At 71.0% G+C, this 56382-nt stretch carries 49 protein-coding genes (1 of these 49 only partly in view); 25 read left to right on the forward strand and 24 right to left on the reverse strand.

What is annotated here, in order from left to right; all coding sequences use genetic code 11:
* Nucleotides 1–65 precede the first annotated feature (65 nt).
* Entirely contained in the window at nt 66–461 is a 396-nt protein-coding gene (gene sodN, locus ACZ4UU_RS25755; RefSeq protein WP_020123534.1) for a superoxide dismutase, Ni, read from the reverse strand.
* A 145-nt stretch (nt 462–606) separates the two neighbouring features.
* Between sodN and sodX the strand changes: the two genes are divergently transcribed.
* Nucleotides 607–1041, forward strand: a complete 435-nt coding sequence (gene sodX, locus ACZ4UU_RS25760) for a nickel-type superoxide dismutase maturation protease (protein ID WP_471905858.1) — start codon at nt 607–609, stop codon at nt 1039–1041.
* On the opposite strand, the gene ACZ4UU_RS25765 is transcribed toward sodX, so the two are convergent.
* Nucleotides 945–1574, reverse strand: coding sequence for a CGNR zinc finger domain-containing protein (locus ACZ4UU_RS25765; RefSeq protein WP_471905723.1), 630 nt, complete (start codon nt 1572–1574; stop codon nt 945–947). The genes sodX and ACZ4UU_RS25765 overlap by 97 nt on opposite strands.
* A gap of 98 nt (nt 1575–1672) precedes the next feature.
* On the opposite strand from ACZ4UU_RS25765, the gene ACZ4UU_RS25770 reads away from it, so the two are divergent.
* Nucleotides 1673–2449, forward strand: a complete 777-nt coding sequence (locus tag ACZ4UU_RS25770; protein ID WP_471905724.1) for a class I SAM-dependent methyltransferase — start codon at nt 1673–1675, stop codon at nt 2447–2449.
* A gap of 147 nt (nt 2450–2596) precedes the next feature.
* Here ACZ4UU_RS25770 and ACZ4UU_RS25775 read toward each other — a convergent pair whose 3' ends face one another.
* The 3 genes from ACZ4UU_RS25775 to ACZ4UU_RS25785 are packed head-to-tail and all read right to left on the reverse strand — an operon-like array spanning nt 2597 to nt 5317.
* Entirely contained in the window at nt 2597–3358 is a 762-nt protein-coding gene (locus tag ACZ4UU_RS25775) for an amino acid ABC transporter ATP-binding protein (RefSeq protein ID WP_471905725.1), read from the reverse strand.
* 1 nt (nt 3359) lies between these two features.
* Nucleotides 3360–4319: an amino acid ABC transporter permease gene (locus tag ACZ4UU_RS25780; protein WP_471905726.1), complete on the reverse strand. Its 960-nt coding sequence runs from the start codon at nt 4317–4319 to the stop codon at nt 3360–3362.
* A 32-nt stretch (nt 4320–4351) separates the two neighbouring features.
* Nucleotides 4352–5317: an ABC transporter substrate-binding protein gene (locus tag ACZ4UU_RS25785; protein ID WP_471905727.1), complete on the reverse strand. Its 966-nt coding sequence runs from the start codon at nt 5315–5317 to the stop codon at nt 4352–4354.
* Nucleotides 5318–6012: 695 nt separating this feature from the next.
* Here ACZ4UU_RS25785 and ACZ4UU_RS25790 point away from each other — a divergent pair.
* The 4 genes from ACZ4UU_RS25790 (at nt 6013) to ACZ4UU_RS25805 (ending at nt 9377) form a co-directional block, all read left to right on the forward strand.
* A complete protein-coding gene (locus ACZ4UU_RS25790) occupies nt 6013–7236 on the forward strand; it encodes an NAD(P)-dependent malic enzyme (protein ID WP_471905728.1) in 1224 nt (407 codons plus the stop codon).
* Between the two features lie 282 nt (nt 7237–7518).
* On the forward strand, nt 7519–8481 hold the full coding sequence (locus ACZ4UU_RS25795; RefSeq protein WP_471905729.1) for a zinc-binding dehydrogenase: 963 nt from the start codon (nt 7519–7521) through the stop codon (nt 8479–8481).
* Between the two features lie 123 nt (nt 8482–8604).
* On the forward strand, nt 8605–8814 hold the full coding sequence (locus tag ACZ4UU_RS25800) for a helix-turn-helix domain-containing protein (RefSeq protein ID WP_030049537.1): 210 nt from the start codon (nt 8605–8607) through the stop codon (nt 8812–8814).
* The gene (locus ACZ4UU_RS25805; protein ID WP_471905730.1) at nt 8814–9377 is read left to right on the forward strand and encodes a Clp protease N-terminal domain-containing protein; all 564 of its coding nucleotides are present in this window, start codon (nt 8814–8816) and stop codon (nt 9375–9377) included. Before ACZ4UU_RS25800 ends, ACZ4UU_RS25805 begins: the two co-directional genes overlap by 1 nt.
* A gap of 85 nt (nt 9378–9462) precedes the next feature.
* On the opposite strand, the gene ACZ4UU_RS25810 is transcribed toward ACZ4UU_RS25805, so the two are convergent.
* On the reverse strand, nt 9463–10512 hold the full coding sequence (locus ACZ4UU_RS25810; RefSeq protein ID WP_471905731.1) for a PadR family transcriptional regulator: 1050 nt from the start codon (nt 10510–10512) through the stop codon (nt 9463–9465).
* A gap of 1 nt (nt 10513) precedes the next feature.
* The gene (locus tag ACZ4UU_RS25815; RefSeq protein ID WP_471905732.1) at nt 10514–11518 is read right to left on the reverse strand and encodes a DUF4097 family beta strand repeat-containing protein; all 1005 of its coding nucleotides are present in this window, start codon (nt 11516–11518) and stop codon (nt 10514–10516) included.
* Nucleotides 11519–11689: 171 nt separating this feature from the next.
* On the opposite strand from ACZ4UU_RS25815, the gene ACZ4UU_RS25820 reads away from it, so the two are divergent.
* The 9 genes from ACZ4UU_RS25820 to fxsT all read left to right on the forward strand — a co-directional run bounded on the left by ACZ4UU_RS25820 (nt 11690) and on the right by fxsT (nt 24217).
* The gene (locus ACZ4UU_RS25820) at nt 11690–12535 is read left to right on the forward strand and encodes a hypothetical protein (RefSeq protein WP_471905733.1); all 846 of its coding nucleotides are present in this window, start codon (nt 11690–11692) and stop codon (nt 12533–12535) included.
* Between the two features lie 83 nt (nt 12536–12618).
* Entirely contained in the window at nt 12619–12798 is a 180-nt protein-coding gene (locus ACZ4UU_RS25825; protein ID WP_023586593.1) for a DUF6104 family protein, read from the forward strand.
* Between the two features lie 305 nt (nt 12799–13103).
* Nucleotides 13104–13460: a CU044_2847 family protein gene (locus tag ACZ4UU_RS25830; protein WP_471905734.1), complete on the forward strand. Its 357-nt coding sequence runs from the start codon at nt 13104–13106 to the stop codon at nt 13458–13460.
* Nucleotides 13457–15409 (forward strand): VMAP-C domain-containing protein, encoded by a 1953-nt coding sequence (locus tag ACZ4UU_RS25835; RefSeq protein WP_471905735.1) that lies wholly within the window; start codon nt 13457–13459, stop codon nt 15407–15409. Before ACZ4UU_RS25830 ends, ACZ4UU_RS25835 begins: the two co-directional genes overlap by 4 nt.
* 136 nt (nt 15410–15545) lie before the next feature.
* A complete protein-coding gene (locus ACZ4UU_RS25840) occupies nt 15546–16544 on the forward strand; it encodes an AAA family ATPase (RefSeq protein ID WP_471905736.1) in 999 nt (332 codons plus the stop codon).
* A gap of 2 nt (nt 16545–16546) precedes the next feature.
* Nucleotides 16547–19810 (forward strand): SAV_2336 N-terminal domain-related protein, encoded by a 3264-nt coding sequence (locus ACZ4UU_RS25845; protein ID WP_471905737.1) that lies wholly within the window; start codon nt 16547–16549, stop codon nt 19808–19810.
* Entirely contained in the window at nt 19807–19959 is a 153-nt protein-coding gene (locus ACZ4UU_RS25850; RefSeq protein WP_471905738.1) for a hypothetical protein, read from the forward strand. Before ACZ4UU_RS25845 ends, ACZ4UU_RS25850 begins: the two co-directional genes overlap by 4 nt.
* Nucleotides 19956–21155: an FxsB family cyclophane-forming radical SAM/SPASM peptide maturase gene (locus ACZ4UU_RS25855; protein ID WP_471905739.1), complete on the forward strand. Its 1200-nt coding sequence runs from the start codon at nt 19956–19958 to the stop codon at nt 21153–21155. Before ACZ4UU_RS25850 ends, ACZ4UU_RS25855 begins: the two co-directional genes overlap by 4 nt.
* Nucleotides 21156–21256: 101 nt before the next feature.
* Nucleotides 21257–24217: an FxSxx-COOH system tetratricopeptide repeat protein gene (gene fxsT, locus ACZ4UU_RS25860; RefSeq protein WP_471905740.1), complete on the forward strand. Its 2961-nt coding sequence runs from the start codon at nt 21257–21259 to the stop codon at nt 24215–24217.
* Nucleotides 24218–24352: 135 nt separating this feature from the next.
* Here the strand turns inward: fxsT and ACZ4UU_RS25865 are convergent, their stop codons facing one another.
* From ACZ4UU_RS25865 to ACZ4UU_RS25880, 4 genes are all read right to left on the reverse strand, one after another.
* Nucleotides 24353–28144: a multifunctional oxoglutarate decarboxylase/oxoglutarate dehydrogenase thiamine pyrophosphate-binding subunit/dihydrolipoyllysine-residue succinyltransferase subunit gene (locus ACZ4UU_RS25865; protein WP_471905741.1), complete on the reverse strand. Its 3792-nt coding sequence runs from the start codon at nt 28142–28144 to the stop codon at nt 24353–24355.
* A gap of 291 nt (nt 28145–28435) precedes the next feature.
* A complete protein-coding gene (locus tag ACZ4UU_RS25870) occupies nt 28436–29542 on the reverse strand; it encodes a sensor histidine kinase (RefSeq protein ID WP_471905742.1) in 1107 nt (368 codons plus the stop codon).
* Entirely contained in the window at nt 29539–30276 is a 738-nt protein-coding gene (locus ACZ4UU_RS25875; protein WP_003997964.1) for a response regulator transcription factor, read from the reverse strand. Before ACZ4UU_RS25875 ends, ACZ4UU_RS25870 begins: the two co-directional genes overlap by 4 nt.
* Nucleotides 30277–30408: 132 nt before the next feature.
* A complete protein-coding gene (locus ACZ4UU_RS25880; RefSeq protein WP_471905743.1) occupies nt 30409–31086 on the reverse strand; it encodes a spermidine synthase family protein in 678 nt (225 codons plus the stop codon).
* A gap of 177 nt (nt 31087–31263) precedes the next feature.
* Here ACZ4UU_RS25880 and ACZ4UU_RS25885 point away from each other — a divergent pair, with 177 nt between their 5' ends.
* Nucleotides 31264–32079 (forward strand): rhomboid-like protein, encoded by an 816-nt coding sequence (locus tag ACZ4UU_RS25885; RefSeq protein WP_471905744.1) that lies wholly within the window; start codon nt 31264–31266, stop codon nt 32077–32079.
* Between the two features lie 417 nt (nt 32080–32496).
* Entirely contained in the window at nt 32497–34911 is a 2415-nt protein-coding gene (gene lon / locus ACZ4UU_RS25890; protein ID WP_471905745.1) for an endopeptidase La, read from the forward strand.
* Nucleotides 34912–34977: 66 nt separating this feature from the next.
* Here lon and ACZ4UU_RS25895 read toward each other — a convergent pair whose 3' ends face one another.
* A complete protein-coding gene (locus tag ACZ4UU_RS25895; RefSeq protein WP_471905746.1) occupies nt 34978–35817 on the reverse strand; it encodes a lysozyme in 840 nt (279 codons plus the stop codon).
* A gap of 252 nt (nt 35818–36069) precedes the next feature.
* Here ACZ4UU_RS25895 and ACZ4UU_RS25900 point away from each other — a divergent pair, with 252 nt between their 5' ends.
* The gene (locus ACZ4UU_RS25900; RefSeq protein ID WP_471905747.1) at nt 36070–36582 is read left to right on the forward strand and encodes a MarR family winged helix-turn-helix transcriptional regulator; all 513 of its coding nucleotides are present in this window, start codon (nt 36070–36072) and stop codon (nt 36580–36582) included.
* 319 nt (nt 36583–36901) lie between these two features.
* On the opposite strand, the gene ACZ4UU_RS25905 is transcribed toward ACZ4UU_RS25900, so the two are convergent.
* Nucleotides 36902–37690, reverse strand: coding sequence for a protein phosphatase 2C domain-containing protein (locus ACZ4UU_RS25905; protein WP_471905748.1), 789 nt, complete (start codon nt 37688–37690; stop codon nt 36902–36904).
* Nucleotides 37691–38096: 406 nt separating this feature from the next.
* On the opposite strand from ACZ4UU_RS25905, the gene ACZ4UU_RS25910 reads away from it, so the two are divergent.
* The 5 genes from ACZ4UU_RS25910 to ACZ4UU_RS25930 are packed head-to-tail and all read left to right on the forward strand — an operon-like array spanning nt 38097 to nt 43912.
* The gene (locus tag ACZ4UU_RS25910) at nt 38097–41090 is read left to right on the forward strand and encodes a sensor histidine kinase (protein ID WP_471905749.1); all 2994 of its coding nucleotides are present in this window, start codon (nt 38097–38099) and stop codon (nt 41088–41090) included.
* On the forward strand, nt 41087–41590 hold the full coding sequence (locus ACZ4UU_RS25915; RefSeq protein WP_471905750.1) for a roadblock/LC7 domain-containing protein: 504 nt from the start codon (nt 41087–41089) through the stop codon (nt 41588–41590). Before ACZ4UU_RS25910 ends, ACZ4UU_RS25915 begins: the two co-directional genes overlap by 4 nt.
* Nucleotides 41587–42015 (forward strand): DUF742 domain-containing protein, encoded by a 429-nt coding sequence (locus tag ACZ4UU_RS25920; protein WP_471905751.1) that lies wholly within the window; start codon nt 41587–41589, stop codon nt 42013–42015. The genes ACZ4UU_RS25915 and ACZ4UU_RS25920 overlap by 4 nt, the downstream gene beginning before the upstream one ends.
* Nucleotides 41996–42634, forward strand: a complete 639-nt coding sequence (locus ACZ4UU_RS25925; protein WP_471905752.1) for a GTP-binding protein — start codon at nt 41996–41998, stop codon at nt 42632–42634. Before ACZ4UU_RS25920 ends, ACZ4UU_RS25925 begins: the two co-directional genes overlap by 20 nt.
* A 24-nt stretch (nt 42635–42658) precedes the next feature.
* Nucleotides 42659–43912: a styrene monooxygenase/indole monooxygenase family protein gene (locus ACZ4UU_RS25930; RefSeq protein WP_471905753.1), complete on the forward strand. Its 1254-nt coding sequence runs from the start codon at nt 42659–42661 to the stop codon at nt 43910–43912.
* Here the strand turns inward: ACZ4UU_RS25930 and ACZ4UU_RS25935 are convergent.
* From ACZ4UU_RS25935 to ACZ4UU_RS25950, 4 genes are all read right to left on the reverse strand, one after another.
* Nucleotides 43830–44984, reverse strand: a complete 1155-nt coding sequence (locus tag ACZ4UU_RS25935; protein ID WP_471905754.1) for a C40 family peptidase — start codon at nt 44982–44984, stop codon at nt 43830–43832. The genes ACZ4UU_RS25930 and ACZ4UU_RS25935 overlap by 83 nt on opposite strands.
* A 102-nt stretch (nt 44985–45086) precedes the next feature.
* Entirely contained in the window at nt 45087–45404 is a 318-nt protein-coding gene (locus ACZ4UU_RS25940; RefSeq protein ID WP_471905755.1) for a hypothetical protein, read from the reverse strand.
* Nucleotides 45397–46041: a TetR/AcrR family transcriptional regulator gene (locus ACZ4UU_RS25945; RefSeq protein WP_471905756.1), complete on the reverse strand. Its 645-nt coding sequence runs from the start codon at nt 46039–46041 to the stop codon at nt 45397–45399. The genes ACZ4UU_RS25940 and ACZ4UU_RS25945 overlap by 8 nt, the downstream gene beginning before the upstream one ends.
* A 141-nt stretch (nt 46042–46182) precedes the next feature.
* Nucleotides 46183–47121 (reverse strand): AurF N-oxygenase family protein, encoded by a 939-nt coding sequence (locus tag ACZ4UU_RS25950; protein WP_471905757.1) that lies wholly within the window; start codon nt 47119–47121, stop codon nt 46183–46185.
* 127 nt (nt 47122–47248) lie between these two features.
* Here ACZ4UU_RS25950 and ACZ4UU_RS25955 point away from each other — a divergent pair, with 127 nt between their 5' ends.
* Nucleotides 47249–48358, forward strand: coding sequence for a ferritin-like domain-containing protein (locus ACZ4UU_RS25955; protein ID WP_471905758.1), 1110 nt, complete (start codon nt 47249–47251; stop codon nt 48356–48358).
* Here ACZ4UU_RS25955 and ACZ4UU_RS25960 read toward each other — a convergent pair.
* From ACZ4UU_RS25960 to ACZ4UU_RS25985, 6 genes are all read right to left on the reverse strand, one after another.
* Nucleotides 48355–48873: a DUF3291 domain-containing protein gene (locus ACZ4UU_RS25960; protein WP_471905759.1), complete on the reverse strand. Its 519-nt coding sequence runs from the start codon at nt 48871–48873 to the stop codon at nt 48355–48357. The genes ACZ4UU_RS25955 and ACZ4UU_RS25960 overlap by 4 nt on opposite strands.
* A 70-nt stretch (nt 48874–48943) precedes the next feature.
* Nucleotides 48944–50419 carry a penicillin-binding transpeptidase domain-containing protein gene (locus tag ACZ4UU_RS25965; protein WP_471905760.1) on the reverse strand — a complete coding sequence of 492 codons (1476 nt, stop codon included), beginning with the start codon at nt 50417–50419 and terminating at the stop codon, nt 48944–48946.
* Nucleotides 50416–51798 carry an FtsW/RodA/SpoVE family cell cycle protein gene (locus tag ACZ4UU_RS25970; RefSeq protein WP_471905761.1) on the reverse strand — a complete coding sequence of 461 codons (1383 nt, stop codon included), beginning with the start codon at nt 51796–51798 and terminating at the stop codon, nt 50416–50418. Before ACZ4UU_RS25970 ends, ACZ4UU_RS25965 begins: the two co-directional genes overlap by 4 nt.
* Before the next feature lie 337 nt (nt 51799–52135).
* Complete coding sequence (locus tag ACZ4UU_RS25975; protein WP_471905762.1) at nt 52136–53371, reverse strand: ATP-binding protein; 1236 nt, start codon at nt 53369–53371, stop codon at nt 52136–52138.
* Nucleotides 53368–54141 carry a hypothetical protein gene (locus ACZ4UU_RS25980; protein WP_471905763.1) on the reverse strand — a complete coding sequence of 258 codons (774 nt, stop codon included), beginning with the start codon at nt 54139–54141 and terminating at the stop codon, nt 53368–53370. The genes ACZ4UU_RS25975 and ACZ4UU_RS25980 overlap by 4 nt, the downstream gene beginning before the upstream one ends.
* Nucleotides 54142–54243: 102 nt before the next feature.
* The gene (locus ACZ4UU_RS25985; protein ID WP_471905764.1) at nt 54244–54750 is read right to left on the reverse strand and encodes a protein-tyrosine phosphatase family protein; all 507 of its coding nucleotides are present in this window, start codon (nt 54748–54750) and stop codon (nt 54244–54246) included.
* An 89-nt stretch (nt 54751–54839) separates the two neighbouring features.
* On the opposite strand from ACZ4UU_RS25985, the gene ACZ4UU_RS25990 reads away from it, so the two are divergent.
* Nucleotides 54840–55646, forward strand: coding sequence for a nuclease-related domain-containing protein (locus ACZ4UU_RS25990; protein WP_471905765.1), 807 nt, complete (start codon nt 54840–54842; stop codon nt 55644–55646).
* Nucleotides 55647–55869: 223 nt separating this feature from the next.
* Here ACZ4UU_RS25990 and ligD read toward each other — a convergent pair whose 3' ends face one another.
* A protein-coding gene (gene ligD / locus ACZ4UU_RS25995; protein ID WP_471905766.1) for a non-homologous end-joining DNA ligase crosses the window boundary here: on the reverse strand, nt 55870–56382 show its 3' portion. Its footprint extends 369 nt past the window's final position; 513 of the gene's 882 nt are visible here — the last part of the coding sequence; its start codon lies beyond the right edge, outside the window — the gene reads right to left on this strand; the stop codon is at nt 55870–55872.

Genomic DNA, 56382 nt, shown 5'->3' on the forward strand with positions numbered 1-56382 from the left:
GGGCCGGGTGCGGGAGGTGGAGCAGGCGATCGAAGAGATCGCGGGTCCAAGGGGCGAGACCGGGGTCAGGCCTTCTTGGTCTCCCAGAAGATCTTGTCGATCTGGGCGATGTAGTCCAGAGCCTTCTGACCGGTCGCCGGGTCGGTGGACGCCTTGGCGGCCGAGAGGGCCTTCAGGGCGTCGTTGACCAGCTGGTGCAGCTCCGGGTACTTCTCGAAGTGCGGGGGCTTGAAGTAGTCGCTCCAGAGCACCGAGACGTGGTGCTTGGCGAGCTCGGCGCGCTGCTCCTTGATGACGGTGGCACGCGCCTGGAAGTGCGGGTCGTCGTTGGCGGCCATCTTTTCCTGGACGGCCTTCACCGACTCCGCCTCGATGCGGGCCTGGGCCGGGTCGTACACACCGCAGGGCAGGTCGCAGTGTGCGCTGACCTTGACCTTGGGGGCAAACAGGCGGGAAAGCATGGAGCATTCCTTCCTCGTGATCGTCTTCTCAGGTGGGACATTACTCCCTGCGAGACGGGTTTTCGCGAGTGCCCCCATGGGCTTAGGACAAAAGTCCAGGGTCAGACTGAGACTGGTGGAGGACAGTACCGGGGAGGTGCCGGGGATGCCGGAGTTGTCGCAGGACGCCGAGCGCGGGCGGGCCGCTCAGCCCTTCGGGTGGGCCGAGGTGACCGGGCCGTCGATGGTGCCCACGCTGTATCACGGCGATCTGCTCGTGGTGTGGCACCGGGGGCGGATCCGGCCGGGGGACGTGGTGGTGCTGCGGCATCCGTTCCAGCAGGACCTGCTGGTCGTCAAGCGTGCCACCGAGAAGCGCGAGGGCGGGTGGTGGGTCCTCGGGGACAACGCCTACGCCGGTGGCGACAGCACCGACTACGGGGTGGTGCCGGACGAGCTGATCCTGGGCAAGGTCCGGCTGCGCTACCGGCCGCGCAAGCCCGGTCAGCGCTCGCCGTTCGCGCTGGCGCGCTGGGCGCTGTCGGCGGTGCGGCCGGTGCTCGCCGACCGGTCCGCCTCCAGGCGTTTGCGGGCGCGGTAGGCGGCGACGTTGGCGCGGGTCGCGCAGCGGTCCGAGCAGTAGCGTCGGGAGCGGTTGGTGGACGTGTCGAGGTAGGCGTTGCGGCACGGGGACGCCTCGCACAGGCCCAGGCGGTCCACGCCGTACTCGGTGAGGTGGAAGGCCAGGCCCATCGCCGCGATGGCCGCGTAGCCGGCGGTCGCGTTGGACGGGTGGTCCGCGAGGTGCATGTGCCACAAGGGGCGGCCGTCGTCGTCCCGGAAGTCATGGCCGGAGATCTGCGGGCTCACCGGGAACTCCAGGAGGAGCGCGTTCAGCAGGTTCACCGCCAGCGCCTCGTCGCCCTTGTCCGCCGCCTCGAAGACCGCCCTCAGCCGTGCGCGCACCGAGCGGAAGCGGGTGACGTCCCCGTCCGTGGCGCGACGGGCCGCCTCCTGGCTGACGCCGAACAGATCGCGGACGGCCTCGACCGAGGTCAGCGAGTCCTTGCCCCGGGCCGGGTCCTCGCTGTTGACGAGTCGTACGGCGTAATCCGAGTAATAGGCCAGTTCCACTTGTAGTCCTTACGGAGGCGTTCTATCGTCGTGGTGCGGTCGGGTAACAGCTGATCGTGCTTCCAGGGTATTACGTGACTTGCGCGATGGAGGGTTCCATGACGGACGCGGGCATCACCACCACGACGACCGGAGCCGACTGGGCCGCCTGGCAGAAGAGCTGGGACCGGCAGCAGGAGTGGTACATGCCCGACCGCGAGGAACGCTTCCGGATCATGCTCGACATGGTCGAGGCCCTGGTCGGCCCCGCCCCGCGCGTGCTCGATCTCGCGTGCGGCACGGGAAGTATCACGGCCCGGCTGTTCGCCCGGTTCCCGGGGGCCACCAGCACCGGCGTCGACCTCGACCCCGCCCTCCTCGCCATCGCCGAGGGCACCTTCGCCGACGACGACCGGGTCTCCTTCGTCACCGCAGACCTCAAGGACCCCGACTGGCCGGCAAGGCTTCCGTACGACTCGTACGACGCCGTCCTGACCGCCACGGCCCTGCACTGGCTGCACCGTGAACCCCTCGCGGCCCTCTACGGTCAGGTCGCGGAGCTGGTCCGCGACGGCGGTGTGTTCCTGAACGCGGACCACATGATCGACGACTCGACGCCCCGGATCAACGAGGCCGAGCGCGCCCTGCGTCACGACCGCATGGATCAGGCCAAGGCGGACGGCGCCCTCGACTGGTCCGAGTGGTGGCAGCTGGCGGCGCAGGACCCGGTCCTCGCCGAACCCACGGCCCGCCGCTTCGCGATCTACGGCGAGCACGCCGACGGCGACATGCCGTCCGCCGAGTGGCACGCGCGCGTGCTCCGCGAGAAGGGCTTCGGCGAGGCCCGCCCCGTGTGGTGCTCGCCGTCGGACACGCTGCTGCTCGCACTGAAGTGACGGCAAGGGCCCCATGCTCGACGCCCCGCCGCTGACGGCGGACCGGCTGCGCGCCGTGGTGACGGCGCCCCAGCTGCTGCCGCAGGGAGCGCTACACGCCGAAGGGGCGGTACGAGGATCTCGTACCGCCCCTTCGGCGTCGTACCGTCAGAGCACCTTGGACAGGAACGCCTGCGTCCGCTCGTGCTGCGGGTTGGTCAGGACCTCGCGCGGGTCGCCGGACTCGACGACCACGCCGCCGTCCATGAAGACCAGGCTGTCGCCGACCTCGCGGGCGAAGCCCATCTCGTGGGTGACGACGACCATCGTCATGCCGGACTCGGCCAGGTCGCGCATGACGTCGAGGACGTCGCCGACCAGCTCCGGGTCGAGGGCCGAGGTCGGCTCGTCGAAGAGCATCAGCTTCGGGTCCATCGCCAGCGCCCGGGCGATGGCCACCCGCTGCTGCTGGCCGCCGGAGAGCTGCGAGGGGTAGTTGCCCGCCTTGTCGGCCAGGCCGACGCGGTCGAGCTGCTCCCGGGCGCGCTCCCTGGCCTGGGCCTTGCTCACGCCCTTGACCTGGACCGGCGCCTCCATGACGTTCTCCAGCGCCGTCATGTGCGGGAACAGGTTGAACCGCTGGAACACCATGCCGATGTCCCGGCGCTGCTGCGCGACCTCGCTGTCCTTGAGCTCGTACAGCTTGTCGCCCTTCTGGCGGTAGCCGACCAGCTCACCGTCGACGTACAGCCGACCGGCGTTGATCTTCTCCAGGTGGTTGATGCACCGCAGGAACGTCGACTTTCCGGAACCGGACGGGCCGATGAGGCAGAACACCTCGCCGGTCTGCACCTCGAGGTCGATGCCCTGGAGGACCTGGACCGGGCCGAAGGACTTGTGGACGCCCTCGGCCTTCACCATGGCGGTCATCTCACACACTCCTTCCGCTGCTGCGAGCCATCAGGTTGATCTTGATCTTCTGCCACGGCGTCGGCGGCAGGTTCCGCGTCGAACCACGGGCGAAACGGCGCTCCAGGTAGTACTGGCCGACGCTGAAGACGCTGGTGATGACCAGGTACCAGATGCACGCCACGAACAGCATCTCCATCACGGCGTACGACGTGGAGCCGATCGTGGAGGTGGCGCGCAGCAGTTCGTTGTACGTCACCGCGTACACCAGCGACGAGGTCTTCAACATGTTGATGAACTCGTTGCCGGTCGGCGGCACGATCACCCGCATGGCCTGCGGGATCACGATCCGGCGCAGCGTCTTCGCGTGGCTCATGCCGAGCGCGTGCGAGGCCTCGGTCTGGCCCTCGTCGACGGCCATCAGACCGGCGCGGCAGATCTCCGCCATGTACGCCGCTTCGTTCAGGCCCAGGCCCAGCAGGGCCGCCATGAACGGGGTCATGACGTCGACCATCTCGTCCTTGTAGATGGGACCGAGATTCAGCACGGGGAAGATCAGCGCCAGGTTGAACCACAGCAGCAGCTGCACGTAGACCGGCGTACCGCGGAAGAACCAGATGTAGACCCAGGCCACCCAGCTGGTCACCGGGTTCTTGGACATGCGCATCACGGCCAGGATCACGCCCAGGACGACACCCATGACCATCGCGAGGACGCTGATCAGCAGGGTGCGGCCGGCACCGGCGAGAACCGTGGAGTCGAAGACGTACTCGCCGACGGCGTTCCACTGGATCTTCTCGGCGGTGGCGAAGGCGTTGACGAGCAGGGCCACCAGGGCCAGCACGACGACAGCGCTGACCCAGCGGCCGTAGTGCCGAACCGGAATGGCCTTGATCGCCTCGGGCGGGACGGCCCCGCCGTCCTTGGAGACGGCGGCCGACGGCTTCCCGTCGGCCGGCTCCTTGTCGAACTTGTCAGTCACTGTGACTGCCCTTCAGTGCTTGCCCGGGACGGTCACTTGCCGCCGTTGATCGCGGCCTTGTCGATCGCGCCGGACTCGGCGCCCCACTTCTCGAGGATCTTCTTGTACGTGCCGTCCTCGATGATCGCGTTGACGGCCTCTTCGAGGGCCGCGGTGAGCTGCTTGTTCTCCTTGTTCACCGCGATACCGAACGGACCGGCGTCGACCTGCTCGCCGACGACCTCGAAGTCGTTGCCGCCGCCGGACTTGCGGGCCAGGTCCACGGCCACCGGGTAGTCGTTGACGCCGGCGACCGCGCCGCCCGACTTCACGCGGGTCTGGGCCTCGGTGTCGTTCTCGAACGACTCGATGTTGATCTTCTTCTTGCCGCCGTCCGTGCAGGCCTTGGACTGGGTCTGCAGCGCCTTCTCGTACGTCGTACCGCGCTGCACGGCCGCAGTCTGGCCGCAGAGGTCCTCGATCGAGTTGATCTTCTTCGGGTTGCCCTTCTGCACGTACACGGCGGTGCCGGCCGTGAAGTAGTCGACGAAGTCGACACCCGGTCCGAGCTTCTTGCCCTTGTCGTCCAGGCCCTCCTGGCGCTGCGGGGTGTCCGTGATGGAGGACATGGCGACGTCGTAGCGGCCGGAGTTCAGGGCGGTGATCAGGCCGTCGAAGGAGCCCGAGGTGAACTGGAACTCCACGCCGAGCTTCTCGCCCAGCGCGGCGGCGATGTCGGGGTCGACGCCGACGATCTTGCCGCCCTGCTGGAACTCCATCGGGGCGTACTCGGCGTTCGTGCCGGCCTTGATGACGCCCGCGTCCTGGATCTTCTTGGGCAGCTTGTCGAAGAGCGGGGCGGTGCTCGACTTCCCCGTCTCGTCGGTGCTGTCGCTGCCGCTGCCGTTCGTCTGGTCACCGCAGCCGGTGAGAATCAGGGCGCCTGCGACCGCGATCGAGCCGACCGCTGCCAGCCGGGAGCGCGCGGCGGTCGTACGACGGGTGGAGCTTGCGGTCATGGTGGGTTCCTCCGGCGGATGGGTGGAGTTGCCGATGGGGCGGGCGCCTGCCGATGGGTTCGGCCGGCGCCTTGGTTTCCTAGGTCGACGAGAGCACACACCTTCGAGTGCCGCGACCTCGTGTGATTACGGCATCTTGCCATTCGGACTTAGGCATTCAGGGCGCCCGCGATGTCAAAATCGGATAACGGGTGACCTCCGAACCGCCTCAGGTCGGACATCCTGGCCGCACCTTCTGCGGGAATCTGCCCTTCCGGCCGAAAGATCTTCGGCGTATCTCGGGATGTGGGCGAGTTGTGGATCGGTCGTGACCGATTGAGGGCCGACTGCCGGGTTGTTTGCGGGTGACGATTGCTCTTTGCACTGTACGTCGTCGATTGTCCGTTTATTTGGTCACGAATCACACCGGCATCGTCATCGGCTTGTGTCCGATTCGTGTCGTCCGCGTGCGTGTTTCCCTTCCCCCCATGTGATCTTGCACGTATTGGACTCGTCGTCGATGCCGTCCGTCCGGTAAGAAGGTTCTTTACACCCCTCATCCGGGGCTCAGGGCGCGTGTGCGGCGCGCCCGTCGCGTATGTGCCCGTACGTCGTACGTCGCACGTATCAACGAGCAGGGTCATACGCGGTCCCGCCCACTTCTCACCAGGAGTGGTCCCACCCTCAAACCATGAACACTTAAGGGGTCAGACAAAGTGGCAGCGGAGATCGTCAATCCTCGCAGCGGCGGCAATACCGATCAGGACGGCGGGGTCGAGCCCCTCGATTCCTTCGATCCGGCGTTCGCGCTGCACCGTGGCGGCAAGATGGCCGTGCAGGCCACCGTGCCGGTCCGCGACAAGGACGACCTGTCCCTGGCGTACACGCCCGGCGTCGCGAAGGTGTGCAGCGCGATTGCCGAGCAGCCGGAACTCGTGCACGACTACACGTGGAAGTCGTCCGTGGTCGCCGTCGTGACCGACGGCACGGCCGTTCTCGGGCTCGGGGACATCGGGCCCGAGGCCTCCCTTCCGGTGATGGAGGGGAAGGCGATTCTGTTCAAGCAGTTCGGCGGCGTCGACGCCGTGCCGATCGCGCTGGACTGCACCGGCGTCGACGAGATCGTCGAGACCGTGGTGCGGCTCGCGCCGTCCTTCGGCGGTGTGAACCTGGAGGACATCTCGGCGCCCCGGTGCTTCGAGATCGAGCGCAAGCTCCAGGAGCGGCTGGACATTCCGGTCTTCCATGACGACCAGCACGGTACGGCTGTGGTGACGCTGGCCGCGCTGCGGAACGCCGCGCGGCTGACCGGGAAGGGGCTCGGGGATCTGCGGGCCGTGATCTCGGGGGCCGGGGCGGCGGGTGTCGCCATCGCGAAGATGCTGGTCGAGGCAGGGATCGGGGATGTGGCGGTGGCGGACCGCAAGGGTGTCGTGTCCGCCGACCGGGACGACCTGACGTCGGTCAAGCGGGAGCTTGCCGGGTTCACGAACAAGGCGGGCATCACCGGGTCGCTGGAGGCGGCTCTGGAGGGTGCGGACGTGTTCATCGGGGTTTCCGGTGGGACGGTGCCGGAGGAGGCTGTCGCCTCCATGGCCGACGGCGCGTTCGTGTTCGCCATGGCCAACCCGAACCCCGAGGTGCACCCCGACGTCGCGCACAAGTACGCGGCGGTCGTGGCGACCGGGCGGTCGGACTTCCCGAACCAGATCAACAACGTGCTGGCGTTTCCGGGGATCTTCGCGGGGGCGCTTCAGGTTCGGGCGTCGCGGATCACCGAGGGCATGAAGATCGCTGCGGCTGAGGCGCTGGCGGCCGTGGTGGGGGACGACCTCGCCGCGGACTATGTCATTCCGTCGCCGTTCGACGAGCGGGTGGCGCCGGCGGTTACCGCTGCGGTGGCCGCGGCGGCCCGTGCGGAGGGGGTTGCTCGGCGGTGACGGGCTCTGCCGAGAGCTGAGCTGGGCTGGATGGCCTCGCCCTGGTGGGCGGGGCCGTCTTTTGTTGTGGGTGCGCCTGTTCGAGTGGCGTCGGGTGGCTGGGTGGGGTGCCTGCGGCGGCCTGCTGGTGTTCGGTGGGGGTTCGCGTAGCGCCTTGGGTGCGGAATGGGGTCGGGGCCCCGTACGCGGGTGCAGGTCCGCTCCTCCACCTGTTGACAAGAGGGCGTGTCTCACAGGGGGCTGTGGTTCCGTCGGTCGGCCGGGGAGCCTATCGTCAAGGTCATGTTCGCTGTCTACGCCGCCCGAATCGACCGCGACGAGCCGCTCTCCGGACTGGAGTTGGGGGAGCGCCCGGCCCCTGAGGCCCGCGCCGGTTGGAGTACCGTCAACGTCAAGGCCGCCTCGCTCAACCATCACGACCTCTGGTCACTGCGGGGGGTGGGGCTGCCCGAGGAGCGGTTGCCGATGATCCTCGGCTGTGATGCCGCCGGGGTCGACGAGGACGGCAACGAGGTCGTCCTGCATTCCGTGATCGGACAGAGCGGGCACGGGGTGGGGCCCAGGGAGCCGCGGTCGATCCTGACGGAGCGGTATCAGGGGACCTTCGCCGAGCAGGTCGCCGTGCCCACGTGGAATGTGCTGCCCAAGCCGAAGGAGCTGTCCTTCGAGGAGGCGGCATGTCTGCCTACGGCCTGGCTGACCGCGTACCGGATGCTGTTCACGAATGCGGGCGTACGGCCCGGAGACTCTGTGCTGGTGCAGGGGGCCGGGGGTGGTGTGGCCACCGCTGCCATCGTGCTGGGGAAGGCCGCGGGGCTGCGGGTCTTCGCCACCAGCCGGGATGAGGCCAAGCGGAAGCGGGCCGTGGAGCTGGGGGCCGTGGAGGCGGTGGAGTCCGGGGCTCGACTGCCGGAGCGGGTCGACGCCGTGATCGAGACCGTCGGTGCCGCCACGTGGTCGCACTCCGTGAAGTCGCTGAAGCCCGGGGGCACGCTGGTGATTTCCGGTGCCACGAGTGGGGATCGGCCCTCGCATGCCGAGCTCACGCGGATCTTCTTCCTGGAGTTGAAGGTCGTCGGGTCCACGATGGGGACGAAGGACGAGCTGGAGGATCTGCTGGCCTTCTGTGCCGCCACGGGAGTGCGGCCGGTGATCGATGAGGTGCTTCCCATGGATCGGGCCCGTGAGGGCTTTGAGCGGATGGCCTCGGGGGAGCAGTTCGGGAAGATCGTTCTCGCCAACTGAGGGTGTCGGGTCGGTAGTTGTCGTAGTCGTGCCTTGCGGCGGGTTCGGGGCTTTGCCTCGGGCCCGCCGCTTTTTGTCAATGAGGGTTGACATTCGGGTGCCTGTCAACTTAGGTTGACGGGTATGGGTGAAGCTACAGATCTTGCCGAGCGGGCCGGAGATCGCGATCCGCGGGTCGGGTTGCGGGCCGTCGCGGCGTTGCGCCGGCTGCTGGAGCAGTTGGAGGCGGTGCAGGTGCGCAGTGCGCGCAATCAGGGGTGGTCGTGGCAGGAGATCGCCGCGGAACTCGGGGTCAGCAGGCAGGCCGTGCACAAGAAGTACGGGAGGCGTTGATGTTCGAGCGGTTCACGAAGGACGCCCGTGCGGTGGTGACGGGGGCGGTTGAGCATGCCGAGAGGGGTGGGGCGGCGAGCGTCGATGCCGAGCATCTGCTGCTGGCCCTGCTCGATCGGGAGGGGAGTCGGGCCTCGTTCGCGCTCGCCGAGCTCGGGGGTGGGAGGTGGCTGGACTCCGTGCGGCAGGCGTTGGGCGAGGCTCGGCGGCGGGGTGGGCTGTCGCAGGCCGAGGCCGAAGCGCTGGCCGGACTGGGGATCGATGTGGGGGAGGTCGTCGCCCGGGTGGAGGAGGCGCATGGGGTCGGCGCGCTGGCCGGGGAGCCGAAGGGCAAGGGGTGGTGGTCGGGGCACCGTCCGTTCACCCCGGGGGCCAAGGATGTGCTGGTGCGGGCGCTGCGGATGGCCAGTGCCCGCCGGGACCGGCACATCGGTGACGAGCACATCCTGCTCGCGCTCCTCGGCCGTCCCGGCGTGCCCGCCGAGGTTCTCGCCGATCACGGAGTGACCTATGAGACCGTCACCCGCGTGTTGTACGGCGGGGGAGAGGCGAAGGCTGGTTGAGGTGAGGGCTCGCCCCGGGGACGCCGGGGTGCCGTCGGGCCGGGCGGTGCGGCTGCCGGTGCGGCCGCACCGGCGAGGGGCGGGCTCAGGGCTTCGGTGCGCGCAACAGCGCTCCGATGTGGGCCGCCGCCGTCGACAAGTGGCGGCGGGCGTCTCGGAGCTGGTCAGGGGTGACGCCGTGGTCCCTTGCCGCGTCGCGGATGTCGTCGCGGAAGCGGTCCAGCAGGCGGTCCAGGTCGCGGGTCGGGTCGTCGGTGGGGGGCTCGTGGGCCCAGGTGGGTTCGTAGTCGGCCGGGAAGTCCTCGGGAGTGTCCGAGTATTCGGGGTGGGGCTGCGGTGACTTGGGGGTGTCCTGGCGGCCGAAGCCGAAGTCGCGGCCGAACTCCTTGCCGTAGTCCTTGCCGAATTCGCCGAACTCCTTGGCCAGCTCGGTCAGGCCCTCCCGCACCCCCGTAGGCCAGTCACCGCGGACGAAGTGGTCCTGTACGTGTTCCTGGACCCGGCGGGCGATGCGCTGGACCTCCTCCTGGGCCTCGGTACGGGCGCGGTCCTGGGCTTCCTTGGCCTGGCGCCGGGCGCGCTGGGCCTCCTCGCGGGCGCGGCGGCTCTCGTCCTTGGCGCGCCGGGCCTGTTCCTTCCACTCCTGCTTGGCGCGGCGCATCTCCTCCTTGGCCGCGCGCCATGCCTCCTTGTCGGTGTAGTCGGAGAGGTCGGAGAAGGGGGCGTCCGGCCTGGTGCCGTTGCCCTGTCGGGCCTCGGAGGCGGCCGCTCGCATCTCGCGTCGCAGGTCACCCGCCGCGCCGCGCACGTCGGCCCGGATCTCGGCGGCCAGTTCGGCGACCGATTCCCTGATCTCCAGCTCCAGATCGGCCAGTTCGCCGGAGCGGTCGGCCAGTTCGGCGCGGCCGGCGTCCGTGATGGCGTAGACCTTGCGACCGCCCTCGCTGGTGTGGGTGACCAGGCCTTCGGCCTCCAGCTTGGCGAGGCGGGGGTAGACGGTGCCGGCCGACGGGGCGTACAGACCCTGGAAGCGCTCTTCGAGGAGGCGGATGACCTCGTAGCCGTGGCGCGGGGCCTCGTCCAGCAGCTTCAGCAGATAGAGGCGGAGGCGGCCGTGGGCGAAGACGGGAGGCATGTCAGAGCACCTTCTTGTCGGTCGTGCCGTCGGCCGGGGCGTGGGGTGCGGACTGGGGTGGGGTGTCCGTCGCGTCGGTGTCCCGGCCGGAGACGGAATTGTCCCCCGAGGTGTGGTGCGGGTGCGGCAGCGGGTCGGTCGTCGGGTCCGTGGCCGCCGCCTCGGGCTCTTCCCAGGCCTCCGCCTCCCAGGGCTCGTCCTCCCTCGGCGGGCGGCGCAGCAGGGCGATCGAACCGGAGACCGTCGTCGCCCGGAGCTTGCCGGTGCCGGCGCCCAGGCGGCCGGTGATCTTGTGCGCGCCCCACTGGCCGTGCACCCGCAGGCCCTCGAAGGCATTGGAGATCCTGCCGCTCGCGGTGTTGGCCTCGACGTCCGCGTCCGCCGGGGCCGGCAGGCGGATGGCGATCTCGCCCGAGACGCTGGTCAGCCGGACGTCGGTGGGGCCCTCCGGGTCGAGGTCGACGATCATGGAGCCGCTGACCGAATCGGCCTTCACGGAGGAGCCGGAGCCCTCGACGACCGTGAGGTCGCCGGAGACGGAGTTGAAGCGGAGGTCGCCGGTGACGGCCTGGGCTTCCAGGTTCCCGGAGACGGTGTCGGCGCGGACCGGGCCGGACAGGCCGACGAGGGTGGTGTCACCGGTGACGCCCTTGACGACCGACGGGCCGTGGATCCCGGAGACCACCGCACCGGCGCCGACCACACCCACCTCGACCCGGGTGCCGGCCGGCACCGCCAGGGAGACCACGGCGCTGCGCCTCCAGCCCTTGCGGTCGAGCCACTTGAGGAAGCCCTTCCAGGGCAGGTCCTCGTACGCCACCGTCAGCGTGCCGTCCTGCTGGGTGACGATCAGGGGTGGGCCCTCGATCTCGGAGACCTCCAGGCGGGCGGAACCTTCGTCCGTCCCCACGACGTTCACCGTTCCGTTGACGACGCGCACCTGGAGCTCGCTCACCGGCTCGTCGAAGGTGAGCTTCCTGGGCTCTGCTACGGACCACTCGGACATGGTGCGGACCTCCTGGGCGACCGGACGCGGCCGCGCGGGCCGGATCGGAAACGCGACACGCCATATCGCGTCTTACGAGAAACACGATATATCGCGGTGGAGGAAAGTCAAGGCACTCGTTCTGGTGATCACAAATCTCGCGAGGCGGACAAAGCGGCCTAGCGTGTTGTCATGCCGACGGAACAGTCCAGGACCGCTCGCCAGGCCCGCCCCGCCCCCGGCGCCCTGCTGCTCTGCCGCGCGGAGCCCGAGTCGGTCGCTCCCGCCGCCCGGCTGCTGCGCGAGGACATGCTGCTCGCGTCGGCCGGCGGGGAGTGGAGCGTGCTCGTTCCCGAGGGCCGGCCGTGGCTCGGTGGCGGAGAACCCGTCGACCGCGTCCTCACCGGATGGGCCACCGCCCTCGCCGTCGGCGCCCCCTGGCCCGTCCTCGCCCTGTGGTGGGACGCCGACCGCGCCGGCTACACCCTGGCCTCCGGCTTCCGACGCCCCGTCGGCTACGTCTGGCTCGCCAACGGCACCCCGGCCGGCGAGGACGAGGCCATGCGCACCTTCGCGGGCCGGCTCGGCCTCGACCCGGTCCTGGACATGCAGTCCCTGGACGCGCTGACGCGCCCCGACGCCGCGGCCGACGCACGGGCACGCATGCGTGGCCTGATCGCCGTCCTCACGCGCGCGGGCGTGTCCCTGCCCGTCGGTCTCGCCCCCGGCGAAGACGCCGACAGCCTCCAGACGGCCGCCCGCGACCAGCCGCACATCCGCCTGGTCGAATGGTCGGGCTGGCGGCACGCCCTGCGCGCGGAACTCGACGCCGTCGAAGGCCGCCACCTCGGCCCCTGGCTGCCCTGGGTCGGCGGCCCCCGCTCACCCGCCCTCGCCCTGGCCCAGGTCGCGGCCGGTCTGCCCCTCACGGTCTGGGGCCTGCGGCGCCGCAGCGGTGGCTGGGCCGTGGCGGGGGCGGTGCTGCTCGCGCACGGCGCGCTGGGGCTGGCGTACGGCGTCACGCACGTACCCGACTGACGGCGAGGAAGGTCCGGCCCGGCGCGGCATACCCTGAGGGAGTAGGTCCCGAGGGCTTGGCCCGTCAGTATCAGGAGCAAGAGTTGTACTTCACCGACCGTGGCATCGAGGAACTGGAGAAGCGGCGCGGCGAGGAGGAGGTCACCTTCGAGTGGCTCGCCGAGCAGCTGCGGACGTTCGTCGATCTCAACCCGGACTTCGAGGTGCCGGTGGAGCGGCTGGCGACGTGGCTGGCCCGCCTGGACGACGAGGACGAGGAGTAGGGCTCCGCCGGCCGTACCGCAGACGCGGCCCTGCGGGGTCCGGGCCGGCGATCGTCTGCTGAGTCATCGGGGCTGGTCGCGCCCGCGCGGTGGAGCCGCATGTTCCGTGCGGCCCCACGCCTCCCTTCAAAGACACTGCCGTACCGACCGGCGCCCGCCCCGGCCGCCCCGCGGCCGACACCCGCCTGCTCCTGCGCAACGCCCGCATACTTCCGCAACCAACCTGGGTATTAGCCTCGTCGCTGTTCAAGTGGGCGCCGTCCGGGATCGGTTGACCTGACGGCTCGGCTCTTCGGGGGAACGTTATGAGTCACATCCAGGATGTCGAACTGCCGGACGGCACGGTGATCACCGCCAGGATCGGCGCGGCCGACGGCTACGACGACCAGGAGGACGTCGGCTTCACCGAGGCCGCCGTCGCCAAGGTCGAACAGCTCCAGGAGCTGATCAAGGCCGTCGGCGGCACCGTGCTCGACGCGGCCCGGGCGGCCAGGCCGGACGAGGCCTCCATCACCTTCGGCGTGGAGCTGACCGCCAAGGAGGGCCTCGCGGTCGCCGTGCTCGCGCGTGGGGAGGCCAAGGCATCCCTGGAGGTCACCCTCACCTGGCAGTTCGATCGCGGTGGCGCGCAGGAGGGCGACCGGAGAGCGGTCGGCGCATGAGTGAGCGGCACGATCGTCTCTTCGAGCTGGTCAGGGCGGCCACCGTCCATCTGCTCCCGGCCGGCGGCAAGGACGGCCCTCTGTGGGGCAGCGGCTTCTTCGTCGCGCCCGGCTGGGTGCTGACCGCCGCCCATGTGCTGCGCCAGCACCTCGCGGCGGACCGCACGGTCGTGTTCCGGGTGCGCGGCGAGGGCGTCGACGCCGAGGCCCGGCTCGGGGAATGGCTGATCACCGACCCGCGCAACCCCAAGGTCCCGCTGGCCGAGGACCTGGCCCTGGTCCGGCTGACCGGCGAACACCCGCACGAGTGCGTGTGGCTCACCGACCGCGCCGCCCGCCACTGCGGCGCCCTGAAGGCCTGCGGCTACTACCCGGGCCCGCCCGAGGCCCACTTCCGCATGGTGGACGCCGTGATCAACGGCCAGGAGGACACCCACGGGCTGATCATCAAGCCCGACATCGATCTCCAGCCCGGGATGTCCGGCGGCCCGCTGCTCGACCCGGAGTCGGGAGCCGTCGTAGGACTGATCAAGTCCAAGCGCAAGGACAAGGACGGCGGCAAGGCCGTGGCCATCGCCGCGCTGCGCCGCTTCGGGGAGACGTACCGCACGGTCATGGCCGCCCATGACCGCTGGCACGGCGAGGAGCCGGTGTCGGAGAGCGGGGACAACTGGGTCGATCTCCAGGGCGGACCGGCGGACGGCCAGGGCGCCGCCTGGACGCCCCGCGACCGGCGCCAGGCGCTCGCCCTGCTGGCCGAACTGCCGCCCCCGCCCGACGAACCCACCGTCCAGGTCATCGCCAGAGAGGCGCGCAGCGGCAACAAATGGCCCGGTGCCACACCCGAGCTGCGGACCTGGCGCGACGGCCACGGCCTGCTCTACGCGGGCGCCACTCCGCTCGACCCGCTCACCTTCCTGCGCTACCTCAGGCTCGTCGAGGCCCACGCACGCGCGCGTGACGCCGCGAACCCCGCCCTCATCGACTGGATCACCAAGCGGCTGCGCCGTGACCCCCGCAAGGACCTGCACGCGCTGGCCCGCAACGTCAGCCTCCCCGACGAACTCCTGCCACCTCGGGAGGACCACGGCCCGGAACGCGTGGTGATCTCCTATCCCGGTCCCGGCGAGGGCCCCGTCGTGGCCCTGCTGCTGGACCCGGTGATCAGCGCGCAGCCCGTCCGGTTCTTCTGGCAGATCTGGTACGACGACGGCGACGGCCTGCCCGAACTCCACGAGGCGGACCCCTCCGTGCACGGCTGCCGGCCCGACGAACTCGTCCAGGCGCTGCGCGTCCCGCTGGGCGGACTGCTGGAGTCCAAGGACCGGGAGGGCCACCCCGTACCGCTCGAAGTCGGCCTGCCCGCCGAGCACTTCGACACGGCCGTGCACCGCTGGCGGTTCGCGGACATCGCCGCGCTGAACGACCCCGGGCACCTGGGCGCACGCCGTCGCCTCGTGCTGCGCGCTCTCGAGCGCCGGGGATATCCGGACAACCTCTGGCTCGACCGCTGGCAGGGCATCACGGTCGGCCGGCGCTTCGAGGGCTGGCGCATGCCCCCGCCGGGCGCCGTGGACGCCACCGGCTACCACGCGGCCGAGCGCCACCGCATCCCCGTGATGTGCCGCCCTGCCGGACAGGGCACCGGCAATGTCGCCATGAAGCACGCGCTGCGCAGCGGCCACCCCGTGGCGCTCTGGCACATCGGCCCGCACCCCGAGCGCGGCGCCTGTCTGCCGGAGTGCGACACCCTCCACGCGCGCGTGGAGAAGTTCCTCGAAACGCTCGGCTCGCTCGCCGAACTCCCCGACCGGCTGCGGCACGTACGCCAGGACATCAGCGAGCAACGGCCCGACAGCGCCTGGGCCGAACCGCTCGCCCTGCTCTACGACGACCCGCGCCGTCCGCTCCCGGCCGAGGAGACCGAGACCGTGGACGCACCGCTGTGAACTGCACCGAAGCCTGGCCGAAATCTCAGGTGTACCACGGCGGTTCCGGGTATGTTTCCAGGGGCCCGCTGCGGGCGCACGACGCTCCCTTCGGCCAGGACGTGGACCACCACCGACCGTCGACGAGGAGCGCACCATGAGCGAGTGGTTCATCTACCGGGGCGTGGGGGAGCCGGATCCGGCCAGGATCGACGCGCTGCCGGAACCACCGCCCTGGCGGAAGTTCGACGCCGCGCCCGTCGACTACGAGGTCCCGCAGCTCGACTCCGCCACCCACCGCAGGCTCGGCGAGCGCACCGTCCCGCTGCCCGTCCAGGACCCCGACGCCCTCGAACTCGTCAACGCCGCCCTGTATCTGAGGCGCCCGCTGCTCGTCACCGGCGAACCCGGTGTCGGCAAGTCGACACTCGCCCACTCCGTCGCCTACGAGCTCGACCTCGGCCGGGTCCTGGAGTGGCCGATCGTCAGCCGCAGCGAACTGCGCGACGGCCTCTACACCTACGACGCCATCGGCCGCCTCCAGGACGCCCAGCTGCCCGGCGAGGAAGGCGCCCAGGACATCGGCCGGTACATCAAGCTCGGCCCGCTCGGCACCGCGCTGCTCGCCGCCGACAAACCCCGGGTGCTGCTCATCGACGAGCTCGACAAGAGCGACATCGACCTGCCGAACGACCTGCTGAACGTCCTGGAGGAGGGCCGCTTCGCCATCCCCGAGCTGGAGCGCATCGCCGACCGGGACCCCGCGGTGCGGGTCCTCACCGACGACGGCCGCCGGGTCACTGTGACCGGCGGTCAGGTCCAGTGCCACGCCTTCCCGTTCGTCATCATGACCAGCAACCGTGAGCGCGAGTTCCCCGCCGCGCTGCTGCGCCGCTGCATCCCGCTCGACCTCAAGGCGCCGCGCGACGAAAGGCTCGCCGCCCTCGTCCAGGCCCACTTCGGACACGGCGCCTACGAGGCCAACCGCGACCTCGTCGACCAGTTCACCCAGTCCGAGGCGGACGGCGCGCTGCGCCCCACCGACCAGCTGCTCAACGCCATCTTCCTCGCCCAGCACGCCGCCCGGGACGCCGACCGGCGCCGCGAGGAGATCTCGGAACTGCTGATGCAGCCCCTCGACCGAGGGCCCCGGTAGCCATGACGCCCCGCGCCCCCGACCTCCCGGCCGACGGCGTGAGCCCCGTGCTCACGGCGCTGGTCGCGCGTATGCGGGACGCGGGCATCCCGCCCGGCGTCGAGGAACTGGCGGACGCCCTGTGGCTGGCCCGCTGGCTGCCCGCCTCCCCGGAACGCGCCGACAGGGCGAAGCCGGCCCCCGCGCCCGGCCCGGAACCGGCCCTCGGCCCCGGCACGCTCCCCGCGCTCTCGCCCCGGCCCCTCGGCACGCCCGCCGAGGACGACGAGGAGCGGCAGCCCGACAGCGCCCGCCTGTTCGCGCCCGGCCCGGGCGGCGACGGCACCGACGTCCGGATGACCCCGGTCCGCGTCCCCGCTGCACCCGCGCTGCCCGAACCCCTCGCCCTGCAACGGGGGTTACGGCCCCTCCAGCGCTATCGCGCGCCCGTACGCCCCGTCCCGCGCACCCTCGACGAGCACGCCACCGCCGAGCGCGCCGCCGAGTCCGGCCTCGTCCTGCCCGTCCTGCGCACCGACCGGCGCCGCGAGGCCCGGCTGCTGCTCCTGATGGACGTCTCCACCTCGACGGTCGTATGGCAGCAGGCCCTCGACGAACTGCGCCAGGTCTGCGCCCGCGCCGGCGCCTTCCGCGAGGTGCAGGTGCGCTATCTGCACGAGGGGCCCGGCGGCCGGCCCGGCTGTGCGGCCGGCCCCGAGCCCGGTGCCGCCCTGCACGCGCCGGAGCAGCTCAGCGACCCGACCGGGCGCCGGGTCACCCTGCTCCTCAGCGACTGCGCCGGGCCCATGTGGCGCAGCGGACAGGTGCAGCGGCTGCTGCACCGCTGGGCCACGACCGCGCCCGTCGCCGTCGTGCAGCCGCTGCCGCAGCGGATGTGGCTGCGCACCCATCTGCCCGCCCGGCGTGGGGTGTTGCACCGGCGCGAAGGCCCGGCCGGATCGCTGCTGTTCCGGCCCGACAAGGAGCCGGTGGCCTCCGGCGCGCTGCCCGTGCCCGTGCTCGCGCTGCGGCGGGAGTCGGTGGAGGGCTGGGCCCGGCTGGTGTCCGGCGACACGGGGCAGTCGCTGTCCGCCGCGGCCGGCTGGGTGCGGGCCGACCACCCCGCGTCCGCGGCGCCGGTGCGGGCCGCGCAGGAACGCAGCGGCGCGGACCGCGTCCGTACCTTCTGGCGTCCGGCGTCGTCCGAGGCGCGCCGCCTCGCGGTGTACCTGTCCGCGGTGCCGCTGTACCTGCCGGTGATGCAGCTGGTCCAGCACGCCATGCTGGCCGGGAGCGGACCGGACGTCCTGTCCGAGGTGCTGCTCAGCGGGCTGCTGCGGCGGCGGGAGGACGCGGACGACCCTCGGGCCGTCCGCTACGAGTTCCTGCCGGGGGTGGCGACCGAGCTGCGGTCACGGCTGTCGGTCGACGAGGTGGAGCTGCTGTTCAAGCACTGCTCCGAGTACGTGGAACGGAAGTTCGGGCGCAGCGCGCGGAACTTCCCCGCGCTCGCGGGAGCGTTCCTGCGGGGCGCGGTGCCGCCGGACGCGGCCCCGGAGCGGCTCACCGGCTCGGGCGAGCGGGAACCCGCCGGGCTGCGGGCGTTCGCCGAGGTGTCGGCCGAGGTCCTCAGGGATCTGGGGACGAGGCTGCCCGCGGTGGCGGGCGCCACGGCGGCCGGGCGGAGCGCGACGGAACTGCTCGATCTGGGCCGGCAGGCGCTGGCGCGGTTCACCGGCGAGGGGCTCACCAGGGAACTCGACGCCGCGGTGGAGTACGCACGGCAGGCGGTCGTGGTCGCGGGCTCGGGTGGCGAACGGGTCACCGCCGGCGAGGAGCTGGCCCACGCACTGCTCGCCCGGTGGCGGGTGCGGCGCGTGGGCGAGGACCTGCGGGAGGCCTGGGAGGCACTCGACGGCCAGGCCGTCACGATGCGCGGACGGCTCGTCCTCGGGCTGGTGCACTGGGCTCAGGCGCAGGAGGTGCGGGGGAGCGGCGTCGAGTTCGACGGAATCCCGGAGAGCCTGCGGGACTGGGCCCGGGGCGAGCCGGGGCGGGCGGCGGAGCGGGCGCGGGACGTACTGCTGTACCTGGCCGACCTCGACCTCGGCGCGGTCGTGGCCGACGAGGACACGGAGCCGGCGGCACAGGCCCGTAGAAGCGCCGCCGCGGAGGCGCTGACCGGCGTACGCCGGTCACTGACGGACGTGGGGCCCTACGCCCCGGACTGGCGCGTGCTGCACCTGCATCGGGCCGTCGACGCGGCGGACGTGTGGTTCCAGCTGTCCGGCTCCGTGCCCGCCCTCGTCGCCCGTGGACGGCTCTGGCTCGACCTGGCCCGCGAGCACGAGGGGTACGCGCCGGTCGCCGACGCCGCCGCCGATGCCGCCGCGAGCGCCGCCGAGGACCTCATGGAGGCGGTCCGGGACGAGACCGCCCTTCCGGCCGCCGACCGCTGCCGGATCTGGCTGGACGTGGCCGCCGCCGTGGAGGTCGCGCCGACCGAGCGCGAGGAGAGCCTGCTGCTGTATGCCGTGGAGCAGGCCGAGCGAGCCGCGGGCGACGACCCGGAACTCACATTCGAGTGCCTGGTGCGGGCCGGGCGGATATACCGCGACCGTCACGACCAGACCGGCGGGCTGATCGAGCTGAACCGCGCCGTGGAGGCATGGGAGCAGGCGGTGCGGCTGCTGGGTGAGGACGACCGGCGACGGCCGCGGGCGCTGGCCGACCTCGGCCGGGCGCTGTACGTCCGGTTCGGGCTCACGGGAGAGCCCGAGGACATCGCGAGGAGCGTCGACCATCTGCGCCAGGCGGTCGAGGAGTGCCTGCCCGACGACCCCGAGCTTCCGTGGCTGCGCCGGAGCCTGGGACGCGCCTACTACCGGCGTTACCTCATGACCGGCGTGCTGACCGACCTGTACGAGGCGGACTGGCTGTTCGCGGAGGCCGCCCGCGGTTCAGAGCACCCGTGGCTGCTCGCCCAGTGCCTGATCAACCGCGGCAACGTGGCCCGGCTGCGCTACGACCGCACCGCGGCCGTCGCCGACCTGCACAAGGCCGTCGACTTCTTCAGCCAGGCCGTAGAGATCGCCGAGGAGGCCGGCGAGGTGGAGCTGGTGGCCGTCGCCCTCACCGAGCGGGGCCGGGCACGCAAGGCGATGGGCAGGGCCTACGAGGCCCGTACCGACTACGACCGTGCCCTCGGCCTGACGGACGACCGCGACCGCACCCGTCTCCTTCGTGCGCTCATCTCCCGTCTGTCCCCCGAAACGGCCGCCGAGTGACCTTCCCCGCCGACGACACCCACATACCCCTCCCGGAGATCGCAGCCCCCGACCAGACCGACCACCCGGTACTGGCCGCGATCCTCGCCGAGCTCCGCGACCGAGAAAGGGACACCCCGGTCGTCGCCCACTACGAAGACGCGCCATGACGACCCACCCGCACCCGCCCTGGCCGTACGCCCTGCTCGACACCACGGCCCACCGGCCCGTCCCCTTCCGGCAGTTCGTGCTGAAGGTGCACGGCCGGTGCAACCTCGACTGCACCTACTGCTACCTCTACCAGGGCCCCGACCACGGCTGGCGCGACCGGCCGGCCCGGACCTCCGAGCGCACCATGCGCCGCGCCGCGGACCGGATCGCCGAGCACGTCCGCGGCCACCGCCTCGACGCCATCCGTATCGAACTCCACGGCGGCGAACCCCTCCTCACCGGCCCCGACCCCGTCCTCGCCTACGCCGACGCGGTACGCGCGGCCGTCGAGTGCCGGGTCACCGCCACCGTCCAGACCAACGGCACCCGGCTGACGGCGGGCGCCCTCGACCGCCTCGCCGACGCCGGCATCCGGGTCGGCCTCAGCCTCGACGGCGGACGCGCCGCGCACAACGCCCGCCGGGTCGACCGCGCCGGACGCCCCGCCTGGCCCGCGGCCCGCGCGGCGGCACAGCGGCTCTCGGCACGACCGGAGTCGTACGCCGGAATCCTCTGCACGATCGATCTCGCCGCCGACCCCCTGGACGTCTACCGCTCGCTCCTCGCCCTGCGCCCGCCCGGCGTCGACTTCCTCCTCCCGCACGCCAACTGGGACCGGCCGCCCCCCGGCGTCCCGAGCCGGCCCCCGGGCAGGTACCGCCCCACCCCCACGCCGTACGGCGACTGGCTCGCCGCCGTCTTCGACGCCTGGTGGGACGAGGGGCGGCTCAGCACGCGCATCCGGCTGTTCCAGGAGATCGCCGGGCTCCTGCTCGGCTCTCCCAGTCGCGCCGAGGCCGTGGGGCTGTCGCCGATGGCGGCCGTCGTGGTGGAGACGGACGGGGCCGTCGAGCAGGTCGACTCGCTCAGATCGGCGTACGAGGGAGCCTCGGAGACCGGGCTCGACGTCTTCCGGCACTCGTTCGACCGGGCACTGCGCCATCCCGGCGTCGTCGCACGCCAGCTGGGGGAGCGGGCACTGGCCGAGGAGTGTCTGGGCTGTCCCGTGGGGAAGGTGTGCGGGGGCGGGAACTACGTGCACCGGTACGCTCCCGGGACCGGGTTCCGGCACCCCAGTGTCTACTGCGCCGATCTGGAGCGGCTCGTCCGGCACATCGCGCACCGGCTCGAGCGGACGTCACGCGCGGCTCGGTGACTGGAACAATGCTCAACTCATTACCTCTGGCACCGATTTGACGCACAATTGAATGACCTGTGCACGGACGTGACCAGGTTCAGTCGAGGGGAACTGGCGAGATGGCGGCGGAACTCGGACACGTCACGGTGGTCTTCGCCGGACAGAGCGAGTCCTGGGCCAAATGGATCGACCACCAGATCCGGGCCGCGGGACGGGGCACCACGCTGATCAGGTGGAACCCGCTGCGCCGGCCGCCCACCGCCGAGGCGTTCACCAGCCTGCTGAGCGCGCCGGGCCGCGTCCTGCTCGTGATCGACGACTGGCACGAACGGCTGGGCAACGAGCGGTTCGAGGCCTGGGCCGAGGCGCTGCGGCAGGTCCTGCCGACGTACCAGGACCGGATCGCCGCCGTCAGCATCACCGCCCGGCCCATGCCCGAGGCCGTCATCGCCCTCGCCCCCGTCGAACTGCGCGGACTGCGCCCCGAGGTGGCGCGCAGCCGGGTCCTGGAGTGCGCCGGCATACCCGCCCCGGGCGTCCTGGTCGACCTGCGCCGCGGCCCCCGCTTCCCCGACGATCCGCCGGACGTCTGGCACGTCCCGCGCCGCAACCTCCGCTTCGTCGGCCGCACCGAACTGCTGGAGAAGGTCTACGGCGCCCTCTCCGCCGCCGGACCCACCGGAGCCGCCGTGGCGCTGCTCGGCCCCGGCGGCTTCGGCAAGACCCAGCTGGCCCTGGAGTACGTCCACCGGTTCGCCGGCGAGTACGACATCGTCTGGTGGATCAACGCCGCCCAACGCGTCACCGCCCGCCAGCAGTTCGCCGACCTCGCCGCCGCCCTGGACCTGCGCGACTCCGGCGACCTCGCGAACACCATCACCGCCGTCCGCCGGGAACTCGACCGCACCGCCCGGCCCTGGCTGCTCGTCCTGGACGGCGCCGGCGACCCGGAGCGGCTGATCGACCTGGTGCCCGAAGGCCGCGGCCACATCCTCGTCACCACCCACCGCAGCGAGTGGGGCGCCCACGCCGAGAACATCGCCGTACCCGTCTTCGAACGCCGCGAGAGCGTCGCCTTCGCCGGGCGCCGCACCGAGCGCCTCAGCGACCTGCAGGCCGAGCGGCTCGCCGAGGCCGTGGAGGACATGCCGCTGCTGCTCGACCAGACGGCCGCCTGGCTCGACATCAACCCGACCGTGCCGGTCGACGACTACATCCGGGACATCCGCGACGGCCGTCCGGACCGCTTCGGCGTCATGGCCTCCGGCCAGTACCCGGAGAGCTTCGAGGTGGCCTGGGCGAAACTCGTCAACACCCTGCGCGACGGCTCGGAATCCGCCTGGCAGCTGCTCAACCTGCTGGTCTGCTTCTCCCACGACGTGGTGCCGGTACGACTGCTCCAGACCGCACGGCACGGCGACCTGCCCGCCGAACTGGACGAGCTGATCGCCGAGCCCAGCAGCTGGAACACCGCGCTGCGCCGGCTGTCCGAGATCACCTCCATGCGGATCGAGTACGAAGCCGGGCCGCGCATGGACACCCAGACCGTCGGCACCCTGCGCATGCACCGCCTCTTCCACCGCTTCGTACGGTCCATCCAGTCACCCGCCGACGCCCAGCGCTACTCGGCCGCCGCCCGCAAGGTCCTCGTCTCCGCCGACCCCCGCGACTCCTCCTCGGCCGGCAACTGGGCCCGGTACGCCGCCCTCATCCCGCACCTGGAACCCTCCGGGGCCCTGGAGTCGGCGGACGACGACGCACGCGAACTGGTCCTCAACTGCATCGAGTACCTGCGGATGCGCGGCGAGTACCACGACGGCTGGTGGCTCAGCCGGCAGGCCGTGGAGCACTGGCGGGGCACCTCCGGCGACACCGACCGCTCGGTGCTCATCGCCGTCCACCAGCTCGCCAACATGCTGCGCAGGCTGGGCAGGTACGCGGAGGCGGAGACCGTCGGGCGCGAGATCCTCGGCCGGCTCGAACGCTCCGACGGCGTCCGGCCGATCGAGGTGATCCGCGCCAAGGACGGTCTCGGGGGCACCCTCATGGCGCTCGGCCGCTACCCGGAGGCCCGCGCCCTGTTCGACGAGGCCGCCGCGAGCGCCGCGGCCGAACTCGGCGACGAGCAGGTGCCGCGCACCCTCGCCATCCGCAGCAACCTCGCCGTGGCCCTCGGCCTCCAGGGCCACTACACCGAGTCCCTGGCCCTGCACCGCAAGATCTACGAGGCCCGTCTCGACCTGCTCGGCGAACGTGACGCCCTCACCCTCAACTCCTCGCTGCGCACCGCCTGGATGCTGCGGCTGCTCGGCAGCTACCGCGAGGCGCTGACCATCCAGGGCCACAACTCCCGGGTCCACAGCCAGGTCCTGGACCGCACCCACAGCCAGACCCTGCTCGCCGAGCACAACCTCGCCCTGTGTGCCCGCCGCGTCGGAGACCTCCAGTTCGCGCACGCCATGCTGCGCGGCGTCCGCGAGAAGCTGATCCGCCGCCGTGGCCCCATGCACCCCGAGACGCTGATGGCGTCCTGCGACTACGCGATGCTCCTGCGCGACCTGGAGCTCACGGAGGAGGCCAGAGGCCTGGCCGAGGCCACCGCCACCCAGTACGCCGCCCAACTGGGCGAGCGCCACCCGTACGCGATCGGCGCGCGGGACAACGTCGCCACCGTCATGCGGGACATGGGCGAGTACCGGGCCGCGCTGGCGCTGTCCCGGCAGACCACGGCCCAGATGCGGCGGGCGGTGGGCCGGGACCACCCGTGGGCCATCGGCTGCGCCAAGAACGAGGTCGCCGCCCTCGCCGGCGTAGGAGAGATCGAGGCCGCTGCGGCGCTGGGCCGGGAGACCGCCGACCGTTCCGCGCGGGTCCTGGGCGACGCGCATGTGCTCACCATCAGCCTGCGGGCCGGTCTCGCACTGGACCTGGCCGAGCTGGGCGAGCGGGAGGAGTCCGAGGCGCTGCACCGGGACACCGTGGCCCGCCTGACCTCACGGCTCGGCGCCGACCACCCGCAGACCCGCCACATCCTCGAACGGCAGCGCCCGTACTGGGACTTCGAGCCGCAACCGATCTGACCGGATCCGATCAGCCAACGGCACCCCTGTTCCCCTGGGGGCGCGAGGAACTGCGCCCCCAGGGCAGGCGAAAGGGCCCGGTGCCGAGCAAGAACTCGGCACCGGGCCCTGAGATTCGGCTGAACCGCCGGAGGCCTACGCCTCGAACACCTCACGCACCAGCTGCTCCTGCTCGGCCTGGTGCCGCTTGGCGGAACCGACGGCCGGGGACGACCCGTGCGGACGGGAGATCCGGCGCAGGCGCTCGCCGTGCGGGACCTCGGCGCCGACCGCCAGGTCCAGGTGGTCGATCAGGTTGAGCGCGATGAACGGCCAGGCACCCTGGTTCGCCGGCTCCTCCTGGGCCCACAGGTACTTCTCGGCGTTCGGGTACTTGGCGATCTCGGCCTGGAGCTCGGCACCCGGCAGCGGGTACAGGCGCTCGATGCGGATGATCGCCGTGTCCGTGACGCCGCGCTTCTTCCGCTCGGCGTCCAGGTCGTAGTAGACCTTGCCGGCGCAGAAGACGACCTTCTTGACCGCGGCCGGGTCGACCGAGGAGTCGCCGATGACCGGCTGGAACTGCCCGGTCGTGAACTCGTCCGCCGTCGAGGCCGCGGCCTTCAGACGCAGCATCGACTTCGGGGTGAAGACGACCAGCGGCTTGTGGTGCGGGTTGTGTACCTGCCACCGCAGGAGGTGGAAGTAGTTCGACGGCGAGGTCGGCATCGCGACCGTCATGTTGTTCTGCGCGCAGAGCTGCAGGAACCGCTCCGGGCGGGCCGAGGAGTGGTCCGGGCCCTGGCCCTCGTAACCGTGCGGCAGGAGCAGGACGACGCCGGAGGTCTGCGCCCACTTCTGCTCGGCCGAGGAGATGAACTCGTCCACGACCGTCTGGGCGCCGTTGACGAAGTCGCCGAACTGCGCCTCCCACATCACGAGCGCGTCCGGACGGGCCAGCGAGTAGCCGTACTCGAAGCCCATCGCGGCGTACTCGGACAGCAGCGAGTTGTACACGTTCAGCCGCGACTGGTCCTCGGAGAGGTACTGCAGCGGCGTGTACTCCTCGCCTGTCCTGTTGTCGATGATCACCGCGTGACGCTGACCGAAGGTGCCGCGCTGCGAGTCCTGGCCGGCCAGACGGACCGGGACGCCCTCAAGGAGGAGGGAGCCGACCGCGAGGGTCTCGCCCATGCCCCAGTCGATGGTGCCGTCCTCGACCATGGACGCCCGGCGCTGGAGCTGGGGCAGCAGACGCGGGTGGACGGTGACGTGGTCGGGGATGTTGACCTGGGACTCGGCGATCCGCTTGACGGTCTCCGAGGTCACCGCGGTGTTCACGGCGACCGGGAACTCGGCCTGCGGGTCCGAGGGCTCCGCGGCGGCCGGCTGCGAGGTGGCCTCGCGGACCTCCGTGAAGACCTTCTCCAGCTGCCCCTGGTAGTCCTGAAGCGCCTGCTCGGCCTCTTCCAGGGTGATGTCGCCGCGACCGATGAGGGACTCGGTGTAGAGCTTGCGCACCGAGCGCTTCTTGTCGATGAGGTCGTACATCAGCGGCTGGGTGAAGGCCGGGTTGTCCGACTCGTTGTGACCGCGGCGGCGGTAGCAGATGAGGTCGATCACGACGTCCTTGTTGAACGCCTGGCGGAACTCGAAGGCCAGACGGGCAACGCGAACGACCGCCTCGGGGTCGTCGCCGTTCACGTGGAAGATCGGCGCCTCGATCATGCGGGCCACGTCGGTGGCGTACATGGAGGAGCGGGACGACTCGGGAGCCGCAGTGAAGCCGACCTGGTTGTTGATGACGATGTGGACCGTGCCGCCGGTGCGGTAGCCGCGCAGCTGCGACATGTTCAGGGTCTCGGCCACCACGCCCTGGCCCGCGAAGGCCGCGTCGCCGTGGATCGCCACCGGCAGGACCGTGAAGTCCGTGCCGCCCTTGTTGATGATGTCCTGCTTGGCGCGGGCGACGCCCTCCAGGACCGGGTCCACCGCCTCCAGGTGCGAGGGGTTCGCGACCAGGGAGACCTTGATCTGCTCGCCGTCGAGGCCGGTGAAGGTGCCCTCGGCGCCCAGGTGGTACTTCACGTCACCGGAGCCGTGCATCGACTTCGGGTCGAGGTTGCCCTCGAACTCGCGGAAGATCTGGGCGTACGACTTGCCGACGATGTTGGCGAGGACGTTCAGCCGGCCGCGGTGGGCCATGCCGATGACGACCTCGTCCAGCCGGGACTCGGCGGCGCTGTCGATGACCGCGTCCAGCAGCGGGATGACGGACTCGCCGCCCTCCAGGGAGAAGCGCTTCTGGCCGACGTACTTCGTCTGCAGGAAGGTCTCGAAGGCCTCCGCGGCGTTCAGCCGGCGCAGGATGCGCAGCTGCTCCTCGCGCTCCGGCTTGGAGTGCGCGCGCTCGATGCGGTCCTGGATCCACCGGCGCTGCTTCGGGTCCTGGATGTGCATGAACTCGACGCCGGTGGTGCGGCAGTACGAGTCGCGCAGCACACCGAGGATGTCCCGCAGCTTCATCAGGGACTTGCCGGCGAAGCCGCCGACGGCGAACTCGCGCTCCAGGTCCCACAGGGTGAGGCCGTGCTCGGTGATGTCCAGGTCGGGGTGCTTGCGCTGCTGGTACTCCAGCGGGTCGGTGTCGGCCATGACGTGGCCGCGGACCCGGTAGGAGTGGATCAGCTCGAAGACGCGGGCGGCCTTGGTGACGTCGTCGTCGTGGCTGGCGTCGATGTCCTTGAGCCAGCGGACCGGCTCGTAGGGGATGCGCAGCGCCTCGAAGATGTCGTCGTAGAAGCCGTTCTCGCCGAGGAGGAGGTTCGCGACGATCCGCAGGAACTCGCCGGAGGCGGCGCCCTGGATGACCCGGTGGTCGTAGGTCGACGTGAGCGTCATGACCTTCGAGATGCCGAGCTTGTTCAGGGTGTCCTGGGAGGTGCCCTGGAACTCCGCCGGGTAGTCCATGGAGCCGACGCCCATGATCACCGACTGGCCGGGCATCAGCCGCGGCACGGAGTGCACGGTACCGAGGCCGCCGGGGTTGGTCAGGGAGACCGTCACACCGGTGAAGTCGTCCATGCCGAGCTTGCCGTCGCGGGCGCGGCGGACGATGTCCTCATAGGCCTGCCAGAACTCGAAGAAGTTCAGGGTCTCGGCCTTCTTGATGCCCGCGACCACGAGCTGGCGGTCGCCGTTGGGCTTGACCAGGTCGATGGCGAGGCCGAAGTTGATGTGCTCCGGCTTGACCAGGGTCGGCTTGCCGTCCTTCTCCGCGAAGGAGTAGTTCATCGACGGCATGGCCTTGATGGCCTGCACCATCGCGTACCCGATGAGGTGCGTGAAGGAGATCTTCCCGCCCCGGGCGCGCTTGAGGTGGTTGTTGATGACGATGCGGTTGTCGAAGAGCAGCTTCACCGGGACCGCGCGCACGGACGTGGCCGTGGGCACTTCCAGCGAGGCGTTCATGTTCTTCGCGACCGCGGCGGCGGGGCCGCGCAGCGTCACCAGCTCGGGACCGTCGCCGGCGGCGGCGGGCTCGGCCTTCTTCGGCTGAGCGGGCTTCGCGACCGGAGCGGGCGCGGCGGGCTTCGCGGCGGCCGGCGCCGGGGCGGCGGGAGCCGCGGCCGCGGGCTTCGGGGCCGCGGGGGCCGGCGCGGGGACCGACGGGGCGGCCGGAGCAGCCGGAGCGGCCGGAGCCGTGGTGGTGGTCTCTGCGGCCCCCGCGGCCGCAGTACCCGCCGGAGCCGGGGCGGCGGCCGCCCCGGGCTTGTAGTCGGCGAAGAAGTCCCACCAGGCTCGGTCCACCGAATTGGGGTCCTGGAGGTACTGCTGATAGATCTCGTCGACGAGCCACTCGTTCGGACCGAACGCGGCCGCGGGGTTCTTCCCCGCTTGGTCTGCGTCGGTCGAGATGCTCGAGTTACTGGGGGACTGTGGCGACACGGCGGCAACCGCCCTCTTCCGCTTCACAAGGTGATGGACAGCGGGAATTAAGGCTACGCCCCCATGGCCGGGAAGGTCAGGCTGAGCAAGGTCATCGTCGCGTAAGTCACATCGGAAAGCGTGTTTCGTGCCTGGAAATGGCGGGAAACAAGCGTGGTTCCGCTTCGGATGACCTCAGATGGGAAGGCGTGATCACGACCTGGCACGCCGAAGGCGCAGGTCTGTACCTGATCACACGTGTCCGTCAGCCGGGACAGACGTGGATCTTGACGCTCCGCTTCGAACTTTACGTCAACTTGGTACGGATGGCTGCCCTGGAAGCGTGACAAGAATCCGGCAACCCCGATCGGATTCGGCCACTCCGATCCGGCCGCCGTGCAGATCGACGGCCCAGCGCGCGATCGCAAGACCCAGCCCCGTACCGCCGTCGCTGCCCGGCCCGTGCGGCCGGCTCACCGCGCCCCGGTTGAACCGCTCGAAGACCCGGTGCCAGTCCGAGCGCGGGATGCCCGGACCCTCGTCCAGGACCTCCAGCACCAGCGACTCCGGATGCGCGCCGCGCCGTGCCTTGACCGTCACGCGGCCGTGCGGCGGGCTGTGCTTGATCGCGTTGTCGATGAGGTTGGCGACGACCTGGTGGATGCGCTCGGGGTCGGCGTGCGCGGTCAGCTCCGGCGGGGAGACGTCGAGGTGCAGATGGACGTCCGTACGGGTGTGACTGCCGGAACCCGACGCCATGCCGCCGCGCGCCGAGGAAACCATGTTGGCCTCCTTCAGCACCCCGGACAGATAGGGCCACACCTCGAAGCGCCGCAGCCGCAGCGGTACGACGCCGTTGTCCAGACGGGACAGGTCCAGGAGCGTCTCCACGAGCCGGCCGAGGCGCTCGGTCTGCTTCAGCGCGGTGCGCATCGTCTCGGGGTCGGCCTCGGCGATGCCGTCGACGACGTTCTCCAGGACCGCCCGCAGGCCCGCGATCGGGGTGCGCAGCTCGTGCGAGACGTTCGCCACCAGCTCCTTGCGCTGCTGGTCCTGGGCCTCCAGCTCGTCGGCCATCAGGTTGATCGTCCCGGCGAGGTCACCCAGCTCGTCCCGGCGGTTGTCGCGCACCCGGCGGGTGTAGTCGCCGTGCGAGATGGACCGGGCCACCGCGTTCATCTCGTCCAGCGGCGCGGTGAGCGAATGTGCCACGAACTGCGTAATGAGCAGTGTGGCGATCATCGAGAAGACCGTGATGAAGCGCAGTTCCGTCTGGGTGCGCACAGCGATCATCGACAGGCCGGTGGTGATCAGCACCGCGATGATGACCAGCGCGCCCAGCTTGGTCTTGATCGAGAACGGACGTACGCCGCCCCAGGGCTCCCCGGGGCCTCTCCGCGCGGCCGGTCCGTCGCTCATGGCGTCGGGGTCTCCAGGGCGTAGCCCACGCCGTGCACGGTGCGGATCCGCTCGGCGCCGATCTTCCGGCGCAGCGCCTTGATGTGGCTGTCGACCGTGCGGGTGCCGGAGGCGTCCGCCCAGTCCCACACCTCGGCGAGGAGCTGCTCCCGGGAGAGCACCGCGCGCGGGGTGTTCGCCAGGCACACCAGGAGGTCGAACTCGGTCGGCGTGAGGTGGACGTCCTCACTGCGGACCCGTACGCGCCGCTGCGCGTGGTCGATCTCCAGCTCGCCGAGGCGCAGGATGCCCGACCGCGGGGTCGTGGCGGCCAGCGCGGCCCGCTCCACGCGGCGCAGCAGCACATGCACGCGTGCCGCCAGCTCCCGCATCGAGAACGGCTTGGTCATGTAGTCGTCGGCGCCGACGCCGAGCCCGACCAGCATGTCGGTCTCGTCGTCGCGCGCGGTCAGCATCAGCACCGGCACCGGCCGCTGGGCCTGCACCCGGCGGCAGACCTCAAGGCCGTCGAACCCCGGCAGCATGATGTCGAGGATCAGCAGGTCGGGCTGCCAGGCCTCCGCCGTGTCGACCGCCGCCGGACCGTCGCCCGCGGTCTGCACGAGGAAGCCCTCGGCGCGCAGACGGGCCGCGATGGCGTCCACGATGGTCGGATCGTCCTCGACCACGAGGACCCGGCGCTGGGCGCCGGGGGTCGCCGCCGTGCCGTTGTGGGAGGTGTGTGTCTGCTCCATCGCCCGCCCCAAAGTTGCTTTCCGGAATCCGTGGGGTGATCCCGCTATCTGGCTATGCCTGCGCATGCTTGCGATTGACGCTTGAATGATCCGCGTCAGGTGAGCAGAGTACGGGGAGTCACCGTGCCACGGCTATCCAGGCCGTACGCCGAGGTGTACGACGTCCGGAACGCCCCGGGCAACGGGGATCTCTTCGGTACGCACCTGTTGGAATCCGGCATTACACAAGGTTTCTTCGAATTCCGGAGAGGGCTGGGCGGACCATACGGCAAGCACGCCACCGGGCCTCAACGCCCCTGCGCAGCCCGCCAGTCCGGCCGGTGAGTACAGGCTGTCGTTGCCCTCGGTGACCGTCCAGTCGGGCCCGTTGTCGATGTCGAGACACAGGGCGTCATACGTGGCGGAAGTCTCATGCAGGTAGGCCACGAGATCAGTTTCCAGAATCTCGGTGCGCGGATCGGCGAGAGCCGCCGCGGAGATGCCGGACAACGGGCCGTCGAGATGCCAGTCGATAATCGCGCGCTCGCGCTCCACGACTGCGATCCGTCCCGGGCGCGGGTCGGCGGCGGCGTGTGCGAGCGAGAACCCGACGCCGAGCCCGCCGATCAGCACCTCCGGGTCGGGCCGTCCGTCCAGCGCACCGAGCGCCACGTCGACCAGCAGCCGCTCCGAGCGTCCGTCGGAGGTGTCCATCAGGAAGCAGCCGTTGGCGATGATCTGGAGCAGTTCACCGTGCCGCCGCAGCACGATCTCGCCGTGCGGCCCCTCGCGACGTTCCAGGACTTCGGGGATGTCGTACGAAGTGGGCATCCGGCCATCCTGGCAGGTCCGGCCGGAGTCCCTGCGGGAATTACCTTCGAATGCGTGAACTGGTGAGACGCGAGAACTTGTTGAGAGGTTGCTGAGAATCTGCTGTTCTGTGGCGCAGATCACAGACATGGATGATCTGTGGTCCGAGGGTGGGGGAAACGGAAGGAGCGCCTCACCTTGGAACGGACTGCGGTCGGGGGCGTGACGGGCTCGTTTCCCGAGCCCGAGGTGGCGGAGCTGCTGGACGGGATGCCCCGCCAGCGCGGGCCGGCCACCGCCGTGAGCGCGTTGCCCGCGATGCCGCCGCCCGCGATGCCGGCTCCTGCCGGGACCGCGGTGCCGCGCGCCCGTCCGTTCCGCCCCTGGCGCCTGCTCCCCACCCCCACCGGCGCCCCGTTCACCCTCGCCTACGCCGCCGTCCTCGCCGTCACCTCGCTGATCGCCACCTACGCCGACCCCGACCTCGTCCACGCCCTGCACCAGGGCTCCAGCACCGATGTCGCGCACCTCGTGCGGACGCCCGTGCTGGTGCTCCTCGCCAGCGCCCTGTGGGTCGCGGGCGGCTTCCTGGGGCCGTACACCCTCGGCTTCCTGCTGGTGCTGACCGCGCTGGAACGACGGATCGGCGGCGTGCGCACAGCCCTTGTCTTCCTGACCGGGCACGCCCTGGCCACCCTCGCGACCGAGGTCCCCGTGGGGCTCGCCGTGCTGGTCGGCCACCTTTCCGACAGTTCGCTGTACCGCCTCGACTACGGCATCAGCTTCGGCGTCGCCACGAGCACAGGCGCCCTGGCCGGGCTGCTGCGACCGTGGCTGCGTCGGCCGGTGCTGGCGCTGTTCGGCGGGATGCTGCTCCAGGACCTCCTGAACCTCACGGACCCGCTGACCAATTGGGGTCACCTCATCTCCCTGGCCATCGGGATCGGGATGTGGCCGACCGTCAGGCGCTGGCACGCCGCGCACGCGAAGTCGGGGCCGGTCGGCCGGAGGTGACCGCACGTCGGCGGCGACCGGCGCGCGGTAGATGCCGCAGTCCCGTCGCTCGGCGAGTCGCCCCGCCCCGCAGGCTCTCGTACGCCCAATTCGGTGGCCCGTCCGGTCAGGGCCGTCTGCTGGTCCTTGAGTCGGTCCAGCTCGGCGCCGCGCAGGCCGAGGGGCGCGCCGCTGACGGGGCGCGGAATTCCGCCGACGATCCGCGGCAGCGGCAGTCCCGTTCGTAGGGAAGGGCTCTTTGTCGGTCACGGCCAGACGGGCGGGAAGCATCGGACCGCAGTGACCGTTGACCAGGAAAGCCCGAGGTCACCGCAGCTGCGGCAGCTGATCGCTCACAGCGAACGAGGGCCCGGGAACATTCGAGCCTCCCTGTGCATTGAGTCGGCATAACTCAACTTGACTGCCTAAGGGGAGATCATGGCTTCGACGTCCACACCGCTCACCCTGCCCGTGCTGCCCCTCGACGACGAGGTCGTGCTGCCCGGGATGGTGGTCCCGCTGGACTTGAACGACGCCGATGTACGCGCCGCGGTGGAGGCCGCCCAAGCGGCCGCCCGGTCGCAGCCCGGGAAGCCACGGGTGCTGCTGGTGCCGCGCATCGACGGGACGTACGCGAGCACCGGTGTGCTCGGCACCGTCGAGCAGGTCGGCCGGCTGGCCGACGGCGACCCCGGCGCCCTGATCCGGGGACGCGGTCGGGTGCGGATCGGCGCCGGGACGACCGGGCCGGGTGCGGCCCTGTGGGTCGAGGGCGCGCGGGTCGACGAGAGCGTGCCCGAGCCGCTTCCCGGACAGGTCGCCGAACTGGTGAAGGAGTACAAGGCCCTCGCCACCGCCTGGCTGCGCAAGCGCGGCGCCTGGCAGGTGGTCGACCGGGTTCAGGCCATCGACGACGTGTCCCAGCTCGCCGACAACTCCGGTTACTCGCCCTTCCTGACCACCGAGCAGAAGGTCGAGCTGCTGGAGACCGCCGACCCGGTAGCCCGCCTCAAGCTCGCCACTCAGCAACTGCGCGACCACCTCGCCGAGCAGGACGTCGCCGAGACCATCGCCAAGGACGTCCAGGAGGGCGTCGACAAGCAGCAGCGCGAGTTCCTGCTGCGCCGTCAGCTGGAGGCCGTCCGCAAGGAACTGCGCGAGCTGAACGGCGAACAGGACGGCGAGGAGTCCGACGACTACCGGGCCCGCGTGGAGGCCGCCGACCTGCCGGAGAAGGTCCGGGAGGCGGCGCTCAAGGAGGTCGACAAGCTGGAGCGGTCCTCCGACCAGTCGCCCGAGGGGTCGTGGATCCGGACCTGGCTCGACACCGTGCTCGAACTGCCGTGGAACGAGCGGACCGAGGACGCGTACGACATCCAGGGCGCCAAGGCGATCCTCGACGCCGAGCACGCCGGTCTGGAGGACGTGAAGGAGCGCATCACCGAGTACCTCGCGGTGCGCAAGCGCCGTACCGACCGGGGCCTCGGTGTCGTCGGCGGCCGGCGCGGCGGTGCCGTGCTGGCGCTGGTCGGCCCGCCCGGCGTCGGCAAGACCTCGCTGGGCGAGTCCGTGGCGCACGCCATGGGGCGCAAGTTCGTCCGGGTCGCCCTCGGCGGCGTCCGCGACGAGGCCGAGATCCGCGGCCACCGCCGTACCTACGTCGGCGCGCTGCCCGGCCGGATCGTGCGCGCGATCAAGGAGGCCGGTTCGATGAACCCGGTCGTCCTCCTCGACGAGATCGACAAGGTGGGCTCCGACTTCCGGGGCGACCCGGCGGCGGCCCTGCTGGAGGTCCTGGACCCGGCGCAGAACCACACCTTCCGCGACCACTACCTGGAAGTGGAACTGGACCTGTCCGACGTCGTCTTCCTCGCCACCGCCAACGTCCTGGAAGCCATCCCGGAGGCCCTCCTCGACCGTATGGAGCTGGTCCGCCTGGACGGCTACACCGAGGACGAGAAGGTCGTCATCGCCCGCGACCACCTGCTCCCGCGTCAGCTGGAGCGGGCCGGACTGAAGGCGGACGAGGTCGCGATCGACGAGGGCGCGCTGCGCAAGCTCGCCGGCGAGTACACCCGCGAGGCGGGCGTGCGCACCCTGGAGCGGTCGATCGCACGGCTCCTGCGCAAGGTCGCGGCCCAGCACGAACTGGGCGAGCGGGAACTGCCGTTCACGATCGGCGACGGCGACCTGCGCGCACTGATCGGCCGACCGCACCACGTGCCCGAGTCGGCGCAGGACCCGGCCGAGCGGCGTACAGCGGTCCCGGGCGTGGCGACCGGCCTCGCGGTGACCGGCGCGGGTGGTGACGTCCTGTACGTCGAGGCGTCGCTGGCCGACCCGGAGACGGGCGCGGCGGGCCTGACCCTGACCGGCCAACTGGGTGACGTGATGAAGGAGAGCGCACAGATCGCCCTGTCCTTCCTGCGCTCGCACGGCGCCGAACTGGAGTTGCCCGTCGCCGACCTGAAGGACCGGGGCGTGCACATCCACTTCCCGGCGGGCGCGGTGCCGAAGGACGGTCCGAGCGCGGGAGTCACGATGACGACGGCGCTGGCGTCGCTGCTGTCGGGCCGCCTGGTCCGTACGGACGTGGCGATGACCGGCGAGGTCTCGCTGACCGGCCGGGTGCTGCCCATCGGCGGCGTGAAGCAGAAGCTGCTGGCGGCCCACCGGGCGGGCGTCACCACCGTCGTCATTCCCAAGCGCAACGAGCCCGACCTGGACGACGTCCCGGCCGAGGTGCTGGACAAGCTCGACGTCCACGCCGTCACCGACGTCCGCCAGGTCCTGGAGCTGGCGCTGTCGCCGGCCACCAACGGCGCGGCGCCGGAGGTTCCGGTCGCGGCGTGACGGACGCGGTCGGACGGCAGGGCCCGGGTCCCGTGAGGGAGGCCCGGGCCTTCGCCGCGAGAGGAATCAGCCGTTGGCCAATGCCTTCAACCGGTCCAGCGCCCCGTTGAACCGGTTGTGGTCGCCGACGGTCGGTCCGGAGGACGTGTACTGCCACATCGTGTAGTAGTCCCAGCCCGCCGGGAGTTCCCCCACCTCGGCGGCGTACCGGGCGACCCACAGCGGGTTGGCGGTGGCGAAGCCGCTGTAGTTGCCGGTGCACTGCTTCCACCAGTTCGTCGCCGTGTAGATGACGGGGGCGCGGCCCGTGCGGGCCTTGTACTGGTTCAGGAAGTCACGGATCCAGGTGACCATCGCGGCTGGGGTCTTGCCGTAGCAGGCGTCGCCGTACGGGTTCCACTCGATGTCGAGGGCGCCGGGCAGCGTCTTGCCGTCGCGTGACCAGCCGCCGCCGTGGTTGACGAAATAGTTGGCCTGGGTTGCGCCATTGGTGGTGTCCGGGGTGGCGAAGTGGTAGGCCCCGCGGATCATGCCGACGTCGTAGGAGCCCGTGTACTGCTGGGTGAAGTAGGGGTTGGTGTAGTAGGTCCCCTCGGTGGCCTTCACATAGGCCCACTTCACCCCGCTGCCCCACAGGGTCGACCAGGCGACGTTGCCCTGGTGGCTGGAGACGTCCACGCCTTCCGTCTGAGCGGCCAGGTCAGCGACGGGTTCACCGTCCGTGCCGTCATGGGTGAGGACGCCCATGCCCATGTGGGCGGAGCCGCGGGGCGGGGGATCGTCGGCGGACGCGGAGGCGGGCCGGGTGGTCAGTACGAGGAGGGTCAGGGTCAGGACGGCTGCGAGCAGTAGCCCGGCGACAGGGGTGTGCCGGGAGCGGAGCGGTTCGGGTCTGTGCACGGGCATAGCGTGCCTCCGAAGGCTCGGTGACGCTCGGTGGGGAACTCACATGGATCCGTGATCGGCCGCAGTCTGGGTCATGTCTGGCGTGGGCATGCCAGCCAGGTCTCGGCAGAGACGCCAGGGAGCCAGAAGAGCAGGTGGAAGGGGGTCCGAAGGCTGCCGTTGGTCCAAGCCTGCGAAATACTGACGGAGCTGCGGCGACGACGGCGGTCGGCGGAAACTTTCAGGACCGGGAAATTCGAGGCAGGGGCTGACGTGCGGGAAGACGGAGACGGGGACGAGCGGCAGGGACAGTCGGCGGGTGCCCCCTTGGAGGGGGCGTCCGGCGGTGGTCCGGGCCGTCCCGAGTTCCTCGATCTGGAACGGGAGCTGACCGTTCTGTTCCGGCGCGCCCGGGCCAAGCAGGGCGAGATGGCCCGTGAGGTCCATCCCGACCTGGAGTCGGCGGCGTACGGGCTGCTGGTGCGGCTGGACGAGTCCGGGCGGCTGCGGGCCACCGAACTCGCCGCCTACATCGGCGTCGGCAAGGCCACCATGTCCCGCCAGCTGCGTGCCCTGGAGGACCTGGGCCTGGTCGCCCGCGAGCCCGATCCCGCCGACGGACGGGCGTGGCTGGTGCACCTCACGGAGGAGGGGCGGGGCCGGGTCGCCAAGGTGCGTGAGGCGCGGCGGGCGCGCTATGTCGAGCAGCTCTCCCACTGGGACCCGCGCGAGGTCGCCGAACTCGGCCGGCTGCTGAACCAGTTGAACCGGGGCATGGAGAAGTAGGGCCCGCCGAAGGGACCTGGGCGCAGGCCCGCGGACCGCATGACGGTCCGGGGCGCCCGACGATCCGGCCGCCCGAGCCGCCCGAGCCGCCCGAGCCGCCCGGACCGTGCGGGACGCCCGAGCCGTCCGAGCAGTCCGGGGCGTCGGGGCCGTCCAGGGCGTGCGGACCGTCCGAGCAGTCCGAGCAGTCCGAGCAGTCCGGGGCGACCGGGGCGTGCGGACCGTCCGACCGTCCGGGGCGAGCGTGGGTGAGATCCCCGGCAGGGCGTGCCGACCGCCCGAGCAGTCTGGGGTGAGCGAGGGTGAGATCCCCGCCCGCTCACCACTGCACGTACACCACCGTCGCGTCGTCGTGCGTCTTGCTCCGCCCCAGATACGTCCGCTCCTCCGTGTCCGCCCGTTCCAGCGCCCGCACACGGTCCACCAGCCCCTGCGCCCCTTCCTTCCGTACGAAGGTGAAGCAGTCCCCCCAGTCGCCCTCCCGGAACTTCTCCACCCAGCGCGTCGCCCCGTCCGTCAGCGCCGCAAGGGCCCGGACCTCGCCGCGCGGCAGCACCCCTGTCACCGCCCGCGCCGCCACCGACGGCTCCGCGGCCGCCGTGAAGAAGCCACCCTCCTTGTTGCGGATGTGGGCGTCGATCAGGGCGTCCGTGGCCAGCGAGGCACGGGGGAGGCGGGCCAGACGGTCGTCGAGGCAGGGGGTGATGGTGCCGTCGGGCGCTTCCAGCAGGAGGGCCGAGTCGGAGAGGATCAGGTACTCGACCGTCTCCGGCGACCAGCGGGCCAGAACCGCCGTGGCCTGTGGGGTGCGTGGGTGAGAAAGGTCACAGGTTTGGGTGTGTGCGTCAGCGGTACGTGTGATTGCCCGGCTCAGCGCCTCGGTGAGAGGAACATCGGGGAGTGAAACGGTCAGTTCGGTCAGGGCTCCGCCGAGCCGCCCGGTGAACCAGGGGACCGAATGCAGACAGCCCGTCTCACCCCGCGGTGGGGTCACTCCGTCCAGGACCACCAGTACGCCGCCCTGTCCCGAGGCGGGAAGGCCGACACTCGCGAAGTCCTCGTTGGGGCGGGCCGGATCGCCGGGCTCCGAAACAAGCTCTGTTCGCATTCGGCCAGTCTGCACGAGCCCTTCACAAGGTCCATGAAGGGGTCGCATCGACTGCCGAATGGGCGAGGTCTCGCAGGTCAGACGTCGGATTTGGGGTGGAATGGAGCGCTCCGGGAAGGCGTGGCGGCGAATACTGCCACCGCCCGCCGCAGACGTCCAACCGGCCTGCCGTACAAGGCGAGTGCACGCGCCCGAGGAACTTGCCCGCCAACTCCCCTCCGGGGTTCACTCCTTCGGGTGGCGGGTCAGGTGATGCGCGGCCGTCGCCCACCGGCACTGGGAGGGTCGGGGACCGGTGAGGACACCCCCTGCTCGAGCAACGTCGAGAGCTTGGGGGAGGGGTGTACGCGAGGTCGGCGGTAGTTGACGGAGCGTCATCCGGACCCATGGGTATCACGAGTCAGGAATGCGAGCACCGGTGCAGAAGACGCGGCCTCGTCGCTCAGGCAAGCAGACGGCCTCCGCAGGGGGCACGCAGCCCACTCCCGGCGCCTCGACCGGCACCACAGGCGATGCCGCACCCGCGGGCAGGGGGCGCCCGACGCACGTACGGAACCGGCTGATCGTCGCCGTGGCCGTCGTGGCCGCCGCCATCGCGGGCGCCGGCGTCCCCTCGATCGTCACCGCCTCCGGGCAACTGCACGACTCCCAGGGACTGGTGACCCTCGCCGAGCAGACGGAGAACGCGCTCACGCTCGCCCACTCCCTCGCCGACGAGCGCGACGAGGTCACGTCGTACGTCGCCGCCGGCCGTCCCAAGTCCAAGGCGCCCAGCGAGCAGCGCAGCGTCCGCGTCGACCGGCAGGTCGAGGAACTGCGTGCCGACCCCGACGCCCCCGCCTCGCTGCGTGACGACCTCGACGCCATCGCCGCCGTACGCAGGAGCGCGCTCACCGGCAAGAGCGACGCGCTGGAGGCGCACACCGCGTACTCGGCCACCATCACCGAACTCCACCGGCTCGCCGAGAGCCTGGCCGAGCAGATGCCGCCCCGCGCGGGCGCCGGCGCCCACGCGCTCGCCGAGCTGGACTCCGCCGTCCAGCAGGCCGCCGCCACCCGGGGGCTGCTGCTCGCCGCGCTGAGCGTGCCGACCACCACCGAGACGGTCGTCGACCCGATCACCGGCATCGCGAGCACCCAGAAGACCTCCACGGACGCGGACGCCAAGCAGCGCGCCGCCCTCAGTGCCGCCGCCCAGCAGGCCCGGCTGCGCTCCGACGCCGCCCTCGCCGACTTCCACGACACCGCGCCCAAGACGGCCCGCACGTCGTACGACTCCACGGTCACCGGCCCCGAGGTCAACACCGCCGACCGGTATCTCGCCGCTCTCACTGACCAGCCCGCGCTCTCCGACCGTGACCTGGCCACGGACACCAAGCGCGCCGAGGCAGCCCTGTCCGCCCGCGTCGACCTGATGCGCGGTGTTGAGTCCGCTCTGTACGACCGCCGCACCAAGGACCTGGAGCAGCTGCGCGACGACGACGTCACCGCGCTGGAGATCCGGATCGCGATCCTCGGCGCCCTGATGCTGCTCGCCGTCGGCGTCGCCACCGGCATGGCCCGCAGCCTCACCCGGCCCCTCGCCGTCCTGCGCCTCGGCTCCGCCCGGCTCGCCCGCGCCGAGGACCCGGCGGTCGAGGAGCCGGTCAAGTTCACCGGCCGCAAGGACGAGTTCGCCCAGGTCGTCGACTCCGTCAACGCCCTGCACGCGCACGCCCTCGGCCTCCACGAGCGCGTCACCACCCTGGAGTCCGACCGCAAGCACCTCGTCGGCCAGCGCCAGAAGATGGCGGACGCCCGCGAGGGGCTGCGCGCCGAACTCGCCGAGTCCGCCGCCCAGCTGGAGCGGCTGCGCGGCAGCATCGGCAACACCTTCGTCAACCTCGCCCTGCGCACCCTCGGCCTGGTCGAGCGCCAACTCGCGGTCATCGAGGGCCTGGAGGAGCGCGAGCAGGACCCCGAGCGCCTCGCCACGCTCTTCAAGCTCGACCACTTCGCCACCGTCATGCGCCGGCACAGCGAGAACCTCCTCGTCCTGGCGGGCACCGAGCATGTCCAGCAGCACGCGGGACCGGTCCCGCTGGTCGACGTCGTACGGGCCGCGGTCAGCGAGATCGAGCGCTACGAGCGCGTACGCATCGCGGCGCTCCCGCCGCACGCGCACGTGGCGGGCTTCGCCGCGGACGACCTCTCCCACCTCCTGGCCGAGCTGATGGAGAACGCGACGTCGTTCTCCCCGCCCGACCTGCCCGTCGAGGTCTCCGGCTGGCTGCTGGAGAGCGGCGAGGTCATGCTGTCGGTCCAGGACGAGGGCATCGGGATGACGAGCGATCGCCTGACCCGCCTCAACTCCCGCCTTGCCGACTTCGACCCAGAGAACTCCTACGACCAGGAGGGTGACGACGGCCTGGGCCTCGGCCTCTACGTCGTCGCCCGCCTCGCCCACCGCCACGGCGTCCGCGTCCAGCTCCGCGAGCAGAAGCAGGGCGGCGTCGCCTCGGTCGCGGTCCTGCCCAAGGGCCTGCTGGCCGGCGCACCCGCGTCCGCGGTCCCCTCGGACACACGTCCCCCGGCCGGCGCCCCCGCCTTCTCCCTCCCCGGCGCCGACGCGGAGGCCAACTCCAACGTCCTGCACGGCCGCACCAAGCCCACCGACCCCTTGGTGGAACTCGCGGAACAGGCCGTACGGGAAACGTCCCAGAACCGATCAACACCCCCCGCCCCCGAGCAGGAACGCGAACACCCTGCCGAAACCACGATGGAACTCCTCCTCCCGCCACAGCCGACCCCCGAGCCGGCACCGGACGAGCCGGCCGCCGGCGGGTCGGTTGCCGCGGGGCCGGTGGTCCCAGAGCCGACGACCGCGGAGTTCGCCGCCGAGCCCGCGACGCCAGGGCTCGCCGCGTCGCCGCCCGGTGGGCCGACGTTCGGTGGGCCGGTGGCCACCGAGCCCGCGACCGCGGAGTTCGCCGCCGAGCCCGCGGCCCGCGAACATGGCATCGACGGACGACCCGCGGCCGCCGACGGTGAGGACGCTCCGCTGGGGCCACCCGCAGTCGGCGACGATGGCCGCACGGGTGGTGCGGGTGGGAACGAGAACCCCGCCGAAGGCGAAGCCGAGGCGGAACACACCCGCACCCCGGACGAGGACCCCCTCACCGACAAGGGCCTGCCCAAACGCACCCCGAAGATCACCGCCCCCGCCCAGGCCCCGCGCCAGCGAACCGGCACCGTGGACGCCGAAGCCCTCCGCAGGAGACTCGGCGGATTCCGCAGGGGAGCGGAGGCGGGCCACCGCGAGGTACAGGCAGAGATCGCCGAACAGACGGGCCAGCACACGGCCCCGACAGCACAATCCGAAGCAGCCACGGGGGGCACAGCCGAGGAGGCAAGCAGTTGACCGCGCCCAGTACCTTCGGACTGAGCAGTGAAGCCCGCAACCTGCACTGGTTGTTGACGAATCTGGTCGAGGAGGTGCCGGGCATCCAGTCAGTCGCGGTGGTCTCCTCCGACGGATTGCTCCTGCTCTCCTCTGACCACGCCCGAAACGCCGAGGCCCGAGAAGCCCGGCCCGACAAGCCCACCGGCCCGCGCGGCTCCTCCGCCGACCTGGCCACCATCGTCTCCGGCATCGGCAGCCTCACCGTCGGCGCCGCCAAGCTGATGCAGTTCGGCGGCGTGAAGCACACGATGGTCGCGATGGACGAGGGCAGCCTGTTCGTGATGTCCATCAGCGACGGCTCACTGCTCGGCGTGCACGGCTCCGCCGACTGTGACATGAGCGTCGTGGCGTACCACATGGCGCTCTTCGTCGGCCGGGCCGGCCACGTGCTCACCCCCGAACTCCGCAGCGAGCTACGGAAGTCCGTCGAGACCGCGTCGGCAGGGAGTACCCGATGAGCAACGCCCCGCACAGCAGGCCCCAGCTCCCCGTCCGCGGCGGCGACCGCAAGCCCGCCCGCGTACGCCCCTACTCGCTCACCGGCGGCCGCACCCGTTTCGGCCACGTCCTCCTCGTCGAGACGTTCGTCGGCAGCACGGCCGCGCTGGAGGCCGGTGAAGAGCGCAAGGAGCTCACGAACGGTTCGCTCTCCACCCGGGTGATGCCGGAGATGCGGGCCATCGTCGAACTGTGCCGCCGTATGCGCACGGTGGCCGAGATCGCCGCGCTGCTGAAGATGCCGCTCGGCGTGGTCCGGGTGCTCGTCAGCGACCTCGCGGACCAGGGAAAGATCCGTGTGTACGGCACCGGAACCGGCCATGGCACGGGCCGGCCGGAACGCGCGCTGCTGGAAAGGGTGCTGAGTGGACTCCGTCGTCTCTGACGCCGCTCGCGGTGTCTCCCCGCTCCTCGTCGACGAGGAGCCCGAACAGCCCTGGCAGACGGACCGGACCCGGGCCCCCGTCGCCACGAAGATAGTGGTGGCGGGCGGCTTCGGCGTGGGCAAGACCACGCTGGTCAGCGCCGTCTCGGAGATCACGCCCCTGCAGACCGAGGCGCTGATGACCGAGGCGAGCGAGGAGACCGACGACCTCACCTCGACGCCGGGCAAGATGACCACCACCGTGGCCATGGACTACGGCCGCATCACGCTCGACGACGACCTGGTGCTCTACCTGTTCGGCACGCCGGGCCAGCAGCGGTTCTGGTTCATGTGGGACGACCTGGTGCGCGGCGCGATCGGCGCGGTCGTCCTGGCCGACACCCGGCGCCTGAAGGACTGCTTCCCGGCGCTGGACTACTTCGAGAGCTGCGGGCTGCCGTACGTCGTCGCGGTCAACCACTTCGACGACAGCGAGCTGTTCGAGCCGGAGGACGTCCGAGAGGCCCTGACCGTGCCCGCGCACATACCTGTCATGATCATGGATGCGCGGCGTCGGATTTCGGCCATCGAGACCCTGTTGGCCCTGGTCCGGCACGCACTGGACGAAACCCCCGAGTAGAGCCGAGTAGGAGAACAGCCCCGGATGCGGAAGATACTCGTCGTCGGAGCCGGTCAGTCCGGACTCCAGATCGCCCTCGGACTCCAGTCGCACGGGTACGAGGTCACCCTGATGTCCAACCGGACGGCGGACGAGATCCGCTCCGGCCGGGTCATGTCCACGCAGTGCATGTTCCACACGGCACTTCAGCACGAGCGCGATCTCCAGCTGAACTTCTGGGAGTCCCAGGCCCCGAAGATCGAAGGACTCGGCGTCTCGGTGGCGGCCCCGGGTTCCTGGAGCGAGGGTCCGGCGGTGAGGGCGATCGACTGGCTGGGGCACCTCGACGGGTACGCGCAGTCGGTCGACCAGCGGGTGAAGATGGCCGGCTGGATGGAGACCTTCGCGCAGCGCGGCGGCCAGCTGGTCATCCACGGCGCGGCGGTCGGCGACCTCGACTACTTCTCCCGTACGTACGACCTGGTGCTGGTGTCGGCCGGCAAGGGCGAGCTCGTCCAGATGTTCGAGCGGGATGTCGAGCGTTCCCCGTACAGCGAGCCGCAGCGTGCGCTGGCCGTGTCGTACGTCCACGGTCTCGGCCCGCGTCCGGAGCACCCGGACCAGGAGGGCGTGCGCTGCAACCTCGTCCCGGGTGTGGGTGAGCTGTTCGTCATGCCCACCCTGACGACGTCCGGGCGCGCGGACATCCTGTTCTGGGAGGGCATACCCGGCGGCCCGCTCGACGTCTTCGACGGCGTGAAGGACCCGGCGCAACACCTCTCCCTGACCCTGGAACTCATGGAGAAGTACGTCCCCTGGGAGTACGCGCGGGCCACCGAGGTCGAGCTCACGGACGCGGGCGGCGTGCTGAGCGGGCGGTACGCGCCGACCGTGCGCAACCCGATCGGGCGGCTGCCCGGCGGTGGGCTGGTGCTGGGGGTCGCGGACGTCGTCGTGGCGAACGACCCGATCACCGGACAGGGCTCCAACTCGGCCTCCAAGTGCGCGGCCGCCTACCTCGCCTCGATCGTCGAGCACGGGGAGAAGGAGTTCGACGAGACGTGGATGCGCGCCACGTTCGACCGGTACTGGGCCACCGCGCAGCACGTCACCAAGTGGACCAACGCCATGCTGGCGCCGCCGCCGGAGCACATTCTCAACCTCATCGGCGCGGCCGGACAGCTGCCGCCGGTCGCCGACCGGTTCGCCAACGGCTTCAACGACCCGGCTGACTTCGAGAACTTCTTCTACGATCCGGAGAAGACCGGGGCGTATCTCGCTGAGGTTTCCGGGAGCTGACCCGCTTGCCCGCCTTCGAGGACTCCTTCGGGCGTACGGCACCCAGGACCGGGTTCGACGCGATCGGCGAGACCTTGATCTTCTCGCCGGTGCGCGGAGCCTGGATCACCTTGCCCTTGCCGACGTACATCGCCACGTGCGTGGCGTCCGGGAAGTAGACGACCAGGTCGCCCGGGCGCAGCTCGGTCAGCGGGATGCGGTCGAGCCGTGCCCACTGCTCCTGGCTGGTGCGGGGGATCGGGGTGCCGGCATGGGCCCAGGCCTCGGACGTCAGACCTGAGCAGTCGTACGACTTCGGGCCCTCCGCGCCCCACTTGTACGGCTTGCCCAGCTGCTTCCTGGCGTAGCGGATGGCCCGATTGGCCTCGGAGGACGGTTTGTGATCGTCCTTGGCCAGGGCACCGGACGCCAGGAAGGCCCGCTGGGCCTTGGCGATGCCGGTCTTCTCGAACTCGGCCAGCGCCGCCAGCTGGGCGGCGGTCAGGGACGCCAGGAGCTCCTCGACCTTCTTGAGGCGCTTCTTCACGGTGTCCCTGTCCTTCTTCTGACGCTCCGCCAGGGCGAGCCGCGCGTCGAGGGCCTTGCGGGCCTTGCGGGCCAGCTCGTCGGCCTTGCGTTCCGTGCCGGTCAGCCGGCCGACCGCCGCCGCGCGCTCACGTGCCAGCAGGCCGATGACATGACCCTGGTCCAGGGCGTGCTGCGGGTCGCGGGCCAGGAGCAGACGTACGTACGGGGAGATGTCCGTGGTGTTCTGGTACTGCTGGCGGGCCAGGCGGCCGGCCGCGCCCCGGCTGTGGTGCAGGGAGAGCCGGGCGCGGGCCAGGGCGGCGTCCAGGCGGGCCACCTCGGCGCGCTGCTTCCTCAGCTTCTCCTCGGTGGCGTTGTAGGCCTCCGTGGCCTGTTCGGTCTGTCGGTACAGCCGCTGAAGGTCCGTCAGGAGGCTCGCTGTCGAGCGCTCCTGCGGTTCGGGGGACGAGGGTTCGGGGGCCGCCGTCGCGGGCGCCGGGGCCGATGCGAGGATCGTGGCGGCCGACGCCGCCGTACACGCCAGACGCAGAAGCCTTCCTGACACGTCATCACCTCCGGTGCGGAGAGGATCTCTGCTCCGCACCGCGAGCCTTAGCCCGGGACGACGTGTTCGCGCGACGGGTGTGCTCGGGTCGGCGGAACCCGATCACTCGTTCGTGTCGTGTGGCCTGCTCTGCGGCGTGGCGTCCGGCTTGGACCACGGCCAGTTCAGCCGACGGGTCTGCCGGCCCTCGGGGTCGTACTCGTACTTCCAGCGCTGGGAGAGGCCCATGCGGCCCTGGGTGCGCGGTACGCGGTGGTAGACGAGGACCGTGGGCGGGCCGCCGTGCGGGTCGGGGACCGGGACGCGGTACGTCTTGGGCGGGTGGCCGGTGATGCCCAGGAGCACGGGCAGGACGCGGCCGTCCAGGGGGCCGCCCTCGAAGGGGGTGTCTTCGCTCTTCACGGCACCAGTGTCAGCCATCCGCCGCGAGCTTCTCGGCCAGGGCGGCGGTCTGGGGGTCCCGGTTCGCGGTGACGGAGAGTGCGGCGGCGAACTGGTCCACGAGCCAGTCCCGCAGTTCCGCCACGGGGGGCTGTTTTCCCTCGTCGAGCCAGATCAGGGACGCCGCCTCGACCGCGGTGATCCACATGCGGACCGTCATACGGAGGTGGAGGCCGGGGTCGGTGACCTCCAGGTGGCTGAGGATGTGCTCGGCCGCGGCGCGGCGGACTCCGTCCACTATGGCGGTGGTGCGGGAGGTCTCCACGACGCTGCCGCCCTGGAGGAGGGCGCTGAAGCCGGTGTCGTGCTCGTCGACGAAGGTGAGATATCGGTCGAGGGCGCGGGAGAGGCGGGGGAGGAGGGGGCCGTCGCGAGGTTCGTCGAAGCAGTGCTGGAGCTCTTCGGCGGCCGAGCGGAGGGCGGCCTCGTAGAGCTGTTGCTTGCCGCCCGGGAAGTAGCGGTACACGAGGGGGCGGGAGACGCCTGCCGCCTCCGCCACGTCGTCCAGGGACACGTCCTCGGGGGTGCGGTGGGCGAACAGTTTCAGCGCGGCGTCGAGGAGCTGACTGCGTCGCTCCTCGACGCTGAGGCGGCGGTAGGCCGGGGCGGCGGACATGGGATGAAGCCTAGTCGCCGTGGCGGGTGCGGTGATTTGGCGGCTGCGGGTCCGTCGTGGCTGATCGCGCAGTTCCCCGCGCCCCTCAAGGGCGCTGCCCCGCCCGGCGCGGGCGAGCGTCCCAACCGCTCAGGTCCCGACTCACGCCAGCAGCCCGGACGACCTCCACAGTCGCCTACCGACCCCCCGCAGCACCCCGATGTCGTCCAGGAAGTCCGTCAGCCTCTTCGCCCCGGTCTGCATCACCTCCCGGCGATGCCCGCTCGCCTTCACCTGGGCCGTGGCCTCCCGCTTGTCCAGGCCCACGTTCGTGTACACCTCGGGATTCACGAAGGCCACCGAGAACACCCGGGCGAACTCGCCGGAGGTGACCCGTGTGAACTCCTGGGACCACTTCGGGGCCGTCACCATCTGCCGGCGCAGCTCCTCGCGGGCGTAGCGGACGTGGCGGGCCTCCTCCACGACGTGGATGCGTGTGACACCCCGGATCAGCGGCTGCACCCGCTCGTCCGGGAACGTCAGCCGCTGCATCCAGTCGAGGACCTCCTCGCCGAGGAGGGTGGCGGTGAAGGAGCCGGGGGTGGTGGAGATCGTCTTGAAGAGGCGGCCGAGGTGCTGGTGGGCCCGGCTGACCGGGTACCAGGGGGTGTCACCGTGGGAGATCAGGCGGGCGAACATCTTGGAGTGCCGGCACTCGTCCTCGATCTCGGTGAGGGCGTAGCGGACGTGGGCGCTCGTCGCCGCCTTGTCGTAGATGTGGCGGACCAGAAGCTGCATGAGGATGATCTCGAACCAGATGCCGAGGGAGGCGAGGCCGGCGGCCTCGTGCTGCGAGAGGAGGATCCGCTGCTCCTCGCTCATGCGCTTCCAGAGGGGCGTGTCGTAGAGCGAGACCAGCTCCGGGGGCCAGAACCACTTGCCCTCCTCGAAGGGCGCGTCCCAGTCCAGCTCCTTGTCGGGGTCGAAGGAGTGCTTGGCGGACGAGGCCAGGAGGCGTTCGGCCACCTGTTCGCGGTCCTTGAGCAGGCCGAGTGCGTCACGCAGTCCGTCGAGCGCGTCGGCTTCCGTCAGGGTCGTCATCGGTCGCTCACCTCTGTTACCGGGGGGTACGTCGTCCGTGTCTTATGAGACTGCCTGTCAGCAAGGTCGTCAATCCCCTGTGCGGGACTTGTTGACGCCTCGTCTATCGCGTGTGAGCCTGCGGGGCATGCCGACCTATGACCTGTACGCCAACGACCCCGGAGAGCCCCTCTGGCAGGTGCCCGCGACCGGCGCGGCCCGGTTCGGCTGGGAGTACGACGACGGGCGTGAGCGGCTCCTGGCCCTGTACCAGAAGGGCAAGGACAAGCAGTGGGACGGGCAGCTCAGGATCGACTGGGACCTGGAGGTCGATCCCTGCGACGCGCTCGGCACGCCCGAGGAGGCGATGGCCCTGTACGGGACGTCGTACTGGGCGAAGATGAGCGAGCGGGAGCGGGGCGAGCTGCGGAAGCACTACGCCTCCTGGCAGTTCAGCCAGTTTCTCCACGGTGAGCAGGGCGCGATGATCTGCGCGGCGCGCATCGTCGAGTCGGTGCCCGACATGGACGCGAAGTTCTATTCGGCGACCCAGACGATGGACGAGGCGCGGCACGCCGAGATCTACGGGCGCTTTCTGCACGAGAAGATCGGGATGGTCTATCCGATCAACGACAATCTCCAGGCCCTGCTGGGCGACACCCTGCGCGACAGCCGGTGGGACATGCCGTATCTCGGTATGCAGGTGCTGATCGAGGGGTTGGCGCTGGCGGCCTTCGGGATGATCCGGGACACCACCACCAAGCCGTTGCCCAAGCAGATCCTGGCGTATGTGATGCAGGACGAGGCTCGGCACGTGGCCTTCGGGCGGATGGCGCTCCGGGACTACTACAAGCAGTTGACCGATGCCGAGCTTCGTGAGCGCGAGGAGTTCGTCATCGAGGGCTGCTATCTGATGCGGGACCGGCTGCGGGGTGTCGAGGTCCTGGAGAACTTCGGCATTCCGAAGGGGGAGGCCGAGCAGATCAGTGAGCGGTCGGAGTTCCTGCAGTTGTTCCGCCGGCTCCTCTTCTCCCGCATCGTTCCCTGTGTGAAGGACATCGGGCTGTGGGGTCCGCGCCTTCAGCAGGCCTACGTGGACATGGGCGTTTTCGAGATGGGGGACTCGAATCTGGATCTGTTGATGGCGCAGGACGAGGAGATCGCCGAGAAGCTGGACGCCGAGCGGTTCGCCGCCGAGGAGCGGGAACGGGTCGCCGAGGTGGGCGAGGCGATCGATGAGGGAGCAGGCGAAAGCTAGGGGGTGCAGCCCAGGCCGTCCGGTACCTCGCCGAGCAGCGGCTCCGCCCCCTGCGGCGGGAACGACGTGCGCAGGGTGAAGGCGTACGGCGTCGGGCCGTTCGTACGGAGGTGGAGGAGGCGGGACTCCGCCTCGGCGACCGTCGGGCGGTGACCCGCGGGCACCCACCACAGGGCCGTCATCGCCTCCTGCACCCGCTCGAACCACTCCCGGCGGCGGGCCAGCATCTCGCGGTGGCGGCCCTGGTACATGTACGCGGTCAGGGCGTTGGTGTCGCGCCACATCGTCAGGTTGATGATCAGCCACTCGTCGCCGAAGACCCTCACGTCCGTGGCGTCGCCGGAGTCGCCCTTCAGACGCCAGACGAAGCCGTCGGCTGCCTCGGCGTCGGCGTTCACGGGGTCGAGGTTGTCGACGAAGTCCTTCAACTGGGGGGAGTCGAGCGGGGCCTTGAGGCGGGCGATGTTGACCTGGGCGAGTTCGTAGGCGGCTTCCGGGGTGGCAGGTGTGGTCATGGACCGAACGGTAGGTCGGGGCGGACGGCAGGTCCAGGGGGTGTCTCAGCACTCGGGCACTCGTGGCGCGTCAAGGGGCGTCCTGCGAGGGCGAGTTCAGCACCGCCTCCATCACCGCCCGCGCGATCGGCGCCGCGTCACCGCCGCCGCTGATCTCGCCCCGGTCGGCGTCCGCGTCCTCCACCACGACGGCCACGGCGACCTTGGGTTCCAGGTCCGTGTCGCCCTTCGCCCAGGAGACGAACCAGGCGTACGGCGTCCCGGAGTTGCCGAGGCCGTGCTGGGCGGTGCCGGTCTTGCCGCCGACCGTCGCGCCGGGGATCCAGGCGTTCGAGCCGGTGCCCTCGCGGACCACGTCCACCATGAGCTCCTTGAGGAGTACGGCCGTCGAGGGCCGCATGGCCTGCCGTGCCGGGCGCGAGCCGCCCGTCGACACCGTGGAGCCGCCCGCCCGGGTCGTGCGCTCCACCAGATACGGCGAGCGCACCTGACCGCCGTTGGCCACGGCCGCGGCGACCATCGCCATCTGGAGCGGGGTGGCACGGGTGTTGTACTGGCCGATCGACGACAGGGCTAGCTGGGCCTTGTCCACCGTCGTGTCGAAGGTGCTCCGGGCGACCGAGTACGGGATCTTGAGGTCCGCGTCGTTGAAGCCGAAGGCCTCCGCCGTCCTCGCCATCCGGTCCACGCCCACCTTCACCCCGAGCTTGGCGAACACCGTGTTGCACGACCACTCGAACGCCTTGCGCAGCGGAACGTCCTTGCAGCCCTTGGACTCGTTCGTGAGGGAGGTCCTGGTGCCGGGCAGGGTGTACGGGTCCGGGGAGTCGGTCGGCTCGTCGAGGTCCTCGATCACCCCCGAGTCCAGGGCCGCGGCCGCCGTCAGCACCTTGAAGGTCGAACCCGGCGGATACGTCTTGCGCACCGCCCGGTTGAGCATCGGCTTGTCCGGGTCGCGGTTCAGCGTCGCCCAGGACCGGGCCACCGCCGAACGGTTCCCGGACAGCACGGACGGGTCGTACGACGGGGCCGACACCAGGGCCAGGATGCGGCCCGTCGCCGGCTCCACGGCCGCCACCGCGCCCTTGCGGCCCGCCAGCCCCTCGTACGCCGCCCGCTGCGCGGCCCCGCGGAGGGTGGTGACGACGTCACCGCTGGGATACCGGTCGCGGGCGGAGCCGTTCCAGAGCGGGAAGGGCGACAGCAGGGGGTCCGTGCCCGACAGGACGCCGTCCTCCGTGTGCTCCAGGAGGGTCGTGCCGTACACCTGGGAGGCGAAGCCGGTGACGGGGGCGTACATCGGACCGTTCGTGTACGTCCGTTCGTAGCGGAGCGGCTCCCGGGTGTCGCGGGATCCGGTGACCGGCGTCCCGTCGACCAGGATGTCGCCGCGCGGCTGGCCGTAACGGGAGATCGTGGTGCGGCGGTTGGCGATGTTGTCGTCGTAGGACGGGGCCTCGAAGACCTGGATGCGGGTGGCGTTCACGAGCAGCGCGACCAGCAGTACGGCGCAGAAGAAGGCGGCGTGCCGGATGTGCCGGGTCATCGGGCCGCCTCCTCGGCCTTGGGTACGCCGAGCCGGCTGCGCGCCCTGTCGCTCACCCGGATCAGCAGCGCGACGATCGCCCAGTTGGTGACCACCGACGAGCCGCCCTGGGCGAGGAACGGCATCGCCATGCCGGTCAACGGGATCAGACCCGTCACCCCGCCCGCGATGACGAACACCTGAAGCGCCACGATCGAGGCCAGCCCCACCGCGAGCAGCCGCCCGAAGGGGTCGCGCAGGGCGAGCCCGGCGCGGTAGCCGCGCTCCACCAGCAGGCCGTACAGGATGAAGATCGCGGACAGGCCGGCCAGGCCCAGCTCCTCCCCGGCCGTCGCCAGGATGAAGTCCGACTTGGCCGCGAAGCCGATCAGGATCGAGTGACCGCGGCCCAGCCCCGTGCCGAGCATGCCGCCCGCCGCGAACGCGAACAGCGACTGCGACAGCTGGTTCGGGCCCTCGCCCGCCTCGATCGACGCGAACGGATGCCGCCAGTCCTCGACCCTGCCGTGCACATGCGGCTCCAACTGCCCGACGGCCACCGCGCCCAGCGCCGCGAGCAGCAGACCGAGCGCGATCCAGCCGGTGCGGCCGGTGGCGACGTAGAGAAGGACCACGAACAGGCCGAAGAACAGCAGGGAGGTGCCGAGGTCGCGTTCGAGGATCAGGACGCCCACGCTCAGCAGCCAGATGGCGACGATCGGGCCGAGGACACGACCGGTGGGCAGTTGCAGCCGGTCCATCCCGAGGACCCGCCGGCCCGTGTACGCCAGCGCGCTGTGGTTGGCGGCCAGATAGGCCGCGAAGAACACCGCGAGCAGCACCTTCGCGAACTCGCCGGGCTGGATGGAGAATCCGGCGATCCGGATCCAGATGCGGGCGCCGTTCACGGAGGGGAAGAAGATCGGCAGGGTGAGGAGGACGAGGGCGGCGACGACACAGACGTAGGAGTAGCGCTGGAGGACCCGGTGGTCGCGCAGCAGGAGGACGACCACGATGAACAACGCCACGCCCAGCGTGGACCACACGAGTTGGGCGGGGGCCGCCCGGTCGTCCGGTGTCTCCAGGTCGAGCCGGTAGATCAGGACCAGACCGAGGCCGTTGAGCAGCACGCCGATCGGCAGCAGCAACGGGTCGGCACAGGGGGCGCGCAGACGGACCGCCAGATGCGCGACCAGCGCGAGTACGCCGAGCCCGGCGCCGTAGCCGGCGGCGCCGGGCGGGACGGTGCCGTGCTTGGCGATACCGACCGCGCAGTAGCCGTACACGGAGAGCAGGACGGCCACGACGATGAGGGCCAGTTCGATGCCACGGCGCCGGGGGAGATGTGCGGCGGGAGCGGGCGCGTCCGCTGCCACCAGGGTGGTTCCGGCCTTGGTCATGTCCGGAACTTACCCAATTAGTCCGTCTTGTGTGTCTTACGGCTCAGCACCAGCGTGGCTTGTGCCCGAGTTGCCCTGCACCCGCTGACCCGGGGTCCTGCAGAAGATCGAGACGACGTCGCCCCGGTGCGCGGTCCGGATCACATGACTGTCCCGGCGTCTCAGGTTATGGGTATCGCGAGGCGGGAACGCAGTGTGAGGGTCGCCCGCCACACTGGGTCATAGGAGGAGTGCCCCGAAGGGGCAGACTCCCAGGGGCGCGGGGAACTGCGCGATCGACCCCCACGACCCGCAGCCGGCGTACAGCCTGAGGCCCCGGCCCTCCTCCGCGCCCCACCTACCGCAACACCAGAGTCGCTACGGCACCCCCATCCACCGCGTTCGCAAACGAAAGCCGAGCCCCCAACACCTCCGCCTGCCCCAACGCGATGGTCAACCCCAGCCCATGCCCCTTGGCCCCACCCTCCGTACGGAACCGCTGCGGCCCATGCGCGACGAGATACTCCGGATAGCCGTCCCCGTGATCCCGCACCGTCACCACCGGCCCGTCCACCGTCAGAGACACCGGCCCCCGCCCATGCTTGTGCGCATTGGCCACCAGGTTCCCCAGCACCCGCTCCAACCGCCGCCGATCGGTATCCACCACGAGGTCCCGCACGACAACGACCTCGGTCTCGGTCCCGGACGCCCGGACAACCCGCTCCGCCAGCGCCGCGAGCGGCTCGGTGTCCAGCTCCGACCGCTCCCGCCCGGTGTCCAGCCGCGAGATCTCCAGCAGATCCTCGGTCAGCGTCCGCAACGCGGCCACCCGGTCCCGCACGAGCTCCGTCGGCCGCCCCGGCGGCAGCAGCTCGGCCGCCGCGTGCAGCCCGGTCAGCGGCGTACGCAGCTCGTGCGCGACGTCCGCGGTGAACCGCTGCTCGGCCAGCAGCTTGCTCTGCAGCGACGACGCCATCGAGTCGAGGGCGGCGGCGACGGCGGCCACCTCGTCCTGCGGCCGGGTCGGATCCTTGGTACGGGGATCGTCGACCCGCGCGTCCAGGTCGCCCCCGCTGATCCGTCGGGCCACCCGGGCCGTGGTGTGCAGCCGGCGCGTCACCCGCGTCACCGCGAACGCGCCCACCAGCAGCGTCGCCCCGATCGCCAGCCCCGACGACCACAGGATCGCCCGGTCAAGACCCTCGATGGTGCGGGCCTGCTGCGAGTAGTCGACCTCGACCGCGAGCGCCCGCGCGCCGTCGGCGGGGCCCGCCGCCCACATGGTGGGCCGCCCCCGGTAGTCGGCGACCATCGTGCCGCGCTCCCCGGCGACGGCCAGCTCCCGCAGCGAGTCCGGCAGCTCCGGCGGGTCGACGGAGACACCGTGCCGGAGGGTGTCGCCGGCCTCGAACGCGGTCGTCGCGTCCTCCAGCCGGGACAGCGCGAGCTCGCGGGCCTGGCCGACGGTCTGGTTCGTCACCGAGACGTGCACGAGGATGCCGAGCAGCGCGGCGAGCGCGCAGCACATCACCGTGATGAAGACGGCGGCCTTCACGGCGAGCGTGCCGGCCCACTGGGGGAGCCCGAGCCTCATGGGGTGCCCGCCGAGGAGGAGGCCGAGCGTGCGGCGGACGGCGAGGCGGAGTGCGAAGGCGAGGCCGAGTGCGAAGGCGAGGGGCTGGGCGTCTTCTTCTCGCGCGGGCCGGTGCGCAGCATCTCGTCGTGCGTGAGCAGCATCGCCTTCTGGTCCCCGTCCCAGGTCCACTGCAGCCGGTACTCGTAGCCGGCCACCTCGGACGGCGAACGTATGATCACCGACCGCCGGGCCAGCTCGACGGCGCTGACGGCGTCGTCCCAGCTCATCACCTGCACCAGCCGGTCCTTCTCCACGGTGTAGACACGCACCGCGGTCGTCTTGCCCGGCATCAGCCGGAACCCCAGCGTCAGCTCGGGCCGCCCGTCGCCGGTCAGATCCCGGTAGTACGGCCGCAGCACCGGGCACTTCCCGTGCCCGGCACCCTTGGCGCAGTCCGCCATCAACCGACCGGTGTCGCGGTACGGCGCGTCGTCGCCCTCGTAGTCCCCCGGGCTCTTGGCGATCTCCTTGCGGACGACCGCCACCGGGTTCACGTCGCGCAGGTCGCCGCCGGGGACGGTGACACCCTTCACGACCTCCCGGTTCACCTCGCCGATCTCATAGGCGGGACGGGACGCCGGCGTAAGCCTCGGCCAGAGCTTGTCCGGGCTGACCGCGGTCTCGGTCGGGCCCGCGCCCTGGAGATCCCCGGCGTCACCGCAGGCCGTCGCGGCCGCCAGCAGCAGGGCGACAAGCGCGGCGATGCGCGTGGGGCGGCTGCGGGGCACGGTTCTCCTGGGGCTCGGGGCGGTGTCGGCCCGTACACACTATTCGGACGGAAGTCCTTTTTGCGCACCCGGTGGGCGGACGGGCGAAACGGTTGGAAACGGTTACTCGGCGAGCTCTTCGAGGAGCCGGGCGGTCGACAGGCCGGCTCGGAGGTAGTCGACGAACAGCTCGTTGTGCAGGGCCCAGGGAGAGCGGCGGGAGCGTATCAGCCGGATCGCCTGCTCGGCGGAGCGGCTCCGGCGGGTCAGGGCGTGGGCGACGACGAGGCCCGAGCGGTTGTACCCGTGATAACAGCGGACGAGGACCCTGCGGCCCTCGTCCAGCGCCTCGCACGCCGCCTCCGCCAGCCGTATCACCCCCGCGAGCTGGGTCCCGTCCAGCGGCCCGTCGGGAATCGGCCACACATGGTGCTCGACGCCGGGATCCGGCCCGTGCCCGGGCAGGCGCAGCAGCGTCTGTACGAGATCGAACTGGTCCCGTACGACCGCGAACTCCAGTTGCCCCGACTGCCCCCGGAACTCGTGCCCGCCCATCCACAGGCCTGGCTCGATCTCGCTCCACGGGCTGTCCGGAGCCGGTACGTCGGGTTGCTTCCTGCGGGTACGCAACGGCGCCTCCCCCAACTCCTCTCAAAGGTAACCGGGTTCTTGCCCCCGCAGCACCCCGCCTGTTCCCATGGTCAGTGGGGTGATGGTGCATGAGTGGACTGCGCGTCATACCGACCTGGCGACACGGCCAGGAACGGCTCTACGTCTGCCTCGAGGACGGGCGGAACATCGCTTGGTACGACCGTGAGGCGGCTCGGATCAACCTGCTCTCCGCCGACCGCGAGGACGATGTGCTGGAGGCCCTCGGCCCCTTCGTCACCGGCCCGGTGACCGTCGGCCCGCCCCCGGTCCCCACCCCCGCGGAACTGGCCCGGCTGGCCCTGCACCCGGACGACGACCTCGCGCCCAACCGCCCCGGTGAGGCGCTCCTCGTCGCCCTCGACCGGGATCCGGGCCCCTCCCACCGGCTGCGCGCCGACCCGCGGCGCCGGGCGCTGACCGCGGAGCAGACGGTCGGCGAGGCCCTGGACCGCCTGGACGGCGCGGGCTGGCACACGCTGCACTCCGTGCCGCTCCCCGGCGGAGACCGCATCCACCATCTGCTGCTCGGCCCCGGTGGCCTGTTCGCCGTCCACTCCCTCTACGCCCGTAAGCAGAAGGTGACCGTCGCCGACCCGATGATCTCCCTCGGCCGCCGCGAGCCCACCCCCCTCCTTCGCCACCTCCGCCGCAACGCCGACCGCGCCTCCCACACCCTCACCGCCGAGGTCCACCCGGCCCTCGCCCTCCTCGCCCCCACGGACATCACCATCACCGCCCCCCACCTGGAGATCCGCATCCTCCAGCACACCGACCTACCGGGCCTGGCCCGTCTGGGTGGCGTACTGAAACCGGCAGACGTGGAGGCCCTCCACGCGATGGCGAGGGACCGCCGAGTGTGGGCTGCCGCCGGCTGAGGGGGGTACACCTCGGCCGACATCCCCGGCATCGCCCCCAGGGGCACGGGAAACCGCACGCCCAGCCCCCACGATCGGGGAGCCACACACGGTGACGACGCCCCCCACGGCCCCAAAACGCCGGTGCCCCTGAACCCGGCGGCCGTCCAACCCCCTAGGGGCGCGGGGAACCGCGCGCCCAGCCCCCACCACCCGTCAGCCACACACCTGACCTCAGCCACCCTCACGGCAACCGCCCCACCCTCTCCGGCAGAAGCAGCCCAGAGAACAGGTCACCGTAATCCTGAAGCCGAGGCGCAAGGTCACCCGCGAGGAAGGCAAGCGCGGCGGGCGAGCGGCACTCCGCCACCTCCTCCCAGGTAACGGGCGCGGACACCGACGGCTCCCGTCGAGCCCGCAACGTGTACGGCGTGGCCGTCGTCTTCCGCGCGGCGTTCTGACTCCAGTCGACGAACACCTTCCCCGGCCGCAGACTCTTCGTCATCCGGTGGATCACCAGCCGCGGCATGGCCTTCTCGGCCTCCACGGCCAGCCCCTTGGCATACTCGGTCGCTTGTTCGGAAGGCGCCGGCCGAACGGCCGCGACGAGATGGAGCCCCTTCGAACCGGAGGTCTTGGCGTACGCCTCGATCCCGTCGGCGGCCAGCCGCTCCCGCAGCCAGAGAGCGACCTCGCAGCACTCGACGACGGTGGCCGGCGACCCGGGGTCCAGGTCGAAGACCAGCCGGTCCGCCTC

The organism is Streptomyces sp. NPDC028907 (genome assembly GCF_055564995.1).

Bases quoted from the DNA above. Each gene is read 5' to 3' on its own strand.
- sodN (WP_020123534.1), bottom strand. From the start codon at position 461: ATGCTTTCCCGCCTGTTTGCCCCCAAGGTCAAGGTCAGCGCACACTGC.
- sodX (WP_471905858.1), top strand. From the start codon at position 607: ATGCCGGAGTTGTCGCAGGACGCCGAGCGCGGGCGGGCCGCTCAGCCC.
- ACZ4UU_RS25770 (WP_471905724.1), top strand. From the start codon at position 1,673: ATGACGGACGCGGGCATCACCACCACGACGACCGGAGCCGACTGGGCC.
- ACZ4UU_RS25775 (WP_471905725.1), bottom strand. From the start codon at position 3,358: ATGACCGCCATGGTGAAGGCCGAGGGCGTCCACAAGTCCTTCGGCCCG.
- ACZ4UU_RS25785 (WP_471905727.1), bottom strand. From the start codon at position 5,317: ATGACCGCAAGCTCCACCCGTCGTACGACCGCCGCGCGCTCCCGGCTG.
- ACZ4UU_RS25795 (WP_471905729.1), top strand. From the start codon at position 7,519: ATGTTCGCTGTCTACGCCGCCCGAATCGACCGCGACGAGCCGCTCTCC.
- ACZ4UU_RS25800 (WP_030049537.1), top strand. From the start codon at position 8,605: ATGGGTGAAGCTACAGATCTTGCCGAGCGGGCCGGAGATCGCGATCCG.
- ACZ4UU_RS25805 (WP_471905730.1), top strand. From the start codon at position 8,814: ATGTTCGAGCGGTTCACGAAGGACGCCCGTGCGGTGGTGACGGGGGCG.
- ACZ4UU_RS25810 (WP_471905731.1), bottom strand. From the start codon at position 10,512: ATGCCTCCCGTCTTCGCCCACGGCCGCCTCCGCCTCTATCTGCTGAAG.
- ACZ4UU_RS25815 (WP_471905732.1), bottom strand. From the start codon at position 11,518: ATGTCCGAGTGGTCCGTAGCAGAGCCCAGGAAGCTCACCTTCGACGAG.
- ACZ4UU_RS25820 (WP_471905733.1), top strand. From the start codon at position 11,690: ATGCCGACGGAACAGTCCAGGACCGCTCGCCAGGCCCGCCCCGCCCCC.
- ACZ4UU_RS25830 (WP_471905734.1), top strand. From the start codon at position 13,104: ATGAGTCACATCCAGGATGTCGAACTGCCGGACGGCACGGTGATCACC.
- ACZ4UU_RS25835 (WP_471905735.1), top strand. From the start codon at position 13,457: ATGAGTGAGCGGCACGATCGTCTCTTCGAGCTGGTCAGGGCGGCCACC.
- ACZ4UU_RS25840 (WP_471905736.1), top strand. From the start codon at position 15,546: ATGAGCGAGTGGTTCATCTACCGGGGCGTGGGGGAGCCGGATCCGGCC.
- ACZ4UU_RS25845 (WP_471905737.1), top strand. From the start codon at position 16,547: ATGACGCCCCGCGCCCCCGACCTCCCGGCCGACGGCGTGAGCCCCGTG.
- ACZ4UU_RS25855 (WP_471905739.1), top strand. From the start codon at position 19,956: ATGACGACCCACCCGCACCCGCCCTGGCCGTACGCCCTGCTCGACACC.
- fxsT (WP_471905740.1), top strand. From the start codon at position 21,257: ATGGCGGCGGAACTCGGACACGTCACGGTGGTCTTCGCCGGACAGAGC.
- ACZ4UU_RS25870 (WP_471905742.1), bottom strand. From the start codon at position 29,542: ATGAGCGACGGACCGGCCGCGCGGAGAGGCCCCGGGGAGCCCTGGGGC.
- ACZ4UU_RS25875 (WP_003997964.1), bottom strand. From the start codon at position 30,276: ATGGAGCAGACACACACCTCCCACAACGGCACGGCGGCGACCCCCGGC.
- ACZ4UU_RS25880 (WP_471905743.1), bottom strand. From the start codon at position 31,086: ATGCCCACTTCGTACGACATCCCCGAAGTCCTGGAACGTCGCGAGGGG.
- lon (WP_471905745.1), top strand. From the start codon at position 32,497: ATGGCTTCGACGTCCACACCGCTCACCCTGCCCGTGCTGCCCCTCGAC.
- ACZ4UU_RS25895 (WP_471905746.1), bottom strand. From the start codon at position 35,817: ATGCCCGTGCACAGACCCGAACCGCTCCGCTCCCGGCACACCCCTGTC.
- ACZ4UU_RS25905 (WP_471905748.1), bottom strand. From the start codon at position 37,690: ATGCGAACAGAGCTTGTTTCGGAGCCCGGCGATCCGGCCCGCCCCAAC.
- ACZ4UU_RS25910 (WP_471905749.1), top strand. From the start codon at position 38,097: ATGCGAGCACCGGTGCAGAAGACGCGGCCTCGTCGCTCAGGCAAGCAG.
- ACZ4UU_RS25920 (WP_471905751.1), top strand. From the start codon at position 41,587: ATGAGCAACGCCCCGCACAGCAGGCCCCAGCTCCCCGTCCGCGGCGGC.
- ACZ4UU_RS25930 (WP_471905753.1), top strand. From the start codon at position 42,659: ATGCGGAAGATACTCGTCGTCGGAGCCGGTCAGTCCGGACTCCAGATC.
- ACZ4UU_RS25940 (WP_471905755.1), bottom strand. From the start codon at position 45,404: ATGGCTGACACTGGTGCCGTGAAGAGCGAAGACACCCCCTTCGAGGGC.
- ACZ4UU_RS25945 (WP_471905756.1), bottom strand. From the start codon at position 46,041: ATGTCCGCCGCCCCGGCCTACCGCCGCCTCAGCGTCGAGGAGCGACGC.
- ACZ4UU_RS25950 (WP_471905757.1), bottom strand. From the start codon at position 47,121: ATGACGACCCTGACGGAAGCCGACGCGCTCGACGGACTGCGTGACGCA.
- ACZ4UU_RS25955 (WP_471905758.1), top strand. From the start codon at position 47,249: ATGCCGACCTATGACCTGTACGCCAACGACCCCGGAGAGCCCCTCTGG.
- ACZ4UU_RS25960 (WP_471905759.1), bottom strand. From the start codon at position 48,873: ATGACCACACCTGCCACCCCGGAAGCCGCCTACGAACTCGCCCAGGTC.
- ACZ4UU_RS25965 (WP_471905760.1), bottom strand. From the start codon at position 50,419: ATGACCCGGCACATCCGGCACGCCGCCTTCTTCTGCGCCGTACTGCTG.
- ACZ4UU_RS25970 (WP_471905761.1), bottom strand. From the start codon at position 51,798: ATGACCAAGGCCGGAACCACCCTGGTGGCAGCGGACGCGCCCGCTCCC.
- ACZ4UU_RS25975 (WP_471905762.1), bottom strand. From the start codon at position 53,371: ATGAGGCTCGGGCTCCCCCAGTGGGCCGGCACGCTCGCCGTGAAGGCC.
- ACZ4UU_RS25990 (WP_471905765.1), top strand. From the start codon at position 54,840: ATGAGTGGACTGCGCGTCATACCGACCTGGCGACACGGCCAGGAACGG.